The sequence below is a fragment of the Candidatus Pantoea gossypiicola genome (assembly GCF_008632075.1).
GTDB lineage: Bacteria > Pseudomonadota > Gammaproteobacteria > Enterobacterales > Enterobacteriaceae > Pantoea > Pantoea gossypiicola.
In genome coordinates this window covers 456788-498612 of record NZ_VWVM01000001.1, presented here as the reverse complement: position 1 = coordinate 498612, position 41825 = coordinate 456788, and the positions used below count along the sequence as shown (strand labels likewise).

General features: G+C 56.3%; 37 protein-coding genes and 2 pseudogenes (1 of these 39 cut by a window edge). 24 read left to right on the top strand and 15 right to left on the bottom strand.

From position 1 onward, the window contains the following. The first annotated feature begins 154 nt into the window (after positions 1-154). Both F3I20_RS02280 and F3I20_RS02275 read left to right on the top strand, forming a co-directional pair. Positions 155-376, top strand: a complete 222-nt coding sequence (locus tag F3I20_RS02280) for a zinc ribbon domain-containing protein (RefSeq protein ID WP_150012585.1) — start codon at positions 155-157, stop codon at positions 374-376. 313 nt (positions 377-689) lie between these two features. Next, positions 690-3131, top strand: a complete 2442-nt coding sequence (locus F3I20_RS02275; protein ID WP_150012583.1) for a glucose/quinate/shikimate family membrane-bound PQQ-dependent dehydrogenase — start codon at positions 690-692, stop codon at positions 3129-3131. A 346-nt stretch (positions 3132-3477) separates the two neighbouring features. Here the strand turns inward: F3I20_RS02275 and F3I20_RS02270 are convergent, their stop codons facing one another. The 3 genes from F3I20_RS02270 to xseA all read right to left on the bottom strand — a co-directional run bounded on the left by F3I20_RS02270 (position 3478) and on the right by xseA (position 6476). Beyond that, positions 3478-3810, bottom strand: coding sequence for a protealysin inhibitor emfourin (locus tag F3I20_RS02270; protein ID WP_150012581.1), 333 nt, complete (start codon positions 3808-3810; stop codon positions 3478-3480). Continuing rightward, the gene (locus F3I20_RS02265; protein WP_150038319.1) at positions 3807-4820 is read right to left on the bottom strand and encodes a M4 family metallopeptidase; all 1014 of its coding nucleotides are present in this window, start codon (positions 4818-4820) and stop codon (positions 3807-3809) included. Before F3I20_RS02265 ends, F3I20_RS02270 begins: the two co-directional genes overlap by 4 nt. Positions 4821-5102: 282 nt before the next feature. Next, positions 5103-6476, bottom strand: coding sequence for an exodeoxyribonuclease VII large subunit (xseA, locus tag F3I20_RS02260; RefSeq protein ID WP_150012674.1), 1374 nt, complete (start codon positions 6474-6476; stop codon positions 5103-5105). 168 nt (positions 6477-6644) lie between these two features. Between xseA and guaB the strand changes: the two genes are divergently transcribed. From guaB to F3I20_RS02245, 3 genes are all read left to right on the top strand, one after another. Further along, positions 6645-8111 (top strand): IMP dehydrogenase, encoded by a 1467-nt coding sequence (gene guaB / locus F3I20_RS02255; RefSeq protein WP_150038317.1) that lies wholly within the window; start codon positions 6645-6647, stop codon positions 8109-8111. A gap of 68 nt (positions 8112-8179) precedes the next feature. Then, a complete protein-coding gene (guaA, locus tag F3I20_RS02250; RefSeq protein ID WP_150038315.1) occupies positions 8180-9760 on the top strand; it encodes a glutamine-hydrolyzing GMP synthase in 1581 nt (526 codons plus the stop codon). 288 nt (positions 9761-10048) lie between these two features. Further along, the gene (locus F3I20_RS02245) at positions 10049-10822 is read left to right on the top strand and encodes a DUF3750 domain-containing protein (protein ID WP_150012573.1); all 774 of its coding nucleotides are present in this window, start codon (positions 10049-10051) and stop codon (positions 10820-10822) included. Between the two features lie 30 nt (positions 10823-10852). Here F3I20_RS02245 and F3I20_RS02240 read toward each other — a convergent pair whose 3' ends face one another. Next, positions 10853-11032 carry a GDFGVC terminal motif YodC-like protein gene (locus F3I20_RS02240; protein ID WP_022624131.1) on the bottom strand — a complete coding sequence of 60 codons (180 nt, stop codon included), beginning with the start codon at positions 11030-11032 and terminating at the stop codon, positions 10853-10855. 176 nt (positions 11033-11208) lie between these two features. Between F3I20_RS02240 and F3I20_RS02235 the strand changes: the two genes are divergently transcribed. Both F3I20_RS02235 and F3I20_RS02230 read left to right on the top strand, forming a co-directional pair. Beyond that, the gene (locus F3I20_RS02235; RefSeq protein WP_150012571.1) at positions 11209-11454 is read left to right on the top strand and encodes a hypothetical protein; all 246 of its coding nucleotides are present in this window, start codon (positions 11209-11211) and stop codon (positions 11452-11454) included. Positions 11455-11474: 20 nt separating this feature from the next. Then, positions 11475-11972 (top strand): helix-turn-helix transcriptional regulator, encoded by a 498-nt coding sequence (locus F3I20_RS02230; protein ID WP_150012569.1) that lies wholly within the window; start codon positions 11475-11477, stop codon positions 11970-11972. Here the strand turns inward: F3I20_RS02230 and mgtE are convergent, their stop codons facing one another. From mgtE to ppk1, 5 genes are all read right to left on the bottom strand, one after another. Then, positions 11973-13406 (bottom strand): magnesium transporter, encoded by a 1434-nt coding sequence (gene mgtE / locus F3I20_RS02225; protein WP_150012567.1) that lies wholly within the window; start codon positions 13404-13406, stop codon positions 11973-11975. 123 nt (positions 13407-13529) lie between these two features. Further along, positions 13530-13715, bottom strand: a complete 186-nt coding sequence (locus F3I20_RS02220) for a YfgG family protein (RefSeq protein ID WP_013358709.1) — start codon at positions 13713-13715, stop codon at positions 13530-13532. A 101-nt stretch (positions 13716-13816) separates the two neighbouring features. After that, positions 13817-14431, bottom strand: coding sequence for a tellurite resistance methyltransferase TehB (gene tehB, locus F3I20_RS02215; RefSeq protein ID WP_150019160.1), 615 nt, complete (start codon positions 14429-14431; stop codon positions 13817-13819). A gap of 41 nt (positions 14432-14472) precedes the next feature. Further along, positions 14473-15999, bottom strand: coding sequence for an exopolyphosphatase (gene ppx, locus F3I20_RS02210; RefSeq protein WP_150038312.1), 1527 nt, complete (start codon positions 15997-15999; stop codon positions 14473-14475). 5 nt (positions 16000-16004) lie between these two features. Then, positions 16005-18065 carry a polyphosphate kinase 1 gene (gene ppk1, locus F3I20_RS02205; protein ID WP_150012561.1) on the bottom strand — a complete coding sequence of 687 codons (2061 nt, stop codon included), beginning with the start codon at positions 18063-18065 and terminating at the stop codon, positions 16005-16007. Between the two features lie 150 nt (positions 18066-18215). Here ppk1 and F3I20_RS02200 point away from each other — a divergent pair, with 150 nt between their 5' ends. Genes F3I20_RS02200 through pstB form a run of 3 tightly spaced genes read left to right on the top strand, consistent with a single transcriptional unit; the run spans position 18216 to position 22714 of the window. Next, positions 18216-20303, top strand: coding sequence for an ABC transporter permease subunit (locus tag F3I20_RS02200; RefSeq protein ID WP_150038310.1), 2088 nt, complete (start codon positions 18216-18218; stop codon positions 20301-20303). Next, on the top strand, positions 20300-21934 hold the full coding sequence (gene pstA, locus F3I20_RS02195; protein WP_150012557.1) for a phosphate ABC transporter permease PstA: 1635 nt from the start codon (positions 20300-20302) through the stop codon (positions 21932-21934). Before F3I20_RS02200 ends, pstA begins: the two co-directional genes overlap by 4 nt. Before the next feature lie 12 nt (positions 21935-21946). Further along, a complete protein-coding gene (gene pstB, locus F3I20_RS02190) occupies positions 21947-22714 on the top strand; it encodes a phosphate ABC transporter ATP-binding protein PstB (RefSeq protein WP_150012555.1) in 768 nt (255 codons plus the stop codon). Positions 22715-22923: 209 nt separating this feature from the next. Here the strand turns inward: pstB and purN are convergent, their stop codons facing one another. Further along, positions 22924-23562: a phosphoribosylglycinamide formyltransferase gene (gene purN, locus F3I20_RS02185; protein WP_150012553.1), complete on the bottom strand. Its 639-nt coding sequence runs from the start codon at positions 23560-23562 to the stop codon at positions 22924-22926. Next, positions 23559-24599, bottom strand: coding sequence for a phosphoribosylformylglycinamidine cyclo-ligase (purM, locus tag F3I20_RS02180; protein WP_150012551.1), 1041 nt, complete (start codon positions 24597-24599; stop codon positions 23559-23561). The genes purN and purM overlap by 4 nt, the downstream gene beginning before the upstream one ends. A gap of 228 nt (positions 24600-24827) precedes the next feature. Between purM and upp the strand changes: the two genes are divergently transcribed. The 3 genes from upp to hda all read left to right on the top strand — a co-directional run bounded on the left by upp (position 24828) and on the right by hda (position 27691). Further along, complete coding sequence (upp, locus tag F3I20_RS02175; RefSeq protein WP_009088774.1) at positions 24828-25454, top strand: uracil phosphoribosyltransferase; 627 nt, start codon at positions 24828-24830, stop codon at positions 25452-25454. 144 nt (positions 25455-25598) lie between these two features. Further along, positions 25599-26882 (top strand): uracil permease, encoded by a 1284-nt coding sequence (gene uraA, locus F3I20_RS02170; protein ID WP_150012672.1) that lies wholly within the window; start codon positions 25599-25601, stop codon positions 26880-26882. A gap of 101 nt (positions 26883-26983) precedes the next feature. After that, positions 26984-27691: a DnaA inactivator Hda gene (gene hda, locus F3I20_RS02165; protein ID WP_033743385.1), complete on the top strand. Its 708-nt coding sequence runs from the start codon at positions 26984-26986 to the stop codon at positions 27689-27691. On the opposite strand, the gene arsC is transcribed toward hda, so the two are convergent. Together arsC and bepA are read right to left on the bottom strand one after the other, a co-directional pair. Next, positions 27688-28029: an arsenate reductase (glutaredoxin) gene (gene arsC / locus F3I20_RS02160; protein ID WP_150012549.1), complete on the bottom strand. Its 342-nt coding sequence runs from the start codon at positions 28027-28029 to the stop codon at positions 27688-27690. The two genes, hda and arsC, sit on opposite strands and share 4 nt — an antisense overlap. Before the next feature lie 44 nt (positions 28030-28073). Then, positions 28074-29537 carry a beta-barrel assembly-enhancing protease gene (gene bepA, locus F3I20_RS02155; RefSeq protein WP_150012547.1) on the bottom strand — a complete coding sequence of 488 codons (1464 nt, stop codon included), beginning with the start codon at positions 29535-29537 and terminating at the stop codon, positions 28074-28076. A 754-nt stretch (positions 29538-30291) separates the two neighbouring features. Here bepA and F3I20_RS02150 point away from each other — a divergent pair. The 5 genes and pseudogenes from F3I20_RS02150 (at position 30292) to F3I20_RS02130 (ending at position 34283) form a co-directional block, all read left to right on the top strand. Next, entirely contained in the window at positions 30292-30897 is a 606-nt protein-coding gene (locus F3I20_RS02150) for a DsrE family protein (protein ID WP_150038308.1), read from the top strand. A gap of 32 nt (positions 30898-30929) precedes the next feature. Beyond that, a complete protein-coding gene (locus F3I20_RS02145) occupies positions 30930-31538 on the top strand; it encodes a DsrE family protein (protein WP_033733500.1) in 609 nt (202 codons plus the stop codon). A gap of 108 nt (positions 31539-31646) precedes the next feature. Next, positions 31647-32092 (top strand): annotated as a pseudogene (locus F3I20_RS02140) (LacI family DNA-binding transcriptional regulator); the annotation flags it as partial. Beyond that, positions 32086-32556: pseudogene (locus tag F3I20_RS02135) on the top strand (metallophosphoesterase family protein); the annotation flags it as partial. The pseudogenes F3I20_RS02140 and F3I20_RS02135, both read left to right, overlap by 7 nt. A 161-nt stretch (positions 32557-32717) precedes the next feature. Next, entirely contained in the window at positions 32718-34283 is a 1566-nt protein-coding gene (locus F3I20_RS02130; RefSeq protein ID WP_150012541.1) for a sensor domain-containing diguanylate cyclase, read from the top strand. A 106-nt stretch (positions 34284-34389) separates the two neighbouring features. Here F3I20_RS02130 and bcp read toward each other — a convergent pair whose 3' ends face one another. Both bcp and F3I20_RS02120 read right to left on the bottom strand, forming a co-directional pair. Further along, positions 34390-34857, bottom strand: a complete 468-nt coding sequence (gene bcp / locus F3I20_RS02125; protein ID WP_010260016.1) for a thioredoxin-dependent thiol peroxidase — start codon at positions 34855-34857, stop codon at positions 34390-34392. Between the two features lie 151 nt (positions 34858-35008). Then, positions 35009-35590: a glycine cleavage system transcriptional repressor gene (locus F3I20_RS02120; RefSeq protein ID WP_150012539.1), complete on the bottom strand. Its 582-nt coding sequence runs from the start codon at positions 35588-35590 to the stop codon at positions 35009-35011. Positions 35591-35733: 143 nt separating this feature from the next. Here F3I20_RS02120 and dapA point away from each other — a divergent pair, with 143 nt between their 5' ends. From dapA to ypfH, 6 genes are all read left to right on the top strand, one after another. Further along, positions 35734-36612, top strand: coding sequence for a 4-hydroxy-tetrahydrodipicolinate synthase (gene dapA, locus F3I20_RS02115; RefSeq protein WP_010260008.1), 879 nt, complete (start codon positions 35734-35736; stop codon positions 36610-36612). 14 nt (positions 36613-36626) lie between these two features. Beyond that, a complete protein-coding gene (gene bamC / locus F3I20_RS02110; protein ID WP_150012537.1) occupies positions 36627-37658 on the top strand; it encodes an outer membrane protein assembly factor BamC in 1032 nt (343 codons plus the stop codon). Positions 37659-37803: 145 nt separating this feature from the next. Beyond that, positions 37804-38517 (top strand): phosphoribosylaminoimidazolesuccinocarboxamide synthase, encoded by a 714-nt coding sequence (gene purC, locus F3I20_RS02105; RefSeq protein ID WP_013358686.1) that lies wholly within the window; start codon positions 37804-37806, stop codon positions 38515-38517. Between the two features lie 140 nt (positions 38518-38657). Next, positions 38658-39524 (top strand): KPN_02809 family neutral zinc metallopeptidase, encoded by an 867-nt coding sequence (gene ypfJ / locus F3I20_RS02100; RefSeq protein WP_150012535.1) that lies wholly within the window; start codon positions 38658-38660, stop codon positions 39522-39524. Further along, the gene (locus F3I20_RS02095; RefSeq protein ID WP_150038323.1) at positions 39524-41497 is read left to right on the top strand and encodes a tRNA(Met) cytidine acetyltransferase TmcA; all 1974 of its coding nucleotides are present in this window, start codon (positions 39524-39526) and stop codon (positions 41495-41497) included. Before ypfJ ends, F3I20_RS02095 begins: the two co-directional genes overlap by 1 nt. A gap of 73 nt (positions 41498-41570) precedes the next feature. Then, positions 41571-41825, top strand: the beginning of a protein-coding gene (ypfH, locus tag F3I20_RS02090; protein ID WP_150038306.1) for an esterase. The gene runs 426 nt beyond the window's last position; only the first 255 of its 681 coding nucleotides appear in the window; the start codon lies at positions 41571-41573; its stop codon lies beyond the right edge, outside the window.

Here is a 41825-nt window from a genome sequence, read left to right as displayed (position 1 = left end):
TGGTGGCAGAGTCAGTAGAAATCTATAACAGTCAGCGGCCACATCTGTCGCTGAAATACAAAACGCCTGATGCAGTGCATCAGGCGTTTTAACGGCATAACGTGTCAACCTATGCCAGGACTAGTCAGCTGAATAACGCAGGGGAGAGAACATAATGCGTGTACTTTGTGAAAAATGTCAGCAACCGCTGTCGCTCAGCGACGGTGAATTTATCTGCACAGCCTGCGGAGCACATTACCCAGCGCATCCCTGCTGTCCTGATTGTCACCAGCCACTTGAAGTGCTGAAAGCCTGCGGCGCAGTGGACTATTTTTGCCGTAACGGACATGGTCTGATTTCCCGCAAGCGCGCACTTTTCCAGCCAACCGGTCACTGACCCCGCTTTCAGCTACCCTTAAAATGTCAGATAACGCAGCGCGATCCCTGGCCCTTTTTGTAGCAAAAATGCTATTGCGCCGTAACAAATGCGTTGTACAGGTTCACTCTGTAATGTACCAGGTGGTACAATCCTGCCGCGTCGTGGGAGGGGTCAGCCACATCCGTGCTCTTCCGGCCCACAGATTCTCACGGACGCGGGTCTGTTTATATTCGATTTGAAACAGAGCAATGCTCTGCGCGGATGTGCATAACGCGCCAGAGTCCGGACGGCATCAGTCCGGATGCTCTGTTTATTCAGGAGAGTAAGTGTTATGGCTGAAACATCCTCCCGCTCCGGAAAGGGGCTGGGAATCGCATCCGTGCTGCTCGGACTGGTTCTGCTTGCTACCGGTCTGTTTTTTGCCATTGGCGGCGGTAAACTGGTAGCCCTTGGCGGCAGCGGGTACTTTTTAATTGCGGGTATCGTCACTGTACTCTCCGCAATTCAATTCTTCCGTCGCAAATCATCGGCAGTGATTCTGTTCCTGATGGTCTTTGTCGGCACCCTGATCTGGTCGCTGTTCGATGCGGGTCTGGAGTTCTGGCCGCTGGTCTCGCGCCTGATGTTGCCTGCCGGACTGATGCTGCTGGCTTTCCTGATCTGGCCTTCACTGCGTAAGCACGAAGGTAAGCACTCACTGGCAAAACCCTCTTACGCCTTCTCTGCGCTGCTGGCGGCAGGCATGGTGATTACGCTGGTACAGATGTTCCAGCCCCATCCTACCGTTGCCGGCACCGGTGAAGAGTTGCCGCTGGTCCCGGTTGATAAAGCCAGACAGCAGAAAGACTGGGATAACTACGGTAACACTCCGCAGGGCAGCCGCTTTGTGGCGCTGGACCAGATTACCCGCGATAACGTGAAGGATTTGAAAGTTGCCTGGACCTTCCACACCGGTGATACGCCTGTCAGCCCGACCGGTAACGGTGCAGAAGATCAGCAGACGCCGTTGCAGATTGGCAACACCCTTTACCTCTGTACGCCACACAACAACGTTATTGCGGTTGAGGCTAACAGCGGTAAGCAGATCTGGAAACGTGAAATCAATGCCAAAGCAGAAGTCTGGCCGCGCTGCCGTGGTCTGGCTTACTTTGACGCAACTAAACCACTGCAACAGCCGGATAAGCCGGGCTCTTCACCTGTACCTGCCGCTGTGCTGCCAGCCGGTGACACCTGTCAGCGTCGTATTTTGATGAACACCATCGACGCACGTCTGATTGCGATCAACGCTGACAACGGCGAGTTCTGTGAAAACTTTGGCGATCACGGCATCGTTGATCTTAAAGCGGGACTGGGCCAGGCACCGGATCCACAGTATCAGCTGACGTCAGCGCCAACGCTGGCAGGCACCACCGTCGTGGTGGGTGGTCGTGTCGCAGATAACGTGCAGACTGATATGCCAGGCGGCGTGCTGCGTGGCTTTGACGTTATCACCGGTAAAATGCGCTGGGCGTTTGACCCAGGCAATGTTGATCCAAATGCAATTCTGATGCCGGGTAAAGATTACACCCGCAGTACGCCGAACTCCTGGGCACCGATGTCGTACGATCCGGCAATGAACACCGTATTCATTCCGATGGGCAGTTCATCGGTTGACCTTTGGGGCGCGAACCGTACCGAACTGGATCACAAATATGGTGCTTCAGTGCTGGCGCTGGATGCCACCACCGGTAAAGAGAAGTGGGTCTATCAGACCGTACATAACGATCTGTGGGACTTCGACCTGCCGATGCAGCCAAGCCTGATCGACTTCCCGCAGAAAGATGGCAGCACCACGCCAGCGGTGGTGATTGGTGGTAAAACCGGCATGATCTTCGTGCTTGACCGTATGACCGGCAAGCCGCTGACCAAAGTCGAAGAACTGCCGATGCCGCAGGGTCATATCCCGAACGAGCAGTACACGAAAACACAGCCACACTCGACCGGTATGCCGCAGATTGGCAACCAGACGCTGAAAGAGTCTGACATGTGGGGTGCAACGCCGTTCGATCAGCTGGCCTGCCGTATTGCCTTCAAATCGATGCGCTACGACGGCCTGTTCACCGTGCCGGACACTGACAAGTCGCTGAGCTTCCCGGGTTCGCTGGGCGGGATGAACTGGGGCAGCATGTCGATCGATCCGAACAACCATCTGCTGTTCGTCAATGACATGCGTCTGGGCCTGTGGGTTCAGATGATCCCGGCTGACACCAACAACATTGCCCGTGGCAGCAATGGCGGCGAAGCGATCAATACCGGTATGGGGGCGGTACCGCTGAAAGGCACGCCATATGCTGTGAATAAAAACCGCTTTATGTCGCCGCTGGGCATTCCTTGTCAGAAGCCGCCATTTGGTACGCTGTCGGCAATTGACCTGAAAACCCAGAAAATCGTCTGGCAGGTGCCGGTCGGCACCGTGCAGGATACCGGTCCGTTTGGCATCAAAATGCGTGTGAAAATGCCGGTTGGTATGCCAACGCTGGGCGGTACGCTGGCAACACAGGGTGGCCTGGTGTTCATCGCCGGTACGCAGGATTACTATCTGCGCGCCTTTGACTCTTCAACCGGTAAAGAGGTGTGGAAAGCACGCCTGCCGGTCGGCAGTCAGGGCGGCCCGATGAGCTACGTTTCACCGAAAGATGGTAAGCAGTACATCCTCATCTCAGCAGGTGGCGCACGTCAGTCACCGGACCGTGGTGATTACGTGATTGCTTACGCGCTGCCAGACAGCAAGTAACCATGCATAAGGAAAAGGGCCGACATTGTCGGCCCTTTTTTTTGAAAAGGACTGGCCGGTTCGCTGTAAGAGCGTGCATGCTCAGGAAACACGGTCAGATCGGAAAGTCGCAAAATCGTCATCCATGACGGCTCGGCCCGCGCGATTACACACCTCATCCCTGAGGTGTGCCCGTAACCGGGCCAACGCGTTGCGTTGTTCAAAAACGCTCCCGGCATTTTTGTCCCTGGCGCGGGACGCTTTCCTCTTCTGACTGTGTTACCTTCGCTAAAGGCTCATTCGTTGCTGCCAGATTCACATCAGATTATCAGCTGTCTCCGGGTCGACATTGTCGGCCCTTTTTTGCTTATTTTCCGTCGTGCCACAGCGCCTTTAGCTCAGGCGGGGCCACCTGTTCCGGGATCAGCAGCACAATGGTGCCCGCCTCACGGCGGGTGGCATACTGAATCTGGATGCGAAAATAACGCTGGTCGCCACTGCCTACCTGCGCGGCTTTCTCCTCGGGTTCGCCCAGCGGCATCGCCTGCTCAAGCACATGGCAGACGCGCTGTTTTTCTGGGGGCGGCAGCTCGCCCAGCATAAAACGACGTTCGGCACGCAGCCCCGGAATAAAGGCCATGCCGCCTTCACGCGCGACGACAATGGTGGCATCATCGGTGAGTTCGGGCAGGTCACTCATAGCACGCCAACCTCCTTCCACGCCTGTTCAATGGCGCTGCTAACTGACGGGTTAAACCGCTTTTCGCCATGTTTAATGGTGAAGCGGGCAAAGGTTTTAAAATCTGCATCCTGTGGCAGTTCGTCGTCACACACGGTGTCATACCAGGCATAGCCTGCCTGCTCCCATGCATGACCGCCCAGCGCGGTAGCCGCCAGATAAAATGCCCGGTTTGGAATGCCGGAGTTGATGTGAACCCCGCCATTATCTTCACGGGTTTTCACATAGTTATCCATGTGCGCCGGTTGCGGATCTTTACCGAGCATCGGGTCATCGTAGGCGGTGCCGGGTTCAGACATTGAACGTAAACCGCGCCCATTGATGCCGCTTGCCAGCAGGCCTTCACCGATAATCCAGTCCGCCTCTTCGGCGCGCTGTTTCTTACTGTACTGTTTGACCAGCGAGCCAAAGACGTCAGACAGGGACTCATTCAGTGCGCCCGCCTGCTCAAAGTAGATCAATCCGGCTTCGTTTTCCGTCACGCCATGCGCCAGTTCATGCGCCACAACGTCAATCGCAATGGTGAAGCGATTAAAAATTTCGCCGTCACCATCGCCAAATACCATCTGTTGGCCGTTCCAGAAGGCGTTCTGGTATTTCTCACCGTAGTGAACGGTACCCAGCAACTTCAGTCCCTGACTATCCAGCGAATTACGCTGATACGCCTGCCAGAAGAAATCATAGGTAACGCCAAGGTAGTCCCAGGCTTCTTCTGCCGCGACGTCATCATTACCTGGCTGGCCTTCCTGACGAACCAGCTTACCCGGCAGGGTTTCCTGGCTCTGGGCATCATAAATTTCGCGGTCAACGTGACCGCCCGCCGCCGTTTTCACGCCGGTCGGTTTTTGCCAGTGTTCCGCCATCAGGTGCTGAACGTGTGTCAGGGTGCGACGCGCCTGCGCCTGTTGGTGACCGGAACCGTGGGCAATGATTTTACGAAGGATATAGGGAGGAATAACGCAGTAAGCCATGTGAGACTCCTTGGCAAAAAGGAATGAGCCAAAAGTATAGACCCGTCTGGCTGGTTAGACCTCATGAGTAAGGCCAGCGGTAAATGGAAAAATGTGAGGTGGCGCGCAAAGTCAGTGTCAGGGAGCAGATTTGCGACGGCGCTTATTTTTCAGACAACCCATCTGACGGGTTATATGAGAATGCCTGGCAGCAAAAATTAGCCATAAACACAGCCGGTCATGCCGGGTAGTCCTGGTTAATGAGGCCATTTGTAAATAGAGAATTGGGGCTGGCGGACAGCGTCAGGAAGCGGTTTTACGGCGACGCTTTTTCTCGGGCAGTAACTGCGTGACCTGGCTTTCGACCCAGCCATCATCCAGACGGGTGCGCAGCAGGTCGCCGCTCTGCAGCTGCGCCGTTTTTTTCACCACCTGACCGGCGGTGTCGGTGGTCACGCTAAAACCACGCGCCAGCGTCGCCAGCGGGCTGACACCTTCGAGCTGTGCGACCAGCTGACCAAACTGCTGTTTATTACTGCTCAGCTGCGTTGCCATGCTCTGCTGCAGGCGATAGTGCCAGCTTTGCAGCTGTTTTTGCGCCTGGAACAGACGCTGCTGCGGCTGTTGAGCGTTGAGCCGATGCGCCAGGCGATCCTGCTGACGTGTGGCCTGACGAAGGCGGGTTTCCATCGCTTCAGCCAGACGCTGCTGCAGGCGGAACAGGGCAGTCTGCTGACGGGCCAGACGCAGTTGTGGATGCTGCTGCTGCAGGCGATGCTCAAGACGGCTGTAAAGCCGCTGCTGGCGCGCCAGATAGTAATCCATCGCCATCTCCAGCCGCTGCTGCTGCGACTGCAGCTGGCGCAGCAATTCAAGCTGGTTCCGGCTGACAATTTCTGCGGCTGCTGAAGGGGTAGGGGCGCGTAAATCGGCGACGAAGTCAGCAATGGTGACGTCGGTTTCGTGTCCGACCGCGCTGACGATAGGAATGCGGCTGGCAAAAATAGCGCGCGCCACGCGTTCGTCGTTAAAGCTCCATAAATCTTCCAGCGAACCGCCGCCGCGCCCGACAATTAACACATCGCATTCATTGCGCAGGTTGGCAATTTCAATCGCCCGGACGATAGCCGCAGGCGCATCGACACCCTGCACGACGGTAGGGTAGATGACCACAGGCAGGGAGGGGTCACGGCGATGCAGCACACGTAACACATCATGCAGCGCCGCGCCGGTGGAGGAGGTAATAACCCCGACCTGACGCGCCGGTTCGGGCAGCGGTTGCTTATGCTGCGGATCGAACAGTCCTTCGGTCGACAGTTTTGCCTTCAGCAGTTCAAACTGCTGCTGCAACAGCCCTTCGCCCGCCGGATGCATACTCTCGACAATCAGCTGATAGTCGCCACGAGGTTCGTAGAGAGTGATACTGGCGCGCACCAGCACCTGCTGCCCGTGCTGTGGACGAAAAGTGACGCGACGATTGCTGTTGCGGAACATGGCACAGCGAACCTGAGCGCCATCATCTTTCAGCGTGAAGTACCAGTGACCGGAAGCCGGCTGACTAAAGTTGGAGATTTCGGCGCTGATCCAGACCAGGCCCATCTCTTTCTCCAGCAGCTGACGCACTGTCGTATTGAGACGGCTGACGGTAAAAATATTGGCGTTGGATGGCAGCGACATGTGACGAAGATCAAATTCCAAATCAGCAGGTTAATTCACCGATACTACAGGGCTGCCGGTGCGGATCAAGAGTTTTTCGTAAATAATAGTGGAGGCAATCGATTACGGCCTGTATAATGCCGCGGCAATATTTTATCTAATCTCAATCACCCGAGGTGGAGTATTGCCATGTTAAGAATCGCTAAAGAAGCACTCACTTTTGACGACGTTCTGCTCGTTCCTGCTCACTCCACCGTCCTGCCTAATACGGCCGATCTCAGCACTCAGCTGACCAAAAATATCCGTTTAAACATTCCTATGCTCTCCGCTGCCATGGACACCGTGACCGAAGCGGGTCTGGCAATTGCGCTGGCACAGGAAGGCGGCCTTGGCTTCATCCATAAAAATATGTCGATTGAACGCCAGGCGGACGAAGTGCGCAAGGTGAAGAAACATGAGAGCGGCGTCGTCACTGAACCGCAGACCGTACTGCCGACCACGCCACTGGCTGAAGTCAAAGCGCTGACCGAGCGCAACGGCTTTGCAGGCTATCCGGTGGTTAACCGTGACAACGAACTGGTCGGTATCATTACCGGTCGTGACGTGCGCTTTGTGACCGATCTCTCCCAGCCTGTTTCTGCCGTCATGACCCCGAAAGATCGTCTGGTGACGGTGAAAGAGGGTGAAGCGCGCGATGTGGTGCTGCATAAAATGCACGAAAAGCGCGTTGAGAAAGCGCTGGTGGTGGATGACAGCTTCCATCTGCTGGGCATGATCACCGTTAAAGACTTCCAGAAAGCCGAACGTAAACCTAACGCCTGTAAAGATGCGCAGGGTCGTCTGCGTGTCGGTGCGGCAGTAGGCGCGGGGGCTGGTAATGAAGAGCGTATCGATGCGCTGGTTGCTGCGGGCGTTGACGTACTGCTGATTGACTCTTCACACGGTCACTCTGAAGGCGTGCTGTCACGTATCCGTGAAACCCGTGCCAAATATCCTGACCTTGAAATCGTCGGCGGCAACGTCGCTACCGGCGCAGGCGCTCTGGCGCTGGTCGCGGCAGGCGTCAGCGCTGTTAAAGTCGGTATCGGTCCTGGCTCTATCTGTACGACCCGTATCGTGACCGGCGTGGGCGTTCCGCAGATTACTGCTGTCTCTGATGCCGTGACCGCGCTGGAAGGCACCGGTATTCCGGTTATCGCCGATGGCGGTATCCGTTTCTCCGGTGACATCGCCAAAGCGATCGCCGCGGGTGCCTCCTGTGTAATGGTCGGTTCGATACTGGCGGGGACCGAAGAGTCACCGGGCGAGATCGAACTCTATCAGGGCCGTTCATTCAAATCCTATCGCGGTATGGGCTCACTGGGCGCGATGTCCAAAGGCTCTTCTGACCGTTACTTCCAGACTGATAACGCCGCTGACAAACTGGTGCCGGAAGGCATCGAAGGCCGTGTAGCCTATAAAGGCCGTCTGAAAGAGATCGTACATCAGCAGATGGGCGGCCTGCGTTCGTGCATGGGCCTGACCGGTTGCCCGACCATTGACGATCTGCGCACCAAAGCGGAATTTGTCCGCATCAGCGGCGCGGGCATCAATGAGAGCCACGTGCATGACGTGACCATCACCAAAGAGTCACCGAACTACCGCATGGGTTCATAATCCCGATTTCCCGCCCGGCTTAAGCCGGGCGCTTTTATTGATCAAGTCACCGTTCTGGAAACCCCTCAATGACGACGGAAAATATCCATAAGCACCGCATTCTGATTCTCGATTTCGGCTCTCAATATACTCAGCTGGTTGCCCGCCGCGTACGCGAACTCGGCGTTTACTGTGAACTCTGGGCATGGGATGTCACCGAAGAGCAGATCCGCCAGTTCAACCCAAGCGGCATCATCCTTTCCGGCGGCCCGGAGAGTACCACCGAACTGAACAGTCCGCGTGCACCAGAATATGTCTTCAGCGCGGGCGTGCCGGTGCTGGGTGTCTGCTACGGTATGCAGACCATGGCGATGCAGTTGGGCGGCACCGTTGCTGGCTCAAACGAGCGCGAGTTCGGGTATGCGCAGGTCGAAGTCACCACGCCAAGCGCACTGGTTCGTGACATCGAAGATGCGATCAGCGCCGCCGGTAAACCGCTGCTGGATGTCTGGATGAGCCACGGCGACAAAGTTACGTCAATTCCGGCTGACTTCGTGACCGTTGCCAGCACCGAAACCTGTCCGTTTGCCATCATGGCCAACGAAGAGAAGCGTTTCTACGGCGTGCAATTCCACCCGGAAGTGACCCACACCCGCCAGGGTTTGCGGATGCTTGAGCGCTTCATTATTGACATCTGTGAATGTGAGGCCCTGTGGACGCCAGCCAAAATTATCGAAGATGCCGTTGAGCGCCTGCGTGAGCAGGTGGGTAACGATAAAGTGATCCTCGGCCTGTCAGGCGGCGTGGACTCCTCTGTGACCGCAATGCTGCTGCATCGCGCTATTGGTGATCGTCTTACCTGCGTATTCGTGGATAACGGTTTGCTGCGTCTGAATGAAGCACAGCAGGTGATGGATATGTTTGGTGACCACTTCGGTCTCAACATCATTCATGTACCGGCTGAGATGCGTTTCCTGGACGCGCTGGCGGGTATTGATGAGCCTGAAGCCAAGCGTAAAACCATTGGTCGCGTCTTTGTAGAAGTGTTCGACGAAGAAGCACTTAAGCTGCAGGATGTGAAGTGGCTGGCGCAGGGCACTATCTATCCGGACGTGATTGAGTCGGCGGCCTCTGCCACCGGTAAAGCACACGTCATCAAATCGCACCACAACGTCGGTGGCCTGCCGAAAGAGATGAAGATGGGCCTGGTTGAACCGCTGAAAGAGCTGTTCAAAGACGAAGTGCGCAAGATTGGTCTGGAGCTGGGCCTGCCGTACGACATGCTGTATCGCCATCCGTTCCCGGGTCCGGGTCTGGGCGTGCGCGTGCTGGGCGAAGTGAAGAAAGAGTATTGCGACCTGCTGCGTCGTGCCGATGCTATTTTCATCGAAGAGCTGCACAAAGCGGATCTCTACAACAAAGTCAGTCAGGCGTTCACCGTCTTCCTGCCGGTTCGTTCGGTCGGCGTGATGGGTGATGGCCGTAAGTATGACTGGGTTGTCTCACTGCGCGCGGTAGAAACCATCGACTTTATGACTGCACACTGGGCGCACCTGCCGTATGATTTCCTGGGCCGCGTCTCTAACCGCATCATCAATGAAGTCGACGGCATTTCCCGCGTGGTGTATGACATCAGCGGTAAGCCACCGGCGACGATCGAGTGGGAATAAACCGGCCTCAGCCGATTAAACGCTGATGCTTAAAAAGCCCGCTTCCAGCGGGTTTTTTATTGCCTGAACCACACGCAGATTCCCCGCTTTAACCTTTCACCACATCCGGGTTACCATCTGGCGGTTTTCTGTTCACTTTGCCGGAAATTACGCTATTCTCCATGCAGTCAAAGCTGCACTACACGTCAGCTGTGTCCCGCTTTCACCGATTTATCCCAACGCCACCGCTTACTGAAACCGCCCGCTGATCAGGCGTTTCGTGATTTTTACGTCACCAGGAATGTTGTCATGCTCTCACTGAAAGTGTTCAGCCTGTTTTTTGTTGCCGTACTGCTGTTATCACTCGGAGCCAGCATCGCGCAGGCAACGCGTCACGGCGAAACCGCACAGCCAGGCGGCTGGGCGACCGCCCGGCGCGATTCGGCTGGCATAGCGCCCGATCCGCGCGCGTTATATAGCCTGGCTATCGTCCAGGTCTATGCTGCGCCGACCTATGGCTGGAAAGGGCGGGTGGCGGTGCATCCCTGGATCATTTTTAAACGTGCGGGTGAAACGCGCTACACGCGTTATGAAGTGATTAGCTGGGGCAGTGGCGATAAAGTTCGCCGTAACACCAACCTGCCGGATGGCTACTGGTATGGCGCAAAACCGCGGCTGCTGGTGGAACATCGCGGACCGGAAGCCGAAGCGATGATCCCGCAGATAGAAGCCGCCATTAAATCGTATCCGTGGCCGACAACCTACCGTGCCTGGCCAGGACCGAACAGCAACACCTTCCTGGCGCACATTGGCCGAGAAGTGCCCGCCCTGAGGCTTGATCTCCCCGCCAATGCGCTGGGCAAAGATTACCGGCCACTGTGGCGTCCTGTCGGGCTGCCGCCATCCGGGCGCGGTGTGCAGGTGTCGATTCTGGGCGTGGCGGGCGTGACACTGGGTGCAGAAGAGGGATTTGAAATGAACCTGCTGGGTCTGAACATGGGACTCGATTTTTCGCCGTTCCGGCTGCGGTTGCCGTTTGTTGGCGGTCTCGGCAACGACAATCTTCAGCAGGACAAGCCCTGACAATATGGCCCCATCAGGGGCCGTTTTGCCTCAGCACACGCCAAAGTCACCCTCTTCGTGATAGAGGTTGACGCTCTCTGCCTTCACTTCAATCTCTTTCTTCGCCGCATCATCAACGCGCGCGCACCACAGTGTGTCGCCTTCCACGCGCAGCACCTGCATTTTAGGGCCGCCGGTTTTCGACTGAACAAAATCCTCTGCTTTAAACATATTGCCTCCATTAATTATCGTTACTGCTGCCGATCGTTTTTTGAGTGACGTTTTCCAGTTTATACCCTGACTGTTTTACTGCGAGAAAAAGTCTCCGCATGCTGAACCGCATTAAGAAACATTCGTTGAGTTGTCAGTTGACAACTCGCTCATTCGGCGTCAGCATAGGGGCACATATGGCAAGGAAGCGGCATCCCAGTAAAGAGATTGAGATGGCGTTACGTTACGCCGAATCCCACGGCTGGCTGGTGGTTACCGGAGGCCATCATGCCTGGGGCAAAATGTACTGCCCGAAAAATCTGTTGATGTGCCGATGCGGGGAGTTCTGTCTGACCTGTATCTGGAGCACACCAAAAAACGTTCATCACCATGCCCGTGCGCTGCGGCGCGTGGTCGATAACTGTCAGTATCTGAAGTCCTGACACAGCACAAGGAGAGGCATATGGAATATTCTTTTACATTACGGTTCAGCCTGCCGGACGGGCATGCGCCGGTGGATGAGATGCTGGAAACGCTGGCAGCAGCAGGCTGTGATGATGCGCTGATCGGCCTGGGGATGCCAGGGCGAATAGCATTTGAGTTCACCCGGGAGTCTGACTCTGCAACGGACGTATTAAAGCAGGCGGAAGAGGATGTACTGCGCGCAATACCGGGTGCCACACTGGTGGAAGCGGCACCCGATTTTGTGGGCCTGACAGATGTGGCGGAGATCATCGGCATGACGCGTCAGAATATGCGCAAACTGATGCTTAGCCATCGCCCGCCGTTTCCCCTGCCGGTGCATGACGGTAAAACCGCCATCTGGCACCTGTCGGATGTACTGGAGTGGCTGAGCCAGCGCGGCAATTATACGCTGCCTGCGGCTACCCGTGAGCTGGCGCAGGTGACGCGCCAGCGTAATCTTAATGGATCGCTGCAACGTTACGGCCTTCACACCTGATCAGTGCGGCAGCAGGAAGATCGTTGCCAGTCCCAGGAAGATAAAGAAGCCGCCGGTATCGGTAAGGGCGGTGATCAACACGCTGGAGCCGACTGCCGGATCGCGCTTCATTTTGGTCATTACCAGCGGCACCAGCACCCCCATCAGCGCGGCCAGTAGCAGGTTCAGCGCCATGGCCAGCATCATGACGCCGCCCAGTGCCATATTGTCATACATCAGCCAGGTAATGCCGCCCATAATACCACCCCAGAACAGGCCGTTGATCAGCGCAACACCAAGTTCACGGACAATCAGAAACGAGAAGTTACCCGGTTCAACCTGATGCAAGGCCAGCGCCCGTACAATCATGGTGATGGTCTGGTTACCGGTGTTGCCGCCGATACCCGCGACAATCGGCATCAGGGTAGCGAGGGCGACGATCTGTGAAATGGTTCCTTCAAACAGCCCGATGACGCGCGAGGCAACAAAGGCGGTACAGAGATTAATCGCCAGCCAGGCCCAGCGTTTACGCACCGATTTACGCACCGGCGCGAAAACATCCTCTTCCTGACTGATACCGCCCATTTTACGGATGTTGCTTTCGTTTTCGGCATTCACCAGGTCGATGATGTCTTCAATGGTTACGCGGCCAATCAGTTTGCCTTTTGCGTCAGTGACAGCGGCAGAAATCAGGTTATAACGCTCAAAGGCGCTGGCGGCGTCTTCGGCCTTATCGTTGAGCTGGAAGGTGGTCGGGCGTGCGTTCATGACGTCGCTTACCAGAGTTTTAGGTTTGTTAAGCAGGATATCCGTCAGCATCAGCTCGCCCAGCAGCTGATTGTCTTTATTGGTGATAAACAGCTTATCCGTACCGCCGGGCATGTCTTTACGCTTACGCAGAAAACGCTGTACCGTTGCCAGCGTGACATCGTCGCGCACCGTCAGGATATTGAAATCCATCACCCGGCCCACGCGATCGCGGTCGAGCTGCACCATATCGAGCATACGGGCGCGCAGAGCAGGCTCCACGGTAGCCAGCAGGCGTCCGGTCAGGTCACGCGGCAGATAACGCGCCAGCCAGACCTGGTCGTCGATATCCAGCGGCTGAATAGCACGCAGAATATCGCGATCGCTCATCTCCTCGGTGAGGCTGGCCCAGACCGTTTCAGAGGCTTCAACCAGTACGTGGCCGCGCCGCTCATTTGGCACCAGCCGCCACAGTGCCTGACGCTCCTCTTCGGGCAGGGCTTCGAGAATATCCGCGAGGTCAGCGGCATGCAGTTGCAGAATGTCCTGTTCCAGCGCATCACGCTGGGCCGCATTTTCACGTTGCTGTTCAGGATTGAGATCGCCGGATTTCTCCAGCAGAGCATCAACCAGATCGTGCTCGTTGAGCAGCAGCGTCAGAATGCGATGACGTATTTCACTTAAACATTGAGAGTGAGAGGCAGACACAATGAGTTCCCTTTAGTCTGAAAGCACCAGCACGAAGTGTAGCGTTTCGCCTGAAAAAGGGATGCAAAAAAGAGTCCAGTTGTCTGGATAACGTTTAGCGTTCAGGCGAAAAATCACGGTTCGTTAACGCGTATCACCTGACGTGACAGTAACCGGTTCAGGAATCGCTTTCTGTTGCTGGTGATGCTCGAAGGCAGCGGGCAGGATAAAAATCAGGCGACTAAAGAGAATGATAAAACTGATCAGCAACACAATACGGGTCATGGTGCCGGTTTTTTGACGTCTTCGGGGAGAAATAGCGCTGTTCACGCGGGGTGGTTCCTGTAATGACCCCATCAGGGGCGACTGCAATATTTAGTCACAGTCGCCTGATGAAATCAATCGCTGTTGAAAAAAACAGCAGATAAAGATCAGTAACTCGCTTTTTGCGCCAGCAGCGTAGCAAAGCGGCAGGTAATGCGGTTGCCATTTTCATCTTTGCGATGCAGCTGACCGGGATGTTCGTTGTACTTCACGATGTGCCAGTTGCGGTAATAGTGGCTCAACTCGCCCGACTTAAAAGCAAAGGAGAAATCAGTCGGGCAGGGCATATCTTCCGTGTTCATCGCCGCCACAATCAGGTTGAAACCATCCCTGACCGTACAGGCCTGCATGTCGGCAATCAGCTGTGGAATAGTCTGCGGCTGCAGAAACATCATCACCACGGTCGACAGCACAAAGTTAAAGCCGCCATTGAAGCGCGTGTTGTTCAGGTCGCGCTGCTCGGTGTGAATCCCGCTGAGGTTTTCCCGGGCAATAATTTCCTGCAGGCGCGCCAGGCTTTGCGGATTATGGTCCCATGCTGTGACGTCAAAGCCGTGCTGGTTCAGAAACAGCGTATTGCGTCCCACGCCACAGCCCAGATCCAGCGCCTTACCGACGTTGAGCTGAGGCAGAGCCGCAACCACTTCGGAGTGGGGCGGCGTTAAACCATAGGTTTCGGCAAAATAGTTTTCGCCTGAAAGTGGTGCAGTTGGTTGTGTCATATTCATCAATTCAGTTAAACGGGCGTCAGGCGCCCGGGTTATCAGGCTTCTTCTTCGAGGATCAGTTTCCATCCCGTCACGTCATTCCAGTAAACCTGCTCACGTTCCAGATCGAGCTGAACCAGATTGTTCTGGGCGAAGTAGCCCGCCGGGAAAATCAGCGTCCAGTGGCCGTCATCGCATTTCAGGGTTAACGCATCCGGACGCGTCGTGGCCTGACGCTGATTATTCAGCAGGGTACCCAGGCGCAGCAGGAAAATCAGCGGCACAAACTGCTTTTTCTTGAATAGCGTGACGCGCGGCAACTCGTCAAGCTTCACTGCTTTGCGGTGGAATCGGACCAGCGCCGCCAGCAGCATCTGCTGATCCTGATTGAAACCGGGCAGGTTGGTGTTTTGCAGAATGTAGGCGGAATGGCGCTGCAGCGCGCTGTGATTAATCGTCAGGCCCACTTCGTGCAGCATCGCCGCCCACTTCAGCAGGGCTGCCAGCTGCGGATTCGCCAGTTTCGGGTTCTGCTCGCGCCACTGCAGATAAAGCTGCTCGGTGGTATCCAGCACGCGGCGCGCCTGATCGCTGTCGATGGCGTAATGATTTGCCAGACTTTGTGCTGTACGGCTGCGAATATCCTGATGGCGGAAACGTCCTTCCATCTCATAGAGCACGCCTTCACGCAGCGCACCGTCGGAGAGGCGCAGCTCGCGAATCGCCAGCGCATCAAAGACGCCACACAGAATCGCCAGTCCTGGCACAAAAACGCCTTTGCGCTCTTCTGACAGGCCCGGCAGGCTCAGTGCCGCAAAGGATTTATGTTTCATCACCTCGTCATAGAGCTTGTCGAGGCGCTCAGGTGTAATCAGCTTCTCTTTCTCATCCATCGCCTGCAGCACTTCGCAGGCGGCTTTGATGGTGCCGGACGCACCCAGCGCATATTGCCAGCCATGCAGACGGTATTGCCACGCCAGCGTTTCCAGCTTTTGCGCAGCTGCTAAGCGAGCGCGACGGAAGTTTTCACGACTGATTTCGCCTTTCGGGAAATAGAGCTGGGCGAAACTGACGCAACCCATGCGCCGACTCTCAACCAGTTGCGGTTCAAAATCCTCGCCAATCACCAGCTCGGTGGAGCCGCCGCCGATGTCGATCACCAGCTTGCGACCTTTCTCCGGCTGCGTGTGCTCAACACCCATAAAGATCAGACGCGCCTCTTCATGGCCTGAAATCACTTCGATCGGATAGGGGATCACCTCAGCCGCCCGCTGCAGGAAGGTTTCGGCGTTGACCGCCTCGCGCAGCGTATGGGTGCCGACAATCGTCACGTTGCTGGGACTGAAGCCCTGCAGGCGCTCGGCGAAAAGTGCCAGACAGGCTAAACCGCGCTCCATCGCCTCTTCGCTGAGGTTGTGTTGAGCATCCAGCCCGTCAGCCAGATGGACGCGCTGTTTAAGGCGGCCCAGTACCTGCATCGCACCATCGACGACCCGCGCAATCACCATATGGAAACTGTTCGAGCCCAGGTCAATCGCCGCAAACTCCTGGGGTTTTGGCGTACTTTTATGAGAAATTGGCATAGGATTTATTCAGGTTGTTCCAGTTTCTTGATGTAATCATAGATGGCCAGCTGCGAGCGCACTTTACGGCGATTGCCACGCTGGACGTAATGGTTACTCAACTCTTTATCGACGATGCGGGCTTTCACCGTATCACTTAACTGAATAGCAATAATGTCGAGTATGCGCTGCCGGATGTGGGGATCGAGAATCGCCACAGCCACTTCGATGCGGTAATCAATGTTACGTGTCATCCAGTCAGCGGAGGAGAGGAACACCTTCTTATCGCCGCCATTTTCAAAAATATAGACGCGATCGTGTTCCAGATAACGGTCAACAATACTGATGACACGAATGTTTTCACTGATCCCCGGCAGGTCCGGGATTAATGAGCACATTCCGCGCACCAGAAGATTGACCTTCACCCCTACGCTGGAGGCTGTATAAAGCCGATCTACCAGACCTTTGTCTACCAGATTGTTGATTTTCAGAGTAATACCGCAGGGCTTATTCTGCTGTGCATTGGCAATTTCAGTATCGATCAGTTCATACAGCATCCGGCGCGAGTTCTGAGGCGACACCATCAGGTGATCGAACGTCACGGGCCGATAAGGATTCTCAATAAAGTTGAACACCCGGCGTACTTCGTTGGTGATGCGCGCATCCGCGGTCAGCAACGAGTAGTCGGTATAAAGCCGCGCGGTTTTCTCGTTAAAGTTGCCGGTACCGATATGCGCGTAGCGCACAATCTCTTCCCCTTCGCGACGGGAGATCAGGAACAGCTTGGCGTGGATCTTCAGGCCAGGAGCAGAGAAAATCACATGTACGCCCGCTTCGGTCAGGCGTTTCGCCCAGTAAATATTGGCTTCTTCATCGAAGCGTGCCTGCAGTTCTACCACCACCGTGACTTTTTTACCGTTATAGGCGGCATGAATCATCGCATCCATGATGCGCGAGTGTTTCGCGACGCGGTAGATGTTGATTTTGATCGCCAGCACGCTGGGGTCAAACGACGCCTGACGCAGCAGTTCCAGCACGTGCTCAAAGGTGTGGTAGGGATAGTAGAGCAGTACGTCGCGGTCGCGAATCGCATCAAAGCCGTTGCGGAAGCCATCAAAACCGATGTGGCGAATCTGCGGCAGCGGGCGGTTAACCAGGTTGTTTTTACCGACGTTCGGGAAGCCGATAAAGTCTTTGAAGTTGTGATAGCGGCCGCCAGGCAGTATGGAGTCAAAGTTGGAAATCGAGAGTTTGTGGCACAATAGCTCAACCATCGCCTCAGGCATGTCGCGCTGATAGACAAACCGCACCGGCTCTGCCGTCAGTCGCTGCTTCAGACTGGAAGACATCAGCTCCAGCAGGCTCGACTCCATCTCTGTGACCAGATCGTACTCGGCGTCACGCGTCATTTTCATTGAATAGGCGTTGAGCGCGTCGTAGTCATAGAAGCCTTTAAAAATGTCATCCAGGCAGTAACGCAGAATGTTATCCAGCAGGATCATCGGCTTGCGACGCCGCGGGGGCTCTGCCGGTAAATTGATGAAGCGTGGCACTTTATCGGACGGGATCTCCAGCAGCGCATAACGAATATCGTCACCACGGATAATCTCTACCGCCAGGTAGGTGTAATCATCTTTAAGGAATTCGGTCAGGTCGGTTTCATGGGTGATCAGAATCGGAGAGATATGCTGACGCAGTTCATGTTTAAAGTAGTGGCGCAGCCACGCCTGCTGATTGGGCGACAGCTGGCGTTCATTGATCAGGAAGATCTGATTCCGTGCCATCTCCAGCAGCAGATCGTTATAAAGTGCATCGAACTCCTGATCGGACTTCATCACCCGCTGCTGAATTTTCTTAAACAGATGGCGTGGCGTACTGGCATAACCCTGCTCTTCACCAATCAGAATGCGGCGTTTGAGATCGGCGAAACGCACTTTATAGAATTCGTCGAGATTGTTGGAGTAGATGCCCAGAAAGCGCATGCGCTCAATCAGTGGATTGCTTTTGTCTGCTGCTTCCTGCAAAACCCGTTCATTAAAGGATAACCAGCTTAATTCTTTTTCTATATAAAGCTTTACCTGACCCATTCTCACTCCATTTAGCGGTTGCAGGACTGAAGATCCAGTATCCACCAACATTATGGCGAGAGTATGGCAGCGTTGTCCAACGGCAGGAGTTGTCTTATCAATCGGCTACGGGCAACATAGCGGCTTATTTTGGCCTGCTACCGGAACCGCATGAGCGCAAACCACATTCCTGTCCAATTCAGCGATCGCAAGCGTCGTGCCGTCGATCGTCTGACGCGGCGGCTGATCACCTGCTGTGGTGTCGCGATCCTGCTGCTGATGCTGCTGCTGTTCTGCTGGCTGATTGGCGTGGTATTACCGCTGTTTAATGCGCCGGGCCTGCAAATCGCGGCCAGCCAGCAACTCTGGGATCGTACGCCCGCTTTAGCGATAGGCAATCAGGGCAATATTGGCTGGCGTATCAGCGCGCACGGTGCAGCACGTTTTATTCCACTGGATGGTCAGCCTGCGGAACCGGCGCTGGCGCTGACCCCGGTGCCCGATGAGGTGGTGCAGAGTGCTGATGGGCAGACGCTGCTACTGAATATGCAGGGCGCGCTGACGCTGATGCAGCCTGCGACCGACCGGCAGTGGCGCTTCCCGCTGGGCGACAAACCCTTTCATCTGCCTGATGGCGCAGTGACAAAGATGGCGCTGGCGACGCGTCATGCGGGTCAGTGGCGCATCGCTGCCCTCACTGAGGCCGGACTGCGGGTGCTGACGCTGGGCACCGATCGTCAGGCGTCGGTTATCCCGCTGCCGCAACGCCAGCTGGATCTGCTGGCACTCTCGCCGTCCGGCGATCTGCTCTACACCACCGAAGGCAATCTGTTGCGGGTCTGGCAGCTTGAGGATGATCATGCCCTGCTGCGCGAAACGCATACTCTGTCGCAGCCTCCACAAAGTCTGCATCTGCTGGTGGGCGGCAAAAGCCTGCTGATTCAGGATCACAGTGGCGTCACCCAATGGTTTGCTATCGCCAGCGATCAGGGGCCGCGCCTGCAGCGCATCCGGACCTTTGCCGACAGCGACGGCGAGACGATTCTGGTGACGGAATCGCAACGCCGGGTGTTTGCCACACTCAGTCAGCAGGGCATGCTGCGGCTGTTCGCCAGCAAGCAAAACGGTCCGATACTGCAGCGTCAGCTGGAACCTGGCATTGTGCACGCGCAGTTTTCACCCCATGGCGACAGCCTGCTGATTGAGCGGGCGGGAAGCTGGCAAACCCTGCGGCTCGATAATCCGTGGCCGGATGTGACCTGGCGTAATTTCTGGCAGAAAATCTGGTATGAAAACTACCCCGGACCCGACTGGGTCTGGCAATCTACCGCCGCCGGTGACAGCTATCAGGCCAAGTTCAGTCTGATGCCAATGGTCACGGGAACGCTGAAAGCGGCCAGTTTAGCGCTGCTGTTTGCCACGCCGCTGGCGCTGGCCGCAGCGATGTACACCGCGTGGTTCATGGCACCGGGGCTGCGGCGCTGGGTTAAACCGGCCATCGAGATGATGGGCGCGCTGCCAAGCGTTGTAGTGGGGCTGATTGCCGGAATCTGGCTCGCGCCGCATATTGGTCAGGCGCTGGTGGGTGTACTGCTGCTGCCCGTAACGCTGGCAGGCGCGCTGCTGCTGTGTGGCGTATTCAGCGCGCGTTTACCGCCGCGCTGGCGTCAGCCGGGGCGGGAGGTACTGATTTTGCTGCCGTTTTTGCTGCTGGTCACGCTATTGACGCTGTGGCTGCCGACGTTATTTATACCGGATGCGGGCGACTGGCTGTCGCACTATGAGCAGCGCAACCTGCTGGTGGCTGCGCTGGCGATGGGCTTTGCGCTGGTGCCGCTGATCTTCACCCTCTCTGAAGATGCACTTTTCAGTGTACCTGCGGCGCTGGGCCAGGGTTCACTGGCACTGGGGGCTACGCCATGGCAAACCCTGACCCGCGTCGTACTGCCGGGTGCCTCCGCGGGGATTTTTGCCGCGCTGATGATCGGTCTGGGACGTGCCGTAGGAGAAACCATGATTTTGCTGATGGCGACCGGTAACACACCGCAAAGTGAAGGTGGCTTGTTCAGTGGTCTTCGCGCATTGTCCGCCAACATCGCCATTGAGATGCCGGAAGCCGCAGCGGGTAGTGCGCACTATCGCGTGCTGTTTCTCAGCGCCCTGATGCTGCTGCTGTTTACGCTGGTAATTAACACGGTTGCCGAACTGATCCGCCAGCGGCTGCGTCAGCGTTACAGCCAGCAGGAGGAGCAGGCATGAAGGCGATGCGACAGAATGACCGCTGGCGCTGGTTAACCGCTGGTGCCGTCGCCGTCTGCCTGCTGGCCTTTACGCTGCTGATCGGGCTGCTGGCGTGGCAGGGCGTTCGCGCTTTCTGGCCGCAGCGCGTGGACCTCTATACCTTCAGCCAGCCTGAAGGCGGCGAAACGCGCCTGCTGGGCGAAACCCTGGAGCATCAGCGTCGTTTCCCGGCTCCTGCCGATGAGCAGGGTAACAGCGACGGGCAGGTGCATCGCTATCTGATTAAAACCGGTAACCGTGACTGGGACGCCCCCGATTTCCGCGTGGTCTACAGCCGTGCAGCGGCAAAAATCAGTCAGCCGCCGGACGTCATGGTGCTGCAGCGGCGCAGCCACGGTCAGGCCTATGGCTGGTTTGTCGGCCTGCGTGAAGATAACGAAGAGCTGACGGCGCAGGATCCCGATGCGCTACTGCATCAGCGGCTTGGACAGGTGCAGATGCTGGTGCGGCAGGCTAACGCGATTCGCCGGGTGGATATGGCGCGTCTCAACAGCCAGCGTGAAGAGCTTGATGAGCAGGCGGCCACAAATCGGGCGGCCGGACGCTTTGATCTGCAGGCAGAGTCAGAATACCAGGCCAATCAGGCGGCTTTACAGCGGCGCTTTAATCAGCTGAGTGAAACACTGGCTTCTCTGCAACAACAGAGTCAGCGCGATCTGTTAATCCTGCGGGATGTGCAGGGCAATGAACATGCCATTCCGCTGACCGAAATCGTCGACAGCTGGAAGCCGAACGCGATGACGCTGACCGGCAAAACCAGGCATTTTCTGCATCAGCTATGGCGTTTCGTCAGTGATTCACCCGCCGGGGGCGAAAGTGAATCAGGCGCATTTCCGGCGATCTTTGGCACTGTGCTGATGGTGCTGCTGATGTCGGTGGTGGTGATGCCGCTGGGCGTTATCGCCGCTATCTGGCTGCATGAATATGCCGGACGCAATGCGTTGACCAGGCTGGTGCGCATTGCGGTTGTTAACCTGGCCGGCGTCCCTTCCATTGTTTATGGGGTATTTGGTCTGGGCTTCTTTGTCTGGCTGGCAGGCGGCACGATTGATCAGCTCTTCTTTGCCAGCGCGTTGCCCAACCCCACCTTCGGCACGCCAGGCTTACTCTGGGCATCGCTGACCCTGGCGTTACTAACGCTGCCGGTAGTCATCGTGGCGACCGAAGAGGGCTTATCCCGTATTCCCAACAGCCTGCGGCAGGGTTCGCTGGCGCTGGGCGCGACCCAGGCGGAAACGCTGTGGAACGTGGTGCTGCCGATGGCGGTGCCAGCCATGCTCACCGGCCTGATCCTGGCGGTGGCGCGAGCAGCAGGTGAAACCGCGCCGCTGATGCTGGTGGGCGCGGTGAAAATGGTACCGGAACTGCCGGTCGACGCGGTATTTCCTTATCTGCATCTGGATCGCAAGTTTATGCATCTGGGCTTTCAGATTTACGATCTGGCGTTTCAGAGTCCGAATATTGAAGCTGACCGGCCGCTGGTGTTCGCCACCGCGCTACTGCTGGTGCTGATTATTCTGTCGCTTAATCTGCTGGCGATGGGCCTGCGTCACCGTCTGCGTGAACGCTATCGCCTTATGACTCAATAACAGGCTATGACTATGACGTCCGACACGGATATCGCGCTGACCGTTAACCATCTGTCGCTGTGGTATGGCGAGCGCCAGGCGCTGCAGGATATTTCGCTGCAGGTGCCGAAAAACAGGATTACTGCGCTGATTGGCCCTTCGGGCTGTGGCAAGTCGACGCTGCTGCGCTGCTTTAATCGCATGAACGACGTGATTGACCACTGCCGGGTAGAGGGTGAAGTGTTGCTGGGATCGCAGGCGATCCTGCGCCCCGAACAGGATCTCTCCGCGCTGCGCCGTCGGGTCGGCATGGTGTTTCAGCGGCCGAATCCTTTTCCAAAATCGATTTATGAAAATGTGGTCTACGGACTGCGTTTACAGGGTGTGCGCGATCGGCGGGTACTGAACGAAGCCTGTGAGCGTGCGCTTCGTGCGGCCGCGCTGTGGAGTGAGGTGAAAGACCAGCTGTCACAGAATGCGCTGACGCTCTCGACCGGACAGCAGCAGCGGCTGGTGATTGCCCGCGCCATTGCGATTGAGCCGGAAGTGCTGCTGCTGGATGAGCCGACCTCGGCGCTGGATCCCATCTCCACGCTGGTGATTGAAGAGCTGATGACCACGCTGAAGCAGCATTTCACGCTGGTGCTGGTAACGCATAACATGCAGCAGGCGTCGCGCGTGTCCGATTTCACCGCGTTTATGCATCAGGGCGCGTTAGTGGAGTTTGATGAGACCGACCGGATTTTTACCGCACCGAAGCAGCGACGTACCGAAGATTACATTACGGGGCGTTACGGCTGAGACAGCATCGGGAGCAGAACAGGTTTTTGTGTCAGACGGCTCATATGCTTAAAGCGATGGGAGCCTATGCCCGTAGTAAAGCAGCGCGGGCCATGGATGGCCCGCGCTGAGCTGCCATGGATGGCATTTTTTGCGTCTTTACGAAGGGCATAGGCTCCCTGAGCCTTTACTCTGCCAGTACTTCATAAGAAGCCCTGGCTTCCGGTGCATCAGTCGTTAGCATAGCCCTGCGGTGGCAGTGGTTCGCCATCCAGCCAGGCCTTACCATCACGCATCAATAGCCGTCCCTCAACAAACCAGTCGATGACCAGCGGATAGATGGCGTGCTCCTGATGCTGCACCCGCTCGGTAATCTCCGCTTCGCTATCGTCAGGAAAGACCGGGACTTTAGCCTGCAGGATCACCGGCCCCCCATCCAGCTCGTCCGTCACGAAATGCACGGAAGTGCCATGTTCGCTGTCGCCGTTCTCCAGCGCCTGACGGTGCGTATGCAGGCCCGGATATTTCGGCAGCAGGGAAGGGTGAATATTCAGCAGGCGATCGTGAAAATGCGCCACGAATGCGCTGCTGAGAATACGCATATACCCAGCCAGGACGACAAGGTCGGGCGAGTACGCTTCAATCTCAGCGATCAGCTGGCGATCAAAGGCTTCGCGGTCAGCGAAGTCGCTGGCGGCAAGCGCGTGGGCGGGGATCCCCGCCTCCTGCGCCCGCGTCAGGCCATAAGCGGCGGCACGGTTGCTGAACACGGCAGCGACGCTGCCGTGAATCCGCCCGCTTTCACAGGCGTCAAGGATGGACTGAAGGTTACTTCCGTTGCCGGAAATCAGTACAACCAGCTTTTTCATCCGTTGATGACCACACGCTCTTCGGCATCCGACGCTTTAATCACGCCGAGCTTCCAGGCTTTCTCGCCGGCCGCTTCCATCAGCGCAATCGCCTTGTCCGCGTCTGCCGGGCTCAGTGCGATGATCATGCCGACACCGCAGTTAAAGGTACGGTACATCTCGAAACGGCTGACGTTGCCCGCCTGCTGTAACCAACTGAAGACTGCTGGCCACTGCCAGCTCTTCTCGTCGATCACGGCCTGGGTGTTGTCGGGCAGGACGCGCGGGATATTTTCCCAGAAGCCGCCGCCGGTCAGGTGTGCGATAGCATGCACATCGACCTGTTCAATCAGGCTCAGGATATTTTTCACGTAGATGCGGGTCGGTTCCAGCAGATGATCGGCCAGCGGTTTGCCTTCCAGCTGTTCAGCCAGCGGATCGGTGTTGCTGACTTCCAGAATCTTGCGCACCAGCGAATAGCCGTTGGAGTGCGGGCCGCTGGAGCCGAGGGCGATCAGTACGTCGCCATCCTGCACCTTACTGCCGTCGATAATTTCTGACTTTTCCACCACGCCGACACAGAAACCGGCCACGTCGTAATCTTCGCCGTGATACATGCCTGGCATCTCAGCGGTTTCACCGCCCACCAGCGCACAACCTGACTGCAGACACCCTTCGGCGATGCCGGTGATCACCGCAGAGGCAGTATCCACATCCAGTTTGCCGGTGGCGTAGTAGTCCAGGAAGAAGAGCGGCTCAGCGCCCTGAACCACCAGGTCGTTGACGCACATCGCGACCAGGTCAACACCAATGGCATCGTGACGTTTGAGATCCATCGCCAGACGCAGCTTGGTGCCCACGCCATCGGTGCCGGAGACCAGCACGGGTTCACGGTATTTTTGCGGCAGCGCGCAAAGCGCACCAAAACCGCCCAGTCCACCCATCACTTCCGGGCGACGCGTCTTTTTCACTACGCCTTTAATACGGTCAACCAGAGCGTTACCAGCATCAATATCAACACCGGCGTCTTTGTAACTGAGAGAGGTTTTGTCGGTCACTGCGAGGTCCCCACGCGAGTTGCGGTTGGTGGTTTAAAATAAAGCGCGGCAATTCTATCAGTGCAGGCAAACGTTTGCGAGTGCGGGATTGCGCCTCAGGCGATTTTCATTAATCCTCTATTTTTCCCGGTAAACCCGCGGCTTTGCGCAAGAGCAGGTGGCGCAGGGCGCAAAAGGCGGTATAATCCCGCGATTTTTTTTAGCTCAACTCATTCCGGGAGAACACCAATGAAGATCGTGGAAGTCAGACACCCGCTGGTCAAACATAAACTGGGCCTGATGCGTGAGCATGATATCAGTACAAAGCGTTTTCGCGAGCTGGCCTCTGAAGTGGGCAGCCTGCTGACCTACGAAGCGACCGCCGATCTGGAAACAGAGCGCGTCACCATTGAGGGCTGGAACGGCCCGGTAGAGATCGATCAGATCAAAGGTAAAAAAATCACGGTGGTGCCGATTCTGCGTGCCGGCCTGGGCATGATGGAAGGGGTGCTGGAACACGTTCCCAGCGCCCGTATCAGCGTGGTGGGTGTTTACCGTGATGAAGAGACGCTGGAGCCGGTTCCCTATTTCCAGAAGCTGGTCTCTAATATCGAAGAGCGCCTGGCGCTGGTGGTCGACCCGATGCTGGCGACCGGCGGTTCCATGATTGCTACCATCGACCTGCTGAAGAAAGCGGGCTGCACCAGCATCAAAGTGCTGGTTCTGGTTGCCGCACCAGAAGGGATTGCTGCACTGGAGAAAGCGCATCCTGATGTTGAGCTTTACACCGCGTCAGTGGATCAGGGACTGAACGAAAAGGGTTACATCATTCCCGGTCTCGGCGATGCCGGGGACAAGATTTTCGGAACCAAATAAATCGCACAGCCGACCAAAGAGTCGGCTTTTTTTTGGCAAAAATAGTGCCCCGAACGGATTCGGTCTGCCGCAAGGCGCACCGGCGTGCCTGCTGCTGTGCAGAGACGCGAACCCACGGGGATAAAAAACATAAGGGGATAAATGATGACTCGTCGCGCCATTGGCGTCAGTGAACGGCCGCCGTTACTGCAAACCATTCCACTCAGCCTGCAACACCTGTTCGCCATGTTTGGCGCTACGGTACTGGTGCCGATTCTGTTCCACATCAACCCGGCGACGGTGCTGTTGTTCAACGGCGTCGGCACACTGATTTATCTCTTTATCTGTAAAGGCAAAATTCCCGCCTATCTTGGTTCCAGTTTTGCCTTTATCTCGCCGGTGCTGCTGCTGTTGCCACTGGGTTATGAGGTCGCGCTGGGCGGATTTATCCTGTGCGGCGTGCTGTTCTGTATCGTGGCGCTGATTGTGAAACGCGCGGGCACCGGCTGGCTCGACGTGATGTTCCCCCCGGCGGCAATGGGCGCGATTGTCGCCGTCATTGGTCTTGAGCTGGCGGGTGTCGCCGCCAATATGGCCGGCCTGCTGCCCGCGGAAGGCAGTTCGCCCGACAGCAAAACCGTGCTGATTTCGCTGGTCACGCTGGCGGTAACGGTATTCGGTTCGGTACTGTTCCGTGGCTTCCTGGCGATTATCCCGATTCTGGTCGGTGTGGTGGCAGGCTATATGCTCTCTGCCTTTATGGGCATCGTTGACTGGAGTGGCGTGGTGAAAGCCCCGTGGTTTGCCCTGCCAACCTTCTATACGCCGCGCTTTGAGTGGGTGGCGATGCTGACGATTCTGCCTGCGGCGCTGGTGGTGATTGCTGAGCACATCGGTCATCTGGTGGTCACCGCTAACATCGTGAAGAAAGATCTGATTCGCGACCCTGGCCTGCATCGTTCGATGTTCGCCAACGGCTTATCCACCGTTATTTCTGGCTTCTTTGGTTCGACGCCAAATACCACCTACGGTGAAAACATCGGGGTGATGGCGATTACCCGCGTCTATAGCACGTGGGTGATTGGCGGTGCGGCGATTCTGGCGATTCTGCTCTCCTGCGTCGGCAAACTGGCGGCGGTGATCCAGGCGATCCCGGTGCCGGTCATGGGCGGCGTGTCGCTGCTGCTCTATGGCGTCATTGGCGCATCCGGTATCCGCGTATTGATCGAATCGAAAGTCGATTACAACAAAGCGCAGAATCTGATTCTGACCTCGGTGATCCTGATCATCGGCGTCAGTGGCGCGAAGGTACACATCGGCGCGGCAGAGCTGAAAGGGATGGCGCTGGCGACGATCGTGGGTGTCGGCCTGGCGCTGATCTTCCGTGTGATCACGCTGTTGCGACCGGAAGAAGTGGTGCTGGAGGCTGAGGAAACGCGCGAGCATTGATCGCAGCGCGCCTGACAGGATCGGGGCAGGGACGCTCCATTCATCTCTTTCTGAAAACTGTGTTAGACTTCCCCCGATTTTTTGCTTGTTCTCTTGCTGAGGTGCTTCTGAACACGCCGGCACAATTGTCATTGCCACTCTATTTACCCGACGATGAAACCTTCTCCAGCTTCTGGCCGGGGGAAAACCCGTCGCTGATTGCCGCACTCAAAGGCGCTCTCAATCAACAACATGGCAGCTATCTCTACTTCTGGTCACGCGAAGGCGGCGGGCGGAGCCATCTGCTGCACGCCGCGTGCGCCGAAATGTCCGCGCGCAGCGAAGCGGTCGGTTACGTTCCGCTGGATAAACGCACCTGGTTTGTTCCGGACGTACTGGAAGGGATGGAGCAGCTGTCACTGGTCTGTATCGATAACATTGAGTGCATTGCAGGCGAACCGGAGTGGGAGATGGCGATCTTCGATCTCTATAACCGCATTCTGGAAACCGGCAATACGCGCCTGTTTATTACCGGCGATCGTCCGCCACGCCAGCTGAATCTGCAACTGCCCGATCTCGCCTCGCGGCTGGACTGGGGACAGATCTATCGCCTGCAGCCGCTCTCCGACGAAGACAAACTGCAGGCGCTGCAACTCCGTGCCGGATTACGTGGTTTTGAGCTGCCGGAAGATGTGGGGCGCTTCCTGCTGAAACGACTGGATCGGGAAATGCGCACGCTGTTTGATACGCTGGATCGGCTTGATCGCGCCTCGATCAGCGCGCAGCGTAAACTCACCATTCCCTTTGTTAAAGAGACGCTCGGCCTTTAAAGAATGTCGAGCACGGCTTCTGGCGGACGTCCGATCCGCGCCTTATCGCCATTGATCACAATCGGCCTTTCAATCAGCACCGGATTTTCTACCAGGGCATCCAGTAGCGCACTTTCGTTTTTGTCGCCGAGTGCCAGCTCGCTGTAGATCGCCTCTTTGGTACGCATCAACTCTCGTGCGCTCTGCATTCCCAGTTTCTGTAGCAGAATTTGCAGCGTCTCGCGATCGGGCGGCGTCTGCAGATAGAGCACCACTTCGGGCTCAATGCCGCGCGCGTTCAGCAGCGCCAGCGTTTCGCGGCTCTTACTGCAGCGCGGGTTATGGTAAATCGTCACCATCTGGGATTCTCCTTTTATTCGCAACGCGCTGGCAGCGCGAGGGCTTAGCCTTTCTGATACTGCTTAAAGCGCTGTTGTAACTGACGCAGCTGATCGATACGGGCATCGTAGCGCGCCTGTTTCAGGCTGCCGAGCGGCACCTGTGCGCTGGCGCTGCCTAACGCGGTAATGGCCTGATCAAGCTGACCATTCAGCGCCAGGCTCTCTGCCCGTGCCGACAACTCTTCATCATTCAGTCCCTGCTGTGCAGAAGCCTGTGCCAGTAAGTCCCAGCCGTTGGGATCATCTTTATTGGCCCAGGTATAGCGGTTCAGAATACGACTGGCACTGGCATACTGCTTCGCTTCAACATAGGCATTCGCCAGGTTGAGCTGCACCACCGGACTGTTTTTGGCACCGGTTGCGGCGGTGAGCAGGGCGATCGCCTGTTGTGGCTGATTCAGGCCGATATCGATGTCTGACATGATGTCGAGGAACCAGACGTTATTGGGCTGTTTCGCCAGCAGTGGCGTCATGATCCGCTTCGCATCGGCATAGCTCTTCGCCTGTAAAAACTGTATGGCCTTGCCATATTGTGACGCCAGCTGCTCACGGGCATTACCGCTGGCATACTGACTCAGCAGTTCGTCAGTAAGCTGATTACGTCCGGTGGCGTACATCCCCAGCGCACGCACCTTCGCCAGGTAAAAATCTTCAGTAGACTGCACGACGACCGGGCGCATCTGGTTAGCACGGTTGCGGGCATCCGCCAGTCGGCTGTCGGGCAGGGGGTGCGTCAGCAGAATTTCAGGTGGCTTAGAGGAGAAGCGGCTCTGATCGGCCAGCTTCTGCAGAAAGTTCGGCATCGCCTGAGGGTCGAATCCGGCGCGCTGCAGCACCTGAATGCCAATGCGGTCCGCCTCCTGCTCATTGCCCTGCGTAAAGCTAATGATCCCCTGCTGCGTACCCGCCAGGGTGCCGGTCAGCGCCGCCATGCCCGCCTGCGGACTCGCCATCGCCAGCAGTATCGAGCCCAGGGCACCGACCCAGGTGAGCGGGGCATTGCGCTTCTGATCTTCCATGGCTCGCGCCAGATGGCGCTGGGTGACGTGTGAAATTTCATGCGCCATCACTGACGCCAGTTGACTTTCATTTTCGGTAAAACGAAATAGCGCCGAATGCAGCACTACGTTGCCACCGAAGAAGGCAAAGGCGTTAAGCTCATCGTTCTGAATCAGAAAGAAGTGGAACGGGGTTTTTACGGCGTCGGCGTGCGAGACCAGCCGCTGTCCCAGCTGATTAATGTACTGATTAAGCAGCGGATCGTTGATCAGCGGCGCACTGGCACGCAGCTGGCGCACATAGAAGTCGCCCATCTGCAGTTCCTGATTAATCGACAGCGTCGAACCGGCCGTGGTGCCAATATCGGGAAGCGAATCACTGACATCAGCGTGGGCCGGTGTCAAAGTGGTGAAAATGAGCGTCGGGAGGAGCGCGGCGATTAGCGTTTTCTTTAACCGGTTCAACATGCCTTAATCCTGTAGAGAGGCCCTGAAAATGGACAGGTGCGCAGCGGGAATGTTCCATTTTTCGCAGATAACGGCGGTTCGCGACTATCTTAACCAGAGCATCAAAAGAAAGAAATGTCGTTTTCTGACCGGTGCCTGGTGTAATTTGTGCAAGATCGCAGATTTTGACGAAAAAAACTGAACATCCTGCCAACTTAAACCGCAGTTAAACGAGATAAATCCGGGGAGGTATTACCGGGATCCTGAGCAGCTAAGTTGCCACTTATCTGTTCATTCCCGCCGCGCTTCGCCAGAATAGAGCAGAATCTGCTGACAGACATCCGCAACGGTAAATGTTCTTTTTTTAAAGTTATGTAAATTCAATCAGAAAAACTGAATATGGCACGTCTTTTTCCAGGTCTACTCTGAAAAAATAGCCCACGCTGAGCCGCAAAATGTCTCTGCGTCATTGATAAATTAAATCGATTTTCCTGCGCCCATCTCCCTGATTCCAGCTAAGCATGGCTGTTATTTTTTCGCATCAACTCAGGAGGCAGAGATTAAATTCCCGATAGTCAGATCCACTCCTGCTAAGACTCTTTTTTCTGCATGATAAAAATCTTCGATTAATTCTCTCAGTGAATAATTTCAGCAGTTATCAATAGCGCGTTGACCTGAATTTACAGAAGCGAGAATTAATCCTGCGCTGTGGTATAGATAGCCGACCTGATTCTGCCCTGAATCTGACAAACATTATTTGCCGGAGAGAAGTGTTATGCGTTCAGTTGTTTCATACGCGTTAATCGCCATTATTGGCGGCGTCGTTGGCGCGGCTGTCACACAGAGTGGCAATATTTACGACAAAGTGACACGTCATTTTGCAACCGAGCCACAGGAAGCTGCTGGATTCTGGAGCACCCCGGCGATTGAAGGCTACGGCAAAATTCATTACGAGTCTGACGCCGCGTTTAAACCGGTAGCGGGCCTGAGCAACAAAATTGTTTTCCAGATTACCCGCAGCGACGGCGCGATGACCGCACCGAATCTGGGACTGGAACGCGTGGCGCGCGTAGTGAATCTCTATATCGCCTCCGGCATTCCAGCGGACCAGCTGAAGTTTGTGGTTTCGGTTACGGGTGACGCAACGCCCGCCATGCTGGATAACGCCCATTTCAAACAGTTTTATGGCATCGAAAATCCAAACCTGAAGCTGATTAATGAGCTGAATCAGGCGGGAGTGAAAGTCTCGGTCTGCGATCAGTCCGTGGCATTCCATCACTATCCGAATAACTGGATTGATAAATCAGTTATCCATGCGCTTTCCAGTCCGACCACCGTATCAACCCTGCAAAACCAGGGGTACGCGTGGCTGGCAATGTAATTGATGTTTTTAAACGACCGGGAGAAGAGTTAATGCGTCCAGCAGCGTTAGTAGTAATGGCAGCCGTAGCAGGATTTATTGGCGGCAATGTTTTACAGTTGCCAGAATTATTCGATAAGGTCAGCGGCAAAATGGCAGATAATAAATCTGAGCCCGCTGATTTCTGGAGTACGCCAGCGATTGAAGGTTACGGCAAAATACATTATGTCGATACGCCGGCATTTAAACCCGGCACCACAGCGGGTCTGAGTAATAAAATTGTTTTTCAGATTAACCACAATGACGGCGATATTCGTAAGCCGAATCTGGGCCTGGAGCGTGTAGCGCGTGTCACCAACCTCTATTATGCGGCGGGTGTGCCACTCGACCAGCTCAAATTTGTGGTGTCGATAAACGGCGACGCGGTGTCGTCAGCGCTGAATAATGACCAGTTCAGCAAAGCCTACGGCGTGGATAACCCGAACCTGAAGCTGATCAGCGAACTGAAAAAAGCGGGCGTTCAGGTCACTATCTGCGACCAGTCCGTAGCGTTTCATCAGCTCGATCGCAACTGGATCGACCCGATGGTCACCCATACCATCTCCAGCGGCACCACCGTTGCCACGCTGGAAAACAGCGGTTACGCCTTCCTGATGCTTTAATTCCCTGCAGCGGCGTCACTGCCGCTGTCACCTGCCGGTCATGTTAACGTGATGCGTCTGTCATATAACGCCGCTAGTTTACGTCGCAATGCGATCGACGAGGCTGTAATGACAGATTTAATCAGCGTAGCCCGACTGGCAGGGTCTCCCGCGCAACCGCCGCGCGCGCCTTCTCTGCTCCTCATCTGCTGAAACCGGGCACGCTGCAAAAGGTGCTTGCCGCCTAGGAACAGATCGGTTTTCGTCCGAATCATATTGCCCGTCAACTCCGTACCCAACACTCCACCACGCTTGGCGTACTGCTGCCTTCACTGCTTAATCCGGTTTTTGCCCTGCAACTGCAGGCGATGGAGCAGCAGGCCCGTCAGGCTGGGTATGCGCTGCTGGTGGCAACCAGTGATTATCAGGCGGAGCGGGAAGCGGCCATTGTCGAACATATGCTGCACCAGCGTGTCGCCGGTCTGGTTCTTACGGTGGCAGACGCCGACCGCAGTGCGCTGCTGCCGACGCTGGCGGCAGCAAAGATGCCATTCGTGCTGACCCACAACGTGCCGCTTTCCCGGATCACGCCTATCTGCAGGCGGGACCCACCCTGAACTGACAGCTCAGCGTTGGCGGCGTCAGGCTGCTGGCGCTGGACTCCAGCGTACCGCAACAGCCCTGGGGTGAGCTGGACGAGCTACAGCTGCACTGGCTGGACCGGCAACGATTACGTTATCCGCAGGCTCTGGAAGCGATTATCGCCCGCCATGGGCAGGTTGAAAGGGTATTGTGTGGTCATCTGCATCGCAGTCTGCAGACCCGCTTTGCCGGCACGATCGCCTGTGTCGCGCCGGGTGTATCGCATCAGGTGGTGCTGGATCTGCATCCCGACGGGCCGGCTCACTTTATTCTGGAACCGCCCGGCTTTTTGCTGCACTGCTGGCAACCCGGGCAGGGAATGGTCACGCATCAGTGTGCGATTGGCCACTTTTCGGGACCCTGGCCTTTTTACGATAGTCAGGGATTAATCGATTAGTGCCAGTAAAATCTGGATTCTCAGGCGTGAAATTTGTCTTAATGCTGCTCAAAAATGCCGACACCGTGTAGACTTAAGCCCGGATATCCGGGCTTCTGGCACACATTAAAAAAATAATCAGGCATTGACGACATGACATTTATCTCCGGGGCGGCGACGCCATGTTAAAGCTCTTTCGGCCCAAGGCCGATTTGCGCAATCTGATCGCCCTGCTGGTGATTGTCAGCATTGTTATCACGCTCGCGAATACGCTTTACGCCACCTGGCGGGTTCAGCGCCAGGTGCTGATTGACACCACGCTTGAGGCCAACCGGGCCTACGCCGCCAAACTGGCCTCTACCAGTGAGATTTTCTTTCAGCTCGCGCAGTCACAGCTACATTACAGCGCCAACCAGCTCAGTCGCGACTTTAATAATGGTGCATTGCTGGAAAGCGAAGTCAGCCGCCTGCGCGAGCAGACCAGCAGTTTCAACTCAGTGGCGATAGTGGATGCGCAGGGCGTGATCAAAGCGATTTCGCCTGAGTCGTTGACCCTGAAAGGTATGCACCTGACCAGCGACGCCTCACGGGAAGCGCTGACTCTCCGCCAGCCGATCATCAGTAAACCCACTCTTTCTGCCGCCAACAATCTGCTGGTGTTTGTCTCCTGGCCCGTCTGGAGTGCCGATGGCGACTACCTGGGCTATATCGGCGGCACCATTTATCTGAAGAAAAAAAGCATTCTGAATGCGCTGCTGGGTGAGCAATTTTACCGGGATGGCACCACGGTCTATGTGCTCGACAGCAATAATGAGGTGTTGTATCACCAGAACCGGCAGCTGGTGGGTAAAACGCTGCCTGCCATCGTCAGTCCGCGCGACGAGCAGACCAATGGCTCGCTGATGCTTGCCGGTCCGGGTGAGTCAGCCCAGCTGGCGGGCTTTGCTGTCGTGCCGACCACCGGCTGGACAGTGGTGGCCCTGAAGCCGATTAACGTTACGCTGGATCCGCTTTCTGGTCTGTTAATGAACGTCCTGAAAAACTCGGTGCCGTTTGCGCTGCTGACTCTGCTGGTGGGCGTGGTGCTGGCGCGGTTGATCGCCCGGCCACTCTTCCAGCTGGCCCGCAAAGCCAGCCGGATGGATGCGCAGGGGGTATCAAAAGAGATTGGTGGCATCACCGCCTGGTATTTTGAGGCGGCTCAGGTTAAACGTGCACTGCTCACCGGTATTGGTCTGTTGCAGGACAAGATTGGCCGTCTTAGCTCGGAAGCGCAGACCGACCCGCTGACCCAGTTGCTTAATCGCCGTGGTCTGAACGCGGTGCTGGAGTATTACCGCACGCTGCGCCAGCCTTTCTCGGTGCTGGCTCTGGATATCGACCACTTCAAAAACGTCAATGACAGCTGGGGTCATGATGTCGGTGACCGAGTGATTCAGCAGGTGGCGAGCACGCTGCGTGCCAGCGCCCGTCAGTCTGATGTGGTGTGTCGCAACGGCGGAGAGGAGTTTCTGATGCTGCTGCCGGGCACGGCCCTGGATGAGGCACAGATCATCGCGGAGCGCGTACGGCTGGGTATTGCTGAAGCCTGGCTCACAGATGTAGGACGAATTACCTTGTCTATTGGCGTTGCGGCATGGAATGGCACCCAGGATGCCGGGCTGGAAACGAGTCTGAAACAGGCGGATGCGGCGCTCTACGCGGCGAAAAATGCCGGGCGAAACTGCGTTATCGCTGCCGCAGCTTAATCGCACGACTTAATCGCACAAATAGCGGCTCTTTTTTACGGCAGGGAAGCGTGAAGGGAAAGAAGATAAGCAGGGCGCGGCGGTCAGGCTACCGCGCCCCTTAACATCAGGCTGACTTAACGTAATCCAGCACCATGTCGTGGTGATTCGAGGTCTTAAAGTTATCAAACACTTTCTCAATCCTGCCCTCAGCATCGATCAGGAAGCTGATGCGATGAATGCCATCATAGGTTTTCCCCATAAAGGTTTTTTCACCCCAGACGCCAAACGCCTGGCAGACTTCATGATTTTCATCTGACAGCAGCGTGAAGTTCAGCAGCTCTTTTTCGACAAACTTTGACAGTTTTTCCGGTTTGTCGGTGCTGATACCCAGGACTTCCACGCCCGCTTTTTTCAACTCATCCATGTTGTCACGCAGACCGCACGCCTGCACGGTACAGCCTGGCGTCATCGCTTTCGGGTAGAAGTACACCAGAACGCGCTGTCCCTGGAAGTCGGTCAGATTCACGTGTTCGCCGTCCTGATCGGGCAGGCTAAATGCAGGTGCAGTATCTCCGGCTTTCAGTGGATTCATCACATCTCTCCATTTTTTTATTCAGGCTGTGGGTAATACACCATCCGGACCGAAACGACCAGAGGGAACATTACCATCAGGGGGTATTTCACCACATAGCCGATCACGCGTCAGGCATGTGGAGAAATCACTCCGGTTTATAAACTAAAGCTTAGCGTACCGCGCTGACAGATTCGCTGCTGTCGGCATCAGACACACTGTAGAGACGCAGCGTTCCCTGCGCATTCAGCTCCTGACACAGGGTATTAAAAGCCTGCTCAAAAGTGGTGCCGCTGGTTCGTGTCGGACTGTGGGCGGTCATTTGAATATAGAGCGTTGGTGGCAAATTGTGTTGCGCGGGTGTGATGCGCGACACCAGTTCGGCCACATTCATCTGATGCTTATCAATAAGATCGGTAAAGCGTTCAATAATATGCGGCGAGTCGGCTACTTCAACCTGAATGAACGCGGTATCGGGCATCGGCGGACGAACCCCGGCGTTGGTGCGCTTCATGACGATAAGCAGCTCCAGTTCTGCGCCTTTCAGCGGCAGTGTCGATTCAATCAGCGTAATCGCGTTCCAGCTGCCCGACAGCAGCATAATAAAGGTGAATTCATCCCCAAGCATGGCAAGACGGCTATCTTCAATATTGCAACCGCAGCTGCTGACGTGTCGGGTAATCGTATTGACGATACCCGGCCGGTCAACACCGAGCGCGGTGATCACCAGATGATGAGGCTGAGATTGCGGCAAAATGGCTTTTCCTCTGCTTTCGCTAATAACCATAAGGTAAACATAAAAAAAACTGCTGACAAGCGCGGGAATGGCGTGGCTTGCTTGCTTTTCCCTAAGTGTAAAACGTACCATGAAGCACTTGTTTGTCGAGGGGATCGCCAATGTTTACGGGAAGTATTGTTGCACTCGTTACGCCAATGGATGACAGCGGTAATGTCTGCCGGTCGAGTCTGAAAAAACTGATTGATTATCACGTCGCCAGCGGCACCGCGGCGATCGTTTCCGTCGGCACCACAGGCGAATCTGCGACCCTGAGCCATGAAGAACATGGTGATGTGGTGATGCTGACCCTGGAACTGGCCGATGGCCGTATTCCGGTGATTGCAGGAACCGGTGCAAATGCCACCGCTGAAGGCATCTCTCTGACGAAGCGTTTTGAAAATTCCGGCGTCGTGGGTTGCCTGACCGTGACGCCTTATTACAATCGTCCGACGCAGGAAGGGCTGTTCCAGCACTTTAAAGCGATTGCGAATAGCACCAGCCTGCCGCAGATGCTGTATAACGTTCCCTCGCGTACCGGGTGTGACATGCTGCCGGAAACCGTTGCCCGTCTGGCCGAAATTAAAAATATTATCGGAATCAAAGAGGCAACCGGGAACTTATCGCGGGTTAGTCAGATCCAAGAGCTGGTCAATGAAGACTTTATTCTGGTGAGTGGCGATGACGCGACTGCGCTGGACTTTATGCAACTGGGCGGCAAAGGCGTCATTTCGGTGACCGCAAATGTGGCTGCACGTGAAATGGTCGAGCTGTGTCAACTCGCACAGCAGGGCAATTTCGTTGAAGCACGCCGCCTGAATCAGCGTCTGATGCACCTGCACCAGACGCTTTTCTGTGAACCCAATCCTATCCCGGTGAAATGGGCTGCGAAACAGCTAGGATTAATCGCTAACGACACGCTGCGTCTGCCAATGACGCCACTGACTGCAGCCGGCCAGCCGAAAGTGGAGCAGGCGCTGGTGAAAGCGGGTTTGCGATAATTTAGGGAGTTTGAATGAATTACTCAGTAAAGCGGTCAACAGTAGCCACAGTAGTCGGGCTTTCTACTCTGATGCTGTTGTCGGCCTGTTCAAGCGATCAGCGTTATAAGCGCCAGGTCAGCGGTGACGAATCTTATCTTGAAGCCAGCCAGTTAAGTGAACTGAAAGCGCCAGCCGGTATGATCCTGCCGGTTCAGCGTGGTGACTATGATGTGCCGCGCACCAGCAGCCAGGCACCAACCGGCAAGCAGCTCGATATCCGTCCGCCAGCCCAGCCGCTGGCGCTGATGAACGGGACGCGCGCGCAGTTCAGCAATAATACCGGTGCGCTGATGATCGATAACAGCCGCGGTTCAGTCTGGTCACGGGTCGTTAACGTCGTTGAGTCAAACAAATTCCCGATTGCTTCACGTAACGATGCCGGTCAGCAGCTGACGACCGACTGGGTGCAGTGGAACCGTGCTGATGAAGATCAGCAGTATCGTGGCCGCTATCAGATCAGCGTGCAGTCGCAGAGCTATCAGCAGCAGCTTACCGTGCGTCTGCTGGAGCTGCAGCAGGATGGTAAAACCATTACGTCACCTGTGCAGATCCAGCGTTACACCGCGCAGATGCTGAATGAAATCAGCAGCGGTCTGGATAAGATTGATACCGCCAGTGAAAACGCGGCATCAGGCCGGGTAAGTGGCGCTATTGATGTCCAGAGCGGCGCAGATGACACCGGTCTGCCCATGCTGATCCTGCGTACGCCATACAACGTGGCATGGCAGCGTCTGCCAGATGCGATGAAACGCGTCGGGATGGAAGTGACCGATACCACCCGCTCAACCGGCAGCATGAAGGTGACCTACAAGTCACCAGGCAGCAGCGACTGGGATTCAGTCGGTGCAAAAGATCCGGAATTACCAAACGGTGATTACAAAGTGCAGGTCGGCGATCTCGACAACCGTACCAGTCTGCAATTCATCGACCCGAAAGGGCATGTGCTGACCCAGTCGCAGAACGATGCGCTGGTGGCCGTGTTCCAGGCGGCGCTGAACAAATAAAGTTGCCTCAGGCCGGAGATTCTCCGGCCTTTTTATTTTGTTTTTGGCATAATAGCGCGCGGCGAAGTAAACGATTGCGTCAAGGCAATCGCCGCAGCGGCACTGGTCGCTGAACACCCGTTATTTCAAGTCTGGAGTGAACAAGATGCAAAAGCGAGCTGAGTTGTATCGCGGTAAAGCGAAAACCGTATATAGCACCGATAACCCGGATCTGCTGATACTCGAATTCCGCAACGATACGTCAGCAGGTGATGGTGCCCGAATCGAGCAATTTGATCGCAAAGGAATGGTTAACAACAAGTTTAACCACTTCATCATGACCAAATTGCAGGAAGCAGGTATCCCGACCCAGATGGAAGCGCTGCTGTCCGATACCGAAGCGCTGGTAAAGAAGCTGGAGATGGTGCCGGTCGAGTGCGTGGTGCGTAACCGTGCCGCAGGCTCGCTGGTAAAGCGTCTGGGCGTGGAAGAGGGCATTGTGCTCAATCCGCCGCTGTTTGATCTTTTCCTGAAAGATGATGCAAAGCACGACCCGATGGTCAACGAATCTTACTGTGAGACCTTCGGCTGGGTGAGCAAACAGAACCTGGCGCGGATGCAGGAGCTGACCTTTAAAGCCAACGACGTGCTGAGCAAACTGTTCGACGATGCGGGCCTGATTCTGGTCGACTTCAAACTGGAATTTGGTCTGTTTAACGGCGAAGTGACGCTGGGCGATGAGTTTTCGCCAGACGGTGCGCGCCTGTGGGACAAAGAGACGCTGGATAAAATGGACAAAGACCGTTTCCGTCAGAGCCTGGGCGGTGTGGTTGAAGCCTATGAAGCGGTGGCACAGCGGCTTGGCGTGAAACTCGACTGAGTTTGCCTGCAGCGCAGAAAGAAAGCACACAGAATAAGGAGAGCCCCGGCTCTCCTTGTTTCATTTCAGGGTAAAGCTGGTGATTGCACCGTCACACAACTAAAATCATGCCATCTGAAAAATGACTGAGGGAATACAGCATGCGCTGGCAAGGGCGTCGCGAAAGCGACAATGTAGAGGACCGTCGCGATCAATCGTTCGGTTCAGGTGGCGGAGGCCGCCAGATTCGTCTGCCGCGTGGCAAAGGCGGTATCGTGTTACTGATCGTGGTGGCAGTCGCCGGTTATTACGGATATGACCTGACCGGACTGCTGACGGGGGGTGACGTTGCACCGACCAGCCAGCAGCAACAGCGCAGCGTCAGTGCCAATGATGACGAGGCGGCGAAATTCACGAAAGTGATCCTGGCCACCACGGAAGACACCTGGGGCAAGCTGTTCCAGCAGATGAACAAACAGTATGTAGCGCCGAAGCTGGTGATGTATCGCGGTGCAACCCGCACCGGCTGCGGAACCGGGCAGTCGGTGATGGGACCGTTCTACTGTCCTGCCGATCAGACTGTCTACATCGACCTCTCTTTCTATGACGAGATGAAAACCAAGCTGGGCGCAGGCGGTGACTTCGCCCAGGGCTACGTCGTCGCGCATGAAGTGGGCCACCATGTCCAGAAACTGCTGGGCATTGAGCCGAAAGTGCGTGAAATGCAGCAGGGTGCCAGCGAAAAGCAGGTGAATCAGCTCTCCGTCAAAATGGAACTGCAGGCGGACTGTTTTGCCGGTGTCTGGGGACACTATATGCAGAAGGAAAACATCCTTGAAGCAGGCGATCTGCAGGAAGCGCTGAATGCCGCTGAGGCGATTGGCGATGACCGTCTGCAGCAGAAAGGTCAGGGCCGCGTCGTGCCGGACAGCTTCACCCACGGCACCTCTGAGCAGCGCTACACCTGGTTTAAGCGCGGGTTTGATGGTGGCGATCCAGGACAGTGCAACACCTTCGCCAGCAACTGATGATCTCAACGCAGCTTATGCAACAGGCCGGTGTGCGTCGTCTGGCAGTCATCAGCGGCGACCCGGCCTGGTGCTTAGGTCGGGCTGCGGCGTGGCGTGATGCGTTGCCTGGCGACTGGCTGGAGCTAAGCCCGGCACCGCTATTCTTTGCTTCATCTGAAGAGTCACACCTGCATAAAACACCTGGCGCAGTACGCACGTTGCTGGGACGCGAATTCCATCATGCGATATTCGATGCCCGCCAGGGCTTTCATGCCGAGGCTTTCGCGGCGCTGGCGGGTACGCTCACCGCCGGAAGCTGGCTGCTGCTGCTGGTACCCCCCTGGCAAGCGTGGTCGCAACAGCCTGACAGCGACAGCCTGCGCTGGGCGGACGTCGCTGAACCCATCGCAACCCCTCATTTTGTTCACCACCTGCAACAGCTAATCCTGGCGGATGACCAGGTGCTGCTGGATCGACAGCATCAGCCCTGCCGTTTTCCGGCGCAGCCGGACTGGCCGCAGTGGCACTGTCAGGCACCACAGCAACAGCAGGCGATCCTCGAGCAGCTGATGGCGCTGCCCTCGGGGGTCGCCGTACTGACCGCTGCCCGTGGACGAGGTAAATCGGCGCTGGCGGGAATGCTGGCCCGGCAGAACAGACATTGCCTGGTGACGGCACCGGCCAAAGCCTCAACAGAGGTGCTGGCTGCTTTTGCCGCTGACCATTTTCACTTTATGGCACCCGATGCACTGCTGGCGCTGGAGACGCCGCTCCAGGTGGAGTGGCTGATTGTGGATGAAGCAGCGGCGATCCCGGCACCGTTGTTGCAGGAGCTGGTCAGCCGCTATCCCCGCGTATTGCTCACCACCACCGTTCAGGGCTATGAAGGCAGCGGGCGCGGCTTTATCCTTAAATTCTGCGCCGGGCTTACCGGCGTTCACTATTTCACACTGGACGAGCCGCTACGCTGGTCGCGTTTTGATCCGCTGGAGCAGTGGCTGAATCAGGCGCTGCTGTTTGAGGATGCCAGCGCCACTGTGCCCGATTCTCCGTTAACACCGCATCGTGTTGAACGGCATGATTTCAGCGCGCTGGATGCCGCTTATCGTCTGCTCACCAGCGCGCACTATCGCACGTCGCCGCTTGATCTGCGCCGCCTGCTGGATGCACCCGGTATGCAGCTGTGGCGGGCGGGCGATGCACCCGCGTTACAGGGCGCGCTCTGGCTGGTGGAGGAGGGGGGGCTGGAACCTGAGCTGGCGCAGGCGGTCTGGGCGGGCACCCGGCGACCGCGCGGCAATCTGGTTGCACAGTCGCTGGCCGCTCACGCCGGTCTGGTTGAGGCGGCAACCCTGCGATCGCAACGCATCAGCCGGATTGCTGTGGCGGCGGAGAGCCGTCGTCGGGGAACCGGACAGCAGCTTGTTGCTGCGGCGGCTAATGCGGCTGCCGATCACGACTACCTCTCTGTCAGCTTCGGCTACACTGAATCACTCTGGGCGTTCTGGCGCGCCTGCGGCTTTACTCTGGTAAGGATCGGCAGTCAGCGGGAAGCCAGCAGCGGCTGCTACGCGGCGATGGCACTATTGCCCTGTTCTGCTGCGGGTGATGCACTGACGCGCCGGGCAGCAGAACAGCTGGCGCGTGACTGGCCGCGGTTGCGGCAGCATATCGCGCTGGAACTGCAGTTTGATAAGACCACGGACGACGAATTAACTGCTCAGGATAGCTATCTGGCCGTCGGTTTCGCCTGGTCGCAGCGGCCACTTGAGTCGAGTCTGCCGGTATTGCAGCGCCTGGTAGAGTCCAGTGCCGTCTCCGTACCGCTGCTGGCCTCCGCGGTTGCTGCACCTGATGCGCTAAGCGACCTGGCCCGGCAGGCGGGCTTAAGCGGCCGCAAAGCGTTGATAGCTAAGCTACGTCAGCAGGCGGCTTCAGCCCTCGAAAGCCTGGGCGTTACTGCTGACGCGCTGCACCGGCCGTTGAAATAATTCGACCAGCTGGTTCAAATTATCCTCATATCATTTTGTGCCAGGCGGCGTAGAGTGAACACCGGAGGTCAACATGACACTGAAATATGTAATCGTTCAACAGCCTGCCACTACCGCACAGCTGTTTCTGCTCTATCACGGCGTTGGCGATAACCCGGATTCAATGGGTGAGATTGGCAACTGGTTTGCGAAAACCTTTCCCGACGCGCTGGTGGTTTCTGTCGGTTCACCCGGCGTGGGTCGTCAGTGGTTTGGCGAGACTGACCTGCACGATCAGACTATTCAGCAGCGGGTTGATGCGGCAATGCCGCAGTTTGTTGCGTCGGTG

What these genes read in the sequence shown, in the direction of transcription:
- guaA (WP_150038315.1), top strand. Translation starts at nt 8,180, where the DNA reads ATGACGACGGAAAATATCCATAAGCACCGCATTCTGATTCTCGATTTC.
- F3I20_RS02270 (WP_150012581.1), bottom strand. Translation starts at nt 3,810, where the DNA reads ATGAGTGACCTGCCCGAACTCACCGATGATGCCACCATTGTCGTCGCG.
- ypfJ (WP_150012535.1), top strand. Translation starts at nt 38,658, where the DNA reads ATGCGCTGGCAAGGGCGTCGCGAAAGCGACAATGTAGAGGACCGTCGC.
- arsC (WP_150012549.1), bottom strand. Translation starts at nt 28,029, where the DNA reads ATGGTGACGATTTACCATAACCCGCGCTGCAGTAAGAGCCGCGAAACG.
- F3I20_RS02240 (WP_022624131.1), bottom strand. Translation starts at nt 11,032, where the DNA reads ATGTTTAAAGCAGAGGATTTTGTTCAGTCGAAAACCGGCGGCCCTAAA.
- F3I20_RS02235 (WP_150012571.1), top strand. Translation starts at nt 11,209, where the DNA reads ATGGCAAGGAAGCGGCATCCCAGTAAAGAGATTGAGATGGCGTTACGT.
- F3I20_RS02230 (WP_150012569.1), top strand. Translation starts at nt 11,475, where the DNA reads ATGGAATATTCTTTTACATTACGGTTCAGCCTGCCGGACGGGCATGCG.
- F3I20_RS02145 (WP_033733500.1), top strand. Translation starts at nt 30,930, where the DNA reads ATGCGTCCAGCAGCGTTAGTAGTAATGGCAGCCGTAGCAGGATTTATT.
- xseA (WP_150012674.1), bottom strand. Translation starts at nt 6,476, where the DNA reads ATGTCGCTGCCATCCAACGCCAATATTTTTACCGTCAGCCGTCTCAAT.
- F3I20_RS02275 (WP_150012583.1), top strand. Translation starts at nt 690, where the DNA reads ATGGCTGAAACATCCTCCCGCTCCGGAAAGGGGCTGGGAATCGCATCC.
- tehB (WP_150019160.1), bottom strand. Translation starts at nt 14,431, where the DNA reads ATGACACAACCAACTGCACCACTTTCAGGCGAAAACTATTTTGCCGAA.
- F3I20_RS02095 (WP_150038323.1), top strand. Translation starts at nt 39,524, where the DNA reads ATGATCTCAACGCAGCTTATGCAACAGGCCGGTGTGCGTCGTCTGGCA.
- ppx (WP_150038312.1), bottom strand. Translation starts at nt 15,999, where the DNA reads ATGCCAATTTCTCATAAAAGTACGCCAAAACCCCAGGAGTTTGCGGCG.
- bamC (WP_150012537.1), top strand. Translation starts at nt 36,627, where the DNA reads ATGAATTACTCAGTAAAGCGGTCAACAGTAGCCACAGTAGTCGGGCTT.
- bepA (WP_150012547.1), bottom strand. Translation starts at nt 29,537, where the DNA reads ATGTTGAACCGGTTAAAGAAAACGCTAATCGCCGCGCTCCTCCCGACG.
- guaB (WP_150038317.1), top strand. Translation starts at nt 6,645, where the DNA reads ATGTTAAGAATCGCTAAAGAAGCACTCACTTTTGACGACGTTCTGCTC.
- bcp (WP_010260016.1), bottom strand. Translation starts at nt 34,857, where the DNA reads ATGAATCCACTGAAAGCCGGAGATACTGCACCTGCATTTAGCCTGCCC.
- pstA (WP_150012557.1), top strand. Translation starts at nt 20,300, where the DNA reads ATGAAGGCGATGCGACAGAATGACCGCTGGCGCTGGTTAACCGCTGGT.
- purN (WP_150012553.1), bottom strand. Translation starts at nt 23,562, where the DNA reads ATGAAAAAGCTGGTTGTACTGATTTCCGGCAACGGAAGTAACCTTCAG.
- F3I20_RS02265 (WP_150038319.1), bottom strand. Translation starts at nt 4,820, where the DNA reads ATGGCTTACTGCGTTATTCCTCCCTATATCCTTCGTAAAATCATTGCC.
- ppk1 (WP_150012561.1), bottom strand. Translation starts at nt 18,065, where the DNA reads ATGGGTCAGGTAAAGCTTTATATAGAAAAAGAATTAAGCTGGTTATCC.
- purC (WP_013358686.1), top strand. Translation starts at nt 37,804, where the DNA reads ATGCAAAAGCGAGCTGAGTTGTATCGCGGTAAAGCGAAAACCGTATAT.
- F3I20_RS02130 (WP_150012541.1), top strand. Translation starts at nt 32,718, where the DNA reads ATGTTAAAGCTCTTTCGGCCCAAGGCCGATTTGCGCAATCTGATCGCC.
- F3I20_RS02150 (WP_150038308.1), top strand. Translation starts at nt 30,292, where the DNA reads ATGCGTTCAGTTGTTTCATACGCGTTAATCGCCATTATTGGCGGCGTC.
- F3I20_RS02245 (WP_150012573.1), top strand. Translation starts at nt 10,049, where the DNA reads ATGCTCTCACTGAAAGTGTTCAGCCTGTTTTTTGTTGCCGTACTGCTG.
- uraA (WP_150012672.1), top strand. Translation starts at nt 25,599, where the DNA reads ATGACTCGTCGCGCCATTGGCGTCAGTGAACGGCCGCCGTTACTGCAA.
- dapA (WP_010260008.1), top strand. Translation starts at nt 35,734, where the DNA reads ATGTTTACGGGAAGTATTGTTGCACTCGTTACGCCAATGGATGACAGC.
- F3I20_RS02200 (WP_150038310.1), top strand. Translation starts at nt 18,216, where the DNA reads ATGAGCGCAAACCACATTCCTGTCCAATTCAGCGATCGCAAGCGTCGT.
- pstB (WP_150012555.1), top strand. Translation starts at nt 21,947, where the DNA reads ATGACGTCCGACACGGATATCGCGCTGACCGTTAACCATCTGTCGCTG.
- upp (WP_009088774.1), top strand. Translation starts at nt 24,828, where the DNA reads ATGAAGATCGTGGAAGTCAGACACCCGCTGGTCAAACATAAACTGGGC.
- F3I20_RS02280 (WP_150012585.1), top strand. Translation starts at nt 155, where the DNA reads ATGCGTGTACTTTGTGAAAAATGTCAGCAACCGCTGTCGCTCAGCGAC.